Source organism: Desulfovibrio sp. TomC (assembly GCF_000801335.2).
GTDB lineage: Bacteria > Desulfobacterota > Desulfovibrionia > Desulfovibrionales > Desulfovibrionaceae > Solidesulfovibrio.
In genome coordinates this window covers 1-56,526 of the sequence record NZ_JSEH01000024.1, presented here as the reverse complement: position 1 = coordinate 56,526, position 56,526 = coordinate 1, and the positions used below count along the sequence as shown (strand labels likewise).

The 56,526-nt window shown below is 63.9% G+C and carries 53 protein-coding genes and 1 riboswitch (1 of these 54 only partly in view); of the genes, 31 read left to right on the top strand and 22 right to left on the bottom strand.

Features of this window, described 5'->3' with window-relative positions:
• Window positions 1-59, bottom strand: partial view of a helix-turn-helix transcriptional regulator gene (locus tag NY78_RS18340; protein ID WP_043639274.1) — the 5' end (the start) only. It extends 289 nt beyond the left edge of the window; the window shows 59 of its 348 coding nt (coding positions 1-59); its start codon is at window positions 57-59; the stop codon falls past the left edge of the window.
• 84 nt (window positions 60-143) lie between these two features.
• On the opposite strand from NY78_RS18340, the gene NY78_RS18335 reads away from it, so the two are divergent.
• Window positions 144-353: a hypothetical protein gene (locus NY78_RS18335; RefSeq protein WP_043639271.1), complete on the top strand. Its 210-nt coding sequence runs from the start codon at window positions 144-146 to the stop codon at window positions 351-353.
• A 477-nt stretch (window positions 354-830) separates the two neighbouring features.
• Here the strand turns inward: NY78_RS18335 and NY78_RS18330 are convergent, their stop codons facing one another.
• From NY78_RS18330 to NY78_RS18310, 5 genes are all read right to left on the bottom strand, one after another.
• The gene (locus tag NY78_RS18330; RefSeq protein ID WP_043639268.1) at window positions 831-1,685 is read right to left on the bottom strand and encodes an amino acid kinase family protein; all 855 of its coding nucleotides are present in this window, start codon (window positions 1,683-1,685) and stop codon (window positions 831-833) included.
• A gap of 100 nt (window positions 1,686-1,785) precedes the next feature.
• Window positions 1,786-2,763 carry a 4Fe-4S binding protein gene (locus tag NY78_RS18325; protein ID WP_043639265.1) on the bottom strand — a complete coding sequence of 326 codons (978 nt, stop codon included), beginning with the start codon at window positions 2,761-2,763 and terminating at the stop codon, window positions 1,786-1,788.
• A gap of 136 nt (window positions 2,764-2,899) precedes the next feature.
• A complete protein-coding gene (locus NY78_RS18320) occupies window positions 2,900-3,286 on the bottom strand; it encodes a response regulator (RefSeq protein WP_043639262.1) in 387 nt (128 codons plus the stop codon).
• Between the two features lie 176 nt (window positions 3,287-3,462).
• Window positions 3,463-4,347: a DUF2156 domain-containing protein gene (locus NY78_RS18315; RefSeq protein WP_043639260.1), complete on the bottom strand. Its 885-nt coding sequence runs from the start codon at window positions 4,345-4,347 to the stop codon at window positions 3,463-3,465.
• A 1-nt stretch (window position 4,348) separates the two neighbouring features.
• Window positions 4,349-5,731 (bottom strand): MATE family efflux transporter, encoded by a 1,383-nt coding sequence (locus NY78_RS18310; protein WP_043639257.1) that lies wholly within the window; start codon window positions 5,729-5,731, stop codon window positions 4,349-4,351.
• 140 nt (window positions 5,732-5,871) lie between these two features.
• On the opposite strand from NY78_RS18310, the gene NY78_RS18305 reads away from it, so the two are divergent.
• Complete coding sequence (locus tag NY78_RS18305; protein ID WP_043639254.1) at window positions 5,872-6,258, top strand: winged helix-turn-helix domain-containing protein; 387 nt, start codon at window positions 5,872-5,874, stop codon at window positions 6,256-6,258.
• A gap of 9 nt (window positions 6,259-6,267) precedes the next feature.
• Window positions 6,268-7,491, top strand: coding sequence for an ABC transporter permease (locus NY78_RS18300; RefSeq protein WP_043639252.1), 1,224 nt, complete (start codon window positions 6,268-6,270; stop codon window positions 7,489-7,491).
• Window positions 7,492-7,495: 4 nt separating this feature from the next.
• On the opposite strand, the gene NY78_RS18295 is transcribed toward NY78_RS18300, so the two are convergent.
• The 8 genes from NY78_RS18295 to NY78_RS18260 all read right to left on the bottom strand — a co-directional run bounded on the left by NY78_RS18295 (window position 7,496) and on the right by NY78_RS18260 (window position 20,489).
• Window positions 7,496-8,680 (bottom strand): glycosyltransferase family 4 protein, encoded by a 1,185-nt coding sequence (locus NY78_RS18295; RefSeq protein ID WP_043639249.1) that lies wholly within the window; start codon window positions 8,678-8,680, stop codon window positions 7,496-7,498.
• A gap of 621 nt (window positions 8,681-9,301) precedes the next feature.
• Window positions 9,302-10,474 (bottom strand): glycosyltransferase family 4 protein, encoded by a 1,173-nt coding sequence (locus NY78_RS18290; protein ID WP_043639246.1) that lies wholly within the window; start codon window positions 10,472-10,474, stop codon window positions 9,302-9,304.
• Window positions 10,474-12,687: an SDR family oxidoreductase gene (locus NY78_RS18285; RefSeq protein WP_043639243.1), complete on the bottom strand. Its 2,214-nt coding sequence runs from the start codon at window positions 12,685-12,687 to the stop codon at window positions 10,474-10,476. Before NY78_RS18285 ends, NY78_RS18290 begins: the two co-directional genes overlap by 1 nt.
• Window positions 12,684-13,592: a decaprenyl-phosphate phosphoribosyltransferase gene (locus NY78_RS18280; protein WP_043639241.1), complete on the bottom strand. Its 909-nt coding sequence runs from the start codon at window positions 13,590-13,592 to the stop codon at window positions 12,684-12,686. Before NY78_RS18280 ends, NY78_RS18285 begins: the two co-directional genes overlap by 4 nt.
• A gap of 58 nt (window positions 13,593-13,650) precedes the next feature.
• Window positions 13,651-17,259: a hypothetical protein gene (locus NY78_RS18275; protein WP_156180986.1), complete on the bottom strand. Its 3,609-nt coding sequence runs from the start codon at window positions 17,257-17,259 to the stop codon at window positions 13,651-13,653.
• Window positions 17,260-17,805: 546 nt separating this feature from the next.
• Entirely contained in the window at window positions 17,806-18,486 is a 681-nt protein-coding gene (purN, locus tag NY78_RS18270; protein ID WP_043639240.1) for a phosphoribosylglycinamide formyltransferase, read from the bottom strand.
• On the bottom strand, window positions 18,483-19,997 hold the full coding sequence (gene cobA / locus NY78_RS18265) for a uroporphyrinogen-III C-methyltransferase (protein WP_043639239.1): 1,515 nt from the start codon (window positions 19,995-19,997) through the stop codon (window positions 18,483-18,485). The genes purN and cobA overlap by 4 nt, the downstream gene beginning before the upstream one ends.
• A gap of 135 nt (window positions 19,998-20,132) precedes the next feature.
• A complete protein-coding gene (locus NY78_RS18260; protein ID WP_043639237.1) occupies window positions 20,133-20,489 on the bottom strand; it encodes a hypothetical protein in 357 nt (118 codons plus the stop codon).
• A gap of 142 nt (window positions 20,490-20,631) precedes the next feature.
• Between NY78_RS18260 and NY78_RS18255 the strand changes: the two genes are divergently transcribed.
• From NY78_RS18255 to NY78_RS18245, 5 genes are all read left to right on the top strand, one after another.
• Window positions 20,632-21,000: a hypothetical protein gene (locus NY78_RS18255; protein ID WP_043639234.1), complete on the top strand. Its 369-nt coding sequence runs from the start codon at window positions 20,632-20,634 to the stop codon at window positions 20,998-21,000.
• Between the two features lie 23 nt (window positions 21,001-21,023).
• Window positions 21,024-21,908 carry an AsmA family protein gene (locus tag NY78_RS25600; RefSeq protein ID WP_231584038.1) on the top strand — a complete coding sequence of 295 codons (885 nt, stop codon included), beginning with the start codon at window positions 21,024-21,026 and terminating at the stop codon, window positions 21,906-21,908.
• Entirely contained in the window at window positions 21,905-23,215 is a 1,311-nt protein-coding gene (locus NY78_RS25595) for a hypothetical protein (RefSeq protein WP_231584037.1), read from the top strand. The genes NY78_RS25600 and NY78_RS25595 overlap by 4 nt, the downstream gene beginning before the upstream one ends.
• Window positions 23,212-24,750, top strand: a complete 1,539-nt coding sequence (locus tag NY78_RS25590) for an AsmA family protein (protein ID WP_231584036.1) — start codon at window positions 23,212-23,214, stop codon at window positions 24,748-24,750. Before NY78_RS25595 ends, NY78_RS25590 begins: the two co-directional genes overlap by 4 nt.
• Before the next feature lie 166 nt (window positions 24,751-24,916).
• Window positions 24,917-26,620 (top strand): CgeB family protein, encoded by a 1,704-nt coding sequence (locus NY78_RS18245; protein WP_043639231.1) that lies wholly within the window; start codon window positions 24,917-24,919, stop codon window positions 26,618-26,620.
• A 61-nt stretch (window positions 26,621-26,681) separates the two neighbouring features.
• Here NY78_RS18245 and NY78_RS18240 read toward each other — a convergent pair whose 3' ends face one another.
• The gene (locus NY78_RS18240; protein WP_043639228.1) at window positions 26,682-27,386 is read right to left on the bottom strand and encodes a LysM peptidoglycan-binding domain-containing protein; all 705 of its coding nucleotides are present in this window, start codon (window positions 27,384-27,386) and stop codon (window positions 26,682-26,684) included.
• A 137-nt stretch (window positions 27,387-27,523) separates the two neighbouring features.
• Between NY78_RS18240 and NY78_RS18235 the strand changes: the two genes are divergently transcribed.
• Window positions 27,524-29,182, top strand: coding sequence for a glycosyltransferase family 2 protein (locus NY78_RS18235; protein ID WP_043639225.1), 1,659 nt, complete (start codon window positions 27,524-27,526; stop codon window positions 29,180-29,182).
• Here the strand turns inward: NY78_RS18235 and NY78_RS18230 are convergent.
• Both NY78_RS18230 and NY78_RS18225 read right to left on the bottom strand, forming a co-directional pair.
• Window positions 29,179-30,060, bottom strand: a complete 882-nt coding sequence (locus NY78_RS18230; RefSeq protein WP_043639222.1) for a M23 family metallopeptidase — start codon at window positions 30,058-30,060, stop codon at window positions 29,179-29,181. The two genes, NY78_RS18235 and NY78_RS18230, sit on opposite strands and share 4 nt — an antisense overlap.
• Before the next feature lie 86 nt (window positions 30,061-30,146).
• On the bottom strand, window positions 30,147-30,437 hold the full coding sequence (locus NY78_RS18225) for a hypothetical protein (protein WP_043639219.1): 291 nt from the start codon (window positions 30,435-30,437) through the stop codon (window positions 30,147-30,149).
• 210 nt (window positions 30,438-30,647) lie between these two features.
• Between NY78_RS18225 and NY78_RS18220 the strand changes: the two genes are divergently transcribed.
• The 3 genes from NY78_RS18220 (at window position 30,648) to NY78_RS18210 (ending at window position 34,657) form a co-directional block, all read left to right on the top strand.
• Window positions 30,648-31,553, top strand: coding sequence for a chemotaxis protein (locus NY78_RS18220; RefSeq protein WP_043639216.1), 906 nt, complete (start codon window positions 30,648-30,650; stop codon window positions 31,551-31,553).
• A gap of 64 nt (window positions 31,554-31,617) precedes the next feature.
• Window positions 31,618-34,158: an ABC transporter ATP-binding protein/permease gene (locus NY78_RS18215; protein ID WP_043639213.1), complete on the top strand. Its 2,541-nt coding sequence runs from the start codon at window positions 31,618-31,620 to the stop codon at window positions 34,156-34,158.
• Window positions 34,124-34,657 (top strand): cyclic nucleotide-binding domain-containing protein, encoded by a 534-nt coding sequence (locus tag NY78_RS18210; protein WP_043639210.1) that lies wholly within the window; start codon window positions 34,124-34,126, stop codon window positions 34,655-34,657. Before NY78_RS18215 ends, NY78_RS18210 begins: the two co-directional genes overlap by 35 nt.
• A gap of 121 nt (window positions 34,658-34,778) precedes the next feature.
• Here NY78_RS18210 and NY78_RS25310 read toward each other — a convergent pair whose 3' ends face one another.
• From NY78_RS25310 to NY78_RS18185, 4 genes are all read right to left on the bottom strand, one after another.
• Window positions 34,779-35,639 (bottom strand): cell wall hydrolase, encoded by an 861-nt coding sequence (locus NY78_RS25310; RefSeq protein ID WP_053062265.1) that lies wholly within the window; start codon window positions 35,637-35,639, stop codon window positions 34,779-34,781.
• Window positions 35,640-35,854: 215 nt separating this feature from the next.
• Window positions 35,855-36,703, bottom strand: coding sequence for a class I SAM-dependent methyltransferase (locus NY78_RS18195; protein WP_043639207.1), 849 nt, complete (start codon window positions 36,701-36,703; stop codon window positions 35,855-35,857).
• Window positions 36,704-36,933: 230 nt separating this feature from the next.
• Window positions 36,934-38,085, bottom strand: a complete 1,152-nt coding sequence (gene proB, locus NY78_RS18190) for a glutamate 5-kinase (RefSeq protein ID WP_043639204.1) — start codon at window positions 38,083-38,085, stop codon at window positions 36,934-36,936.
• Window positions 38,086-38,121: 36 nt separating this feature from the next.
• On the bottom strand, window positions 38,122-38,322 hold the full coding sequence (locus NY78_RS18185; protein ID WP_043639200.1) for a hypothetical protein: 201 nt from the start codon (window positions 38,320-38,322) through the stop codon (window positions 38,122-38,124).
• A 131-nt stretch (window positions 38,323-38,453) separates the two neighbouring features.
• Here NY78_RS18185 and NY78_RS18180 point away from each other — a divergent pair, with 131 nt between their 5' ends.
• The 10 genes from NY78_RS18180 (at window position 38,454) to NY78_RS18140 (ending at window position 46,114) form a co-directional block, all read left to right on the top strand.
• Window positions 38,454-39,185, top strand: coding sequence for a 2-phosphosulfolactate phosphatase (locus NY78_RS18180; protein WP_043639196.1), 732 nt, complete (start codon window positions 38,454-38,456; stop codon window positions 39,183-39,185).
• Between the two features lie 73 nt (window positions 39,186-39,258).
• Entirely contained in the window at window positions 39,259-40,242 is a 984-nt protein-coding gene (locus NY78_RS18175; protein WP_043639193.1) for an HD-GYP domain-containing protein, read from the top strand.
• A gap of 9 nt (window positions 40,243-40,251) precedes the next feature.
• Complete coding sequence (locus tag NY78_RS18170; protein ID WP_043639190.1) at window positions 40,252-40,467, top strand: dual CXXC motif small (seleno)protein; 216 nt, start codon at window positions 40,252-40,254, stop codon at window positions 40,465-40,467.
• 213 nt (window positions 40,468-40,680) lie between these two features.
• A complete protein-coding gene (locus tag NY78_RS18165) occupies window positions 40,681-40,941 on the top strand; it encodes a hypothetical protein (RefSeq protein ID WP_043639187.1) in 261 nt (86 codons plus the stop codon).
• Window positions 40,942-41,112: 171 nt separating this feature from the next.
• A complete protein-coding gene (locus NY78_RS24860; RefSeq protein ID WP_156180985.1) occupies window positions 41,113-41,709 on the top strand; it encodes a hypothetical protein in 597 nt (198 codons plus the stop codon).
• 18 nt (window positions 41,710-41,727) lie between these two features.
• Entirely contained in the window at window positions 41,728-42,615 is an 888-nt protein-coding gene (locus NY78_RS18160) for a hypothetical protein (protein ID WP_156180984.1), read from the top strand.
• A gap of 290 nt (window positions 42,616-42,905) precedes the next feature.
• Complete coding sequence (locus tag NY78_RS18155; protein WP_043639182.1) at window positions 42,906-44,129, top strand: sodium:calcium antiporter; 1,224 nt, start codon at window positions 42,906-42,908, stop codon at window positions 44,127-44,129.
• Between the two features lie 84 nt (window positions 44,130-44,213).
• On the top strand, window positions 44,214-44,885 hold the full coding sequence (locus NY78_RS18150) for a trimeric intracellular cation channel family protein (RefSeq protein ID WP_043639179.1): 672 nt from the start codon (window positions 44,214-44,216) through the stop codon (window positions 44,883-44,885).
• A gap of 79 nt (window positions 44,886-44,964) precedes the next feature.
• The gene (locus NY78_RS18145) at window positions 44,965-45,603 is read left to right on the top strand and encodes an HAD family hydrolase (protein ID WP_043639176.1); all 639 of its coding nucleotides are present in this window, start codon (window positions 44,965-44,967) and stop codon (window positions 45,601-45,603) included.
• 145 nt (window positions 45,604-45,748) lie between these two features.
• Window positions 45,749-46,114, top strand: a complete 366-nt coding sequence (locus tag NY78_RS18140) for a NifB/NifX family molybdenum-iron cluster-binding protein (RefSeq protein ID WP_043639173.1) — start codon at window positions 45,749-45,751, stop codon at window positions 46,112-46,114.
• Window positions 46,115-46,362: 248 nt separating this feature from the next.
• On the opposite strand, the gene NY78_RS18135 is transcribed toward NY78_RS18140, so the two are convergent.
• A complete protein-coding gene (locus tag NY78_RS18135; RefSeq protein WP_156180983.1) occupies window positions 46,363-46,821 on the bottom strand; it encodes a DsrE/DsrF/DrsH-like family protein in 459 nt (152 codons plus the stop codon).
• 121 nt (window positions 46,822-46,942) lie between these two features.
• Between NY78_RS18135 and NY78_RS24855 the strand changes: the two genes are divergently transcribed.
• From NY78_RS24855 to NY78_RS18100, 9 genes are all read left to right on the top strand, one after another.
• Window positions 46,943-47,812: a hypothetical protein gene (locus tag NY78_RS24855; protein WP_156180982.1), complete on the top strand. Its 870-nt coding sequence runs from the start codon at window positions 46,943-46,945 to the stop codon at window positions 47,810-47,812.
• 32 nt (window positions 47,813-47,844) lie between these two features.
• Window positions 47,845-48,423, top strand: a complete 579-nt coding sequence (locus NY78_RS18125; RefSeq protein ID WP_053062264.1) for a dihem cytochrome c — start codon at window positions 47,845-47,847, stop codon at window positions 48,421-48,423.
• A gap of 427 nt (window positions 48,424-48,850) precedes the next feature.
• A riboswitch (cobalamin riboswitch) is annotated at window positions 48,851-49,081 on the top strand.
• Window positions 49,082-49,204: 123 nt separating this feature from the next.
• The gene (locus NY78_RS18120) at window positions 49,205-51,406 is read left to right on the top strand and encodes a ribonucleoside triphosphate reductase (RefSeq protein ID WP_197084271.1); all 2,202 of its coding nucleotides are present in this window, start codon (window positions 49,205-49,207) and stop codon (window positions 51,404-51,406) included.
• A 148-nt stretch (window positions 51,407-51,554) separates the two neighbouring features.
• Window positions 51,555-52,283 (top strand): DUF2971 domain-containing protein, encoded by a 729-nt coding sequence (locus tag NY78_RS23955; RefSeq protein WP_082140095.1) that lies wholly within the window; start codon window positions 51,555-51,557, stop codon window positions 52,281-52,283.
• A 181-nt stretch (window positions 52,284-52,464) separates the two neighbouring features.
• Window positions 52,465-53,163: an anaerobic ribonucleoside-triphosphate reductase activating protein gene (locus NY78_RS18115; protein ID WP_043639164.1), complete on the top strand. Its 699-nt coding sequence runs from the start codon at window positions 52,465-52,467 to the stop codon at window positions 53,161-53,163.
• A 191-nt stretch (window positions 53,164-53,354) separates the two neighbouring features.
• Window positions 53,355-53,780, top strand: coding sequence for an alternative ribosome rescue aminoacyl-tRNA hydrolase ArfB (gene arfB, locus NY78_RS18110; RefSeq protein ID WP_043639161.1), 426 nt, complete (start codon window positions 53,355-53,357; stop codon window positions 53,778-53,780).
• A 203-nt stretch (window positions 53,781-53,983) separates the two neighbouring features.
• Window positions 53,984-54,400: an SxtJ family membrane protein gene (locus NY78_RS18105; protein ID WP_043639159.1), complete on the top strand. Its 417-nt coding sequence runs from the start codon at window positions 53,984-53,986 to the stop codon at window positions 54,398-54,400.
• Between the two features lie 74 nt (window positions 54,401-54,474).
• Entirely contained in the window at window positions 54,475-54,624 is a 150-nt protein-coding gene (locus NY78_RS25305; protein WP_175577039.1) for a DUF5989 family protein, read from the top strand.
• 12 nt (window positions 54,625-54,636) lie between these two features.
• A complete protein-coding gene (locus tag NY78_RS18100) occupies window positions 54,637-56,502 on the top strand; it encodes a carbamoyltransferase family protein (protein WP_043639156.1) in 1,866 nt (621 codons plus the stop codon).
• The last annotated feature ends 24 nt before the right edge of the window (window positions 56,503-56,526 follow it).

Sequence of the window (56,526 nt, the reverse complement as noted above, 5' to 3'; positions counted from 1 at the left end):
ATCAGAATCGACGGCTGCATGTAGCGTTCCTGTTTGCCGCCGCCAATTTTCTCGGACATCGCCTCCACTCCTTGACATAGATACTACAAACACATATGTTAAACTCAACACCAAACAGGGCACCGGCCCCATCGGAGGAAATCATGGCCAAGATTTTTGCGCGTGAGCGCCGCAAGATCGAACAGGGTGAAAAGAAGCCTCGTTTCCGCGTGGTGGCTGCCACGGGCGACATCAAGTTTTTTGTCGAACACATCCGCAAGCGCGAACTGGAAGCCATCGCTGTGTCCGTCGGCGCAGAGCTGGTGTATCTGCCCACCGACCCGGCCGGCGTCGGCGGTGGGAAAGAAGCCTAGGAAAAGAGAAGAAAGAGAAGAAAGAGAAGATGCCTCCGGCGGCCGGGAGGGGGTACCCCCCTCCCGGACCCTCCCTTCTGTGGCGGCGTTTTGTCCGGCCAAGCTTTGCTTGGCCGGACAAAACGCCGCCACAACATGGTGGGACCGAGAAATATTGGACGATACGCGGCTGGCCGGTGGCTCAAGCGCCCATACCGGCGGCCCGTCTTCCACCCGCCCGGTCTCCCCTGTCCTGTCGCTCTTCCTCGAACCTGTTCGGCCCGTCCCCGGGCCGAGGGCAGGTTGGGGGCGGAATTTGCGGGCGGCGGGTTGCCGGGCTTTGGCGGCAGCCTGCCGCCCGTAAATTCCGCCCCCATCTTCGCCAACCAGCCAGCCAACGCCCCAAACCCCTTCCAACTCCTTCTCCCGCCAAGGGGGTCCGGGGGGGATTATCCCCCCCGCCGCCGGAGGCATCCTCTGTCTTCACCGCGCCTCGCGCTACTCGTCCTTGTACACAATCGTGCCGACGTGCTCGCCGTTGAGCGCCGCCAGGATATGCTCGGGGTGGCGCAGGGCGTCGATGACCTGGAACTGTTTGATGCACTTGCTGTGCTTGAGGAAACGCAGCACGGGCCGTTCCACAATGAGATCGTCGAGGTTGAGGGCCGCCAGTTCGGATACCGAGATGCGGCCGTAAAATTCGAGCTTTTCGTGGTCCTTGGCCTTCTTGGGATCGTCGCTGTACAGGCCCTTTTCGTCCTTGAGGTAAATGAGCGACTTGGCTCCGATGTTTTCAGCTAAGAGGAACGCGCCGGAGTCGGTGCGATGCGGCGGAATCATGCCTTCCTCGGCCGGGTGCTCGAAGAAGCCGTAGGGCGGGATGCCCGGGGTGATGGGCAGATAGCCGAGCTGGCAGAACATGGTGAGCTGTTCGAGGTGGTCGCCGTGGCCGATGCGCACGCCGCCGTGTTTGGCCAAAAGGACCGAGAGGATCTCGGCGTTTTGCGAGGCCACCTTGTCGCCGAGCTTGGACAACACGCCGGTCGGCATGCCGAGTTCCAGGCCGATGTTGTAGATATGCCGGGCCCGGGTGCCGCCGCCGGTCATGAGGATGATCTTGTGCTGTTCCTTGGCCTTGAGCAGTTCGTCGAGGATGGGGAGCAACGCCTTGGCTCCCCGGTCCATGATGGACTGGCCGCCGATTTTGAGCACATTGACGTCAGGGTGCATCCGGAACACTTCCCGCTGGCCCTGACTGGCCAAAAGCGCCCGGCTGACCAGGGATTCACCCATGAGCGGCGATTCGATATGCAGACGTCCGCCTTCCTCTTGTTCCTTGATGAGCTTGCCCATTGCGCCCCCTCTCTCTTGGATTAATTTGAACAGAATATACTTGTCTGTATATCCTTGAAGAGTATAGGGCGCAAGAGGGAACAGCTGGGATTGGGAAGAACTAGCCGCCCAGGGCCATGGCGTAGAGCCGGGCCAGCATGGCCTGGGGCAGGGTGGCGTTCCACAGGCCCAGGGCGTGGGCAACGGCGTAGGCCAGGGCAAAGACGCCGCATGCGCCGGCGGCCGTGGTCCACCAGGGGACGGGGAGGCCGGCGAAGACGAAACGGACGGCGCTTTCCCGGCGCGGGCAGGCGACGACGCAGGAGGCACAGGCGGTGCAGGTCATGGGCCGGGGGCTGGCGTCGATGGGGATGTCCATGGGGCAGACCGTGCGGCAGCGGCCGCAGCCGGTACAGGCAGCAGCGTCCCGGGCAAGGGCTGTGGGGCCGACCTTGGCCAGAAGGCCGAGCAGTGCGCCGTAGGGGCACAGCCAGCGGCAAAAGGAACCGCGAAAGACCAGGCCGAGTCCGGCCAGGCCGGCCAGGATCAGCAGGGCCTTGGCGCTTGGGCTGGCAAAAAAGAGCAGCAGTCGGGCGTCGGCTGTGATGTTGTAGGAGGAGCGCAGGAAGGCATCGACGCCGGCGAGGTCCATGCCAAAAAACGTGGTGAACAGAAAAAAGGCCAGGAGCAGGTATTTGGGCAGGCCCAAAAGCGCGTTTTGGCGCGGACCAACGCTGCGGGCCAGTTTCAGGCGTTGTCCCAGGCGGCCCAGGCGCACGGCCAGGAACCCAACCGGGCAGATATGGCCGCAAAAGGCCTTGCGAAAGAGCACGGCCATGACGATGGCAGCCAGCAGAATCCACAGGCCGGCCGGATGCACGGGATCAAAAGAGCCGGCGGCGAGCAGGCGGCGCAACCCCAGCAGGGCGCTTATGGGCAAAAAGCCCTCCACCCCGGCCGGCCGGGACGCCGCATCGGCGCTGCCGGCCGCGACAGCCAGGCAAAACCGGACAAATTGCACCCCGACAGCCAGGGTGGCGACGAAGAAAAACCATTGGGGCAGGCGCACAAGGGCCTTGGGCGTGGGGCGGTACGACATGGGAAAACCTTGGAAGAATTGGGTTCCGGCGGGAAGGAGGACGCTTCACGCGTGTACAACAGACGTCTGTCCCCCAAAAGCGTTCGTGGGCCAGGACCCGCCCGCAAATGCCGAAGCGCCGCCTTGTCGGGGCGGCCTAATCGGGCAGGCGATCGGGCAGGACGCGGCGCAGGGTATTCCAGAGATCGTCGGTGGTAAAGGGCTTGGTCAGATAGGAGCTGACCTTGGCGGCATCGGCCTCGGCCAGATTGGCGGCCATGGCCTCGGCCGTGACCATGACAAAGGGCATGTCGGCCAATGCACCGTCGCCGCGTACCCGACGCAGGAGATCGATGCCTTTCATACGCGGCATGTTCCAATCGGAGATAATGCAGTCCACCGGCTCTGCAGCCAGCAGTTCCAGAGCCTGCCTGCCGTCGCACGCCTCCAGGACATCGGTTGCGTCGGAACCGAGCATCTTGCGAATGATCCCCCGCATCACTTTGGAGTCATCGACCACCAGGACCCGAAGCCGCTTATCCATGCCACCCGCCGATTATACTTTGATGAAGTTATCCTTGAAACGACACCGGGCACTTTTGGGTGTTTTACCAAAAAAAGCAAGCCCAACCATCGCCGCAGTGCCCGAGAGGTCCTTTGCCCGGGCACTGCATATCCGGCAACCGATCGCAAGCCTCTGCCGCATGGCCGACGCCGGGCTCATCCAGCCGCAGCCACCGACACCTTGCACTTTTTCAGATACATGCAGGGATTATAAGAGAGCTTGGCCTTGCGCAACCCTTCGTCGCCCAAATCCTGCTCGCGGTTGACCAGGGCATAGGGCTGGCCGGAGTCGGCCAGAAACATCTGGTTAATCGCCTGATAGACGCCCTTGAAACCGGGCCGGCCCTTTTCGAAGTGGATGACCAGCATTTCCGGGGTGAGCGCCTCGGCCACGGTGTAGGCGATCATCTCGCCGTCCACCCGGATGGCCCCGCCAACCAGGCCCGGCATCCGGTCCCAACTCTGGAGCACCCGCACGATGGCCTGATTCTCGGCCAAAAGCGCCCCGGAGTCTAAAGGATCGCGCCAGGCAAACCACTGGCGCTGCAACTCCAGGGTCTCTTCCACGCAGTCCGGGGTCAACGCCTTGTATTCATAGTCATAGGTCCGCTGAAACTGGCTGAGCAGATTCTTTTTCTTGTGGAACTTGTTGCCGCGCAGTTCCACCAGTTCCGGCACGCTGTAGACGTAGTCGTCATGGTCCCGGGCTTCTTCGGTGGAAACCCGGTCCGGCATGGCCTCGGAGAGGATCTCGCACAGCCGTTCCGGCACCCGGATGAAATCCAGGCCCTGGGCCAGACACGGACAGGCGCTCCAGTCCACGTCGGACCACGGCCCAACCGGCGCCCAGAAGACCTCATAGGGTTTGGTTTGCAAAATCCAGACATGACTTTCACCAAACCGCCACGTCAGGCCGTATTCCTCAGCCCACCCCCACAGGTTGCCAAAACTGTAGTCCGACACCTTCTGCGGGCACTTGGCCAGCCGTTCCAGATATTCGTCGCGCCGGGCGAGCGAAATCGCTTCAAATCCGTCTCGCATCTCACTTCCTCGTCTTGCCGCCACCCATGCCGAAACGCGCCCAATCAGCGAAACGGTATACCCCAAGGCACACCATCGCCTGCGCGGCCTGGGAAACGAACATGGAAATCCACACGCCTTCGGCCCGTCCAAAGAGCCTATGCCCCAGATACAGGGCCAACGGCAACCGCACGAGCCAGATGGAACCGCCGGTGACGAACATGGTGTACAGCGTCGCCCCGGCCCCGGTCATGGCCCCGATGAGTATAAGGCCGGCCACGGTAAAGGGAATGGCCGCCACGTTATATCGCAAATACGAAACCGCCTCGGCCGCCACGGCCGGGTCCGGCGACAGAAAGGCCGCGGCCTCGGGCAAAAACGGCCACAGGGCCAGTCCCAGCAGCGAGACCGCCGCCACTCCGGCCACGGCGATGCGATAGCCCACGCGCCGGGCATCGTCCGGCCGGCCGGCCCCGATCAGGTTGCCGACCAGAATCGAGGCCGTGAAATTAAAGGCCATGGGCGGCAAAAACAGGATCGATTCCAGACGCATGCCGGCCGACATGCCGGCCAGGGCAGCCACGCTTCCGGTCGGCAGGGAGCCGGTGATGGCAAAGAGCACCAGATAGCCCGTGTGCCACACCACCTGCATCAGGCCCGACGGCCAGGCTACCTTGAGCAGATAGGAACTGGCGCAACGCACCCAGCGCCAGGGCGGGAACTCCCGGCGCGAAAGCATCCCCAGCCGCAACAAGGCCAGGAAATTAAAAATCATTCCAGCCGTGACCGAGACAAAGGTGCTCCAGGCCACCCCGGCATAGCCGTAGTCCGGCCACCCGAACATCCCCAGGCCGAATCCGAAGTCACCGGCACCATTGAGGATGGCCGCCAGACCCCAGGCGAAAAGCGGCACCATGACCATCCGGCGCGCCCGAAACAGGGCATTGGCAATGATGAAAAACGACTGGATGGGCAGTAAAAGCAGCAGCACGGTCAAAAAATACCGGGCGGTCGGCCGGATCGGCTCCGGCACCTGGAGCAGGCGCAAAAACAAGTCGCGGGTGAGCATCCCGCCAACCAAAATAGCCAGCGAGGCAGCCACGCCGGCCAAGAGACACAGCCAGACATAGCGATTGGCCCGGGCAAAACGGCCCGCGCCCTCGGACTGGCTTACCGCCGCCACGGCCCCGTTGGCCACGGCGGCGGCCAATACCTGGAAAAAAAACATGGCCTGGGCCAGGACGCCGATGGCCGCCTGGGTCTCCCGATCAATGCGTCCGCCGACATAAACGTCCACGAAACCGATAAGAAACGTCAAAAACATCATGAGGATCTGCGGCCAGGCCAGGGACCAGATTTCGCGGAAACCCACCCCGGCGGCCAACAGTCCGTCCTTTTTTTCCATCAACCCTCCACGTCCGTGAGCACGGCGTCTGGCGATACGGGACGCCGGAACCAGGGTCAACTCCCCCCTTGGCATTTTCGGCCCGCAAAGGATAAGACATCGGCAGCAGGACGCCAGGGGCTTTCTGCAATGGAGGGGCAATGCGCGACATCAGGGCCGTACAACGGCTGCATTTATGGCTTGAAACCGGCGACGGCATGATGCTTGGCCTGGGCAGAATTCAGCTTCTGGAGCTGGTCGAGGAACTTGGGTCGCTTAACAAGGCCGCAGCAGCCATGGGCATGTCCTACCGCGCCGCCTGGGGGCGCATGAAGCAGACCGAAACCGTGATCGGACAGCCGTTGGTCGAGCGCTCCGGGCCGAAAAAAGGTTTTCGCCTGACCCCGCTCGGGCACGACATCGTCACGATGTTTCGCACCTGGCACCGGGACGTGGAACTCTATGCCGTGGGCCGGGCCAAAGAACTGTTCCCCTGGGGCACCGAACCGTTTGCCGAGGATGCGCCCAAGACTTCCTCAACGGGCTAGGCAGCTCCCGTGCTTTTCAGCCTTCGCATTGCGCTCAAATCCCTGGCCACCCACAAGATGCGCACCGTGCTGGCCATGCTGGGCGTCTTTCTGGGGGCATTCGCCCTGACCGGCGTGCTGCATATTTCCCTGGCCATGGAACAAAAGGCCGTCGAAGAAACGGAAAAACTCGGCCCCAACCTGCTCATGGCCATGACCGGCAACATCCGCTTTCGCCGGGGCGACATCCGCCCGGATGCCGGCAATACCAACTTGAAGCTCCCCGATGCCATCGCCCTGCTGCGCGGCCTGCCGTCAGCCGTGGACGGCGTGCCCTTTCTGAGCTTTCCCATGCCCATCCGGTCGGCCAACAAAAAAATCATGTGCCAGGTGGTGGCCACCTGGCCGGCCTATCCGGCCATCCGGGGCAACATCCCTCAATACGGCCGTTTTTTCGACCAGTCTGAAGAGGATGCCAAGGATCTGGTCTGCGCCTTGGGGCCGGCCATCGCCACCCGGCTGTTCGGGTCGGCCGAGGCTGCCGTTGGCCAGTCGGTGTTTATTTTCCGGGCCAGACTCCAGGTGGTCGGCGTCATGGAGGAAAAAGGCTCGGACATCTCCGGGGCCAACCAGGACGAACAGGTCTTCGTGCCGCTTTCCACCTACATGCGGCGCATGTCCAACAAGAACTACATCCATGGCGTGTATCTGCGGCTGGCCGACGGCGCGGATTTCGACGCCGCCCGGGAGGCTGCGGCCAGCATCCTGCGGCGGCGCCACGAGATCAAGACCGACAAGGGACAGGCTGACGACTTCAAGGTGCTGACCGGCAAAGACACCATGAACCTCAAGCAGCAGGCCCTCGATCTGGTGCAGACGCTCGGGTTTATCAGCTCCTCGCTGTCTTTTGGCATCGGCGGCCTTGGCATCCTGTCGATCATGATCCTGCTGGTGCGGTCCAGACGGCTGGAAATCGGCATCCGGCGGGCGGTCGGGGCCAGACGCGGGGACATCATCCGCCAGTTTCTCATCGAATCCGGCCTGATGGCCACGGTCGGCGGAGCCGCCGGCACGGCCGCAGCCCTGGCCGTGCTGCTGGTGGTCTATAAGCTGGGTGAGTTCCCGAGCGTCTTTAACCCGCTCCTGATCGGCGGCGCGCTGGCCGGCTCGGCCATGCTCGGCATCCTGGCCGGCGCCTACCCGGCCTGGCAGGCGGCCAATGTCGAGGTGTTAAGCGTGCTGCGGGACGAGTGAGGTCTTAGCGCCCGGTCACAAACCCCATTTCGCGCTCGGCAATGGCGGCCCAGTCAAAGGTGGCGGCGCGCTCCCGGGCCTCGGCCACGGCGCGTTCCCGGCGGGCCGGATCGTCCAGCAGGGCCAACACTTCGGCGGCAAAGGTCGCTTCGTCCTCAAGCTCGGTCTTGACCATGCCGGTGGGGAAAATCTCTCTATAAATCGGCAGATCGTAGGCCACCACCGGCAGACCGCTGGCCATGGCCTCCACCGCCACCTGGCCGAAGCTCTCGTAGTGGCTGGGCATCAGAAAACAGTCGGCCGCCTTTAACAGCCGCACCTTGTCCTCGCCCTGGCGAAACCCGAGCAGATCGACGCTGCCGGTCAGGCCGGCCGCCGCTACTTCCTGCTTGAGTTTGCCAAACCACCAGTCGCTGCCGCCGCCGATGACGCCAAGGCGGCTGCCCGGACGCACGTCGCACACCCGCCGCCAGATGCGCACGAGATCATACAATCCCTTTTGCGGATGCAGCCGCCCCAAAAAGATGCCGTCGTAGACCGGCGTGTCCGCAGCAGCCTTCACGCCATCGAAAAAAGCCATGTCCACGCCCATGGTCACCACATGGACGCGCCCTGCCTCGGCCCCCATAGCCACCAGCGAGTCCTTGTCCAGCGAATTGAGCACCAGCATGGCGGCCCCGAACCGCTTGGCCAGCCATACGCTCATCCACTGGGCCAAATAATACAAAACCCCGCGAATCGAAGGCAGCTTCCACTTGCCCCCGAAAACGTTCTCATAGCCCTTGAACGGATTCGGGGCGATCAAAAACACGCACACCACCAGCCGCGCGGCCGGATTCCTCCAGCGGCACAACAAGGCCGGCAGCAGATCGAACAGGAAATCCGACGGCGCATAGACCGCGTCCACACCCTTGGGATAGCGGGCAAAGGGGCAGGTCAGGATGCGCCACAGATACACGGCCAGCACGTTCCACAAGCGGTCCGATTCACTGGTAAACGGCTCCCAATGCACCTGCCACGCGGCGGTCACGCCCTGGGACTCCAGCACGCCAATCTCGCGCCGGGGCAGCAGCATCTTAAGCTCCACGCCCTGCGCCAGCCAGCGCCGGGCAATCTCGGCAAACCGGACCTCGCTGCCGTCCCGATTCTTCGTATTCACCCGACCCATCGCCGGTACGAATATGCGCATATGTGAGTCCTTATTGATGGTGGAGAAGGAGGAAGACCTGGGGGAGGGAACCCCTTTTGGGGAAAAAGGGGTTCCCTCCCCCAGACCCCCACCTTCCCCAAAAGCTTTTAAAGGGGGTTACGGGAAAAGGATCTGTTGCCGGCAAACCTTCGCAGGCCGGGGCAACACACTTTTTTCAAAATACAATCATCCAGTCGAGCCTGCTGCATCCAAACCACGCCGACTGCACATTCGAAATGTTGTTTTCGCTTTCTGACAGGTTCTGCGGCGCAAAAAGCGCTTCGAGCCATGCCCCGCCGCAGGCAACCCTATCCGGTCGCTCCGGCTCCAAGCCCCTTCGGCCCCGCTTCGGGGCCGTGGCGAGTTGGGGTCGGCATGTGGGCCGATGAGCCTGCCGCGCCAGCGGCGGCAGCATCGGCCCACATGCCGACCCCATCTTTCTCCCGCTGCCGCCTCCACCACCCCGCTTCCTACATCACCGCCCGCCCAGGCGGGGGGTCCGGGGGGATCATCCCCCCGGCGGGTGCAGGGCAGCGCCCTGCCGGGGTCTGGGGCAGCGCCCCAGCAGGGTCCGGGACAGCGTCCCGGCGGGGTCCGGGGCAGCGCCCCGCTCTTCCCCGCTTATTCGCCCAACGTCTTCTCGTAGACCGCTTCCAGGCGGGCGGCCACGGCGGGCCAATTGAGTTCTTCGGCAATGAGCCGTCTGGCGTTGTCGCGTTTGCGGTCGCGGCCGGCCTCGTCGGTCAGCGCGTGGACAATGGCCCGGCCGAAGGCGGCGGAGTTGCCGACGGGCGCGGTATAGCCGCAGTCATGGGCTTCCATGATGCGTTTGATTTCGCCCACGGCGTTGGACACGACGGGCACGCCCGAGGCGAGATAGTCGCCAAAGCGGATGGGGAAGCGGGCCTTTTCGATGGGGTCGTCGTCCATGGGGAGCAGCAGCGCATCGGAGGCGGCCAGATAGCGCGGCACGTCGGTGGGGGGTTTCTCGCCGATTTTCACGATATCCGGGGCGAAGCGTTCCTCGTAGGGCTTCATGCGGGCCTTGAAGTCATCGGAAATGTGCATTTTGCCGAGGAACAGGAGCTTGACGCCGGGCACAGCCTCGCGGGCGACGGCGTAGGCGTCGAGGAGCGCGAACAGCGATTCGGTATAGGTGTGTCCCATGGAGAGCAGCATTTTGTCGTCGGGGGCAAGTCCCAGGGCCGCCCGGGCGGCGAGCTTGTCCGGCATATCGAGCCGGACGGTCGGGCAGTTGGGGATGTAGTGGATCTTATCGTCCGGCAGACCGGCGGCGCGAAACTTCTGGATGAGGATTTCGCTGGCGGCCGTGGCCTGATCGGCCAGGCGGGGCAGGTGGTCCTCGGTGAAATTGTAGAGCAGGCGCACGGGACCGGGGTGCTGGTCGATAAAGCCGCCTTTCCACATGTCGTCGTGATCGAGGACGATCTTGACCTTGGGCTTCAGGATGCTGGTCACCAGCGTCGGGAAGCTGATGGGATGCAGCGGAAAGGCGAAGGCATGCAGGATATCCATGGGCGTGCGCAGACACTCATGGGTGTTCAGCAACATACGCAGGGTATGGCCGGTGTGATAGGTCGCCACATTGACGCGGGGAAGAAAGCGGATACGCAGCCCGCCTTCCTTGCGCTCAGTGGTGTGCAGGGTGGCTTCGCGCGAGGCGCACACCAGGGTCACGGTGTGGCCACGGTCAGCCAGATGGCGGCCCAAGTGGTAGCACCGAAAGTAGGTGCCGTAGCGTTCCGGATTGTGATTTAAAAACAGTATATTCATTAGAGATTCGTTTTGACGAAGAGTTTTTCCGGAAGCGCCCGCACGACTGTCATGATGGGTCGCCAGAACCAGGGGGTGTAGAGGATGGACGTCTTGTCGTGGATGGCCTTGTGGATATCGGCCGCCACCCGGTCGGGCGCGGCAGTCAGGCGGGCCGGAGTCGGAGCGGCGGCGGTCATGCGGGTCCTGGTCCAGCCGGGCAGCACGGTCAGGACGTGGACGCCTGTGCCGGCCAGACGGTGGCGCAGACCGGCCAGGGCCACGGTCAGGCCGGCCTTGGCCGCGCCATAGATGTAGTTGCTCTTACGGCCGCGTTCGCCGGCCGGGGACGTGAGGCCGACGATGGTCCCATGGCCGCGCCGGGTGAAGCGGTCGGCAGCGATTTCAAGGAGCGACAGGGCAGCGGTGAAGTTGGTGTCCACGACCATGCGGGCGGCGGCAAAGTCGCTTTGGCAGGCCTTCTGGTCGCCAAGCAGGCCAAAGGCAATGACCAGGACGTCGGGCATGGGGTCCAGGGCATCGAAAAAGCCGGCATGGCTGGCGAAATCCAGGGCGTCAAAGGGGCGCACAGCCACGGGCACGTCGCTGGCCTTGGCTATTTCCCTGGCAGCGACACCCAAACGCTCCTGATCGCGCGAGGCCAGGACGAGGTTGGCCGTGTCCTTGGCCGCGAACTGCCGGGCCAGAGCCTGGGCGATATCCGAACCGGCTCCGAGGATGCACACCGTGGGCGGGGTGCCGTCCGGGGTGAGGCCCTTGGGCCGTTTGGGCGGCAGGAGGGTGTTTTTGAGCAGACGCAGGCCGAACCGGGCGTAATTGGCCAGAATCTTGGGGTTGCCGCCGGCTTGGACCAGCTTGCGGCCGATGTAGGACGGGCGCAGGTGGAAATCGAGCAGCGTTTTTTTGCGAAAGGCCTCGATTTCCTCCATGGACAGCGTGGCCGTGCCGACGGTTGGGGCATTGAAATAGTCTTTGCCCAGCACCGAACCGGGGAGCAGACCTTCTTCCCGGGCGATTTCGTTTAAGCGCGTGCCATAATAGGGAATGGCGATGTGCAGCTCGAGGAAATCGTTGTCGAGCTCGAAGATATGCCGGCGCGTGGCTTCGAGATGTTCGCGGCCTTCCCAGGGGAGTCCGATGAGGAAGAAGCCGAAGGTGAGAAGCCCGGCTTCCTTGGCCCATTTGGTGGCCTGGATGTTGTCGTTGATTGTTGTATTCTTGTGGATGCGGGTCAAGGTCTCGGGGCTGCCGGACTCGTAGCCAAAGGCCACCAGCCAGCAGCCGGCCTTTTTCATGAGGACCAACGTGTCGGCGTCCAGCGGCTTGACCTTGGAGTTGGCCACCCAGCGGATCTTGCCGCCAAGAGGGGAATTGAGGATGGCCTGACACACGGCCTTGGTCCAGACCGGGTCAAAGGTGAAGGTGTCGGACTTGAAGAAAAAGTCGCGGATGCCGTGGTTGTCGTAGCAGTCGGTCAACTCGGCCAGGATGTTTTCCGGAGAGCGCAGGCGCAGCTTCTTGCCGGAAATCTTCGGGGTCATGCAGAAGATGCAGGCCGAGGGACAGCCGCGCGAGGTGGCGATGGTGGCCTGGGGTTCGCCGGTGTCCGGGCGGGCGTAGAGGGCGTTTTTGATGAGGCTGCGGTCGGGAAAGGGCAGGCTGTCGAGATCGGTCTCCCACGAGGCGAAATCGGTCTTGGCCCAGCCCTCGCCGTCCCGGTAGAGGATGCCGCGAATGGCCGGCACAGCAGCCGGATCGTCAAAATGAGCCTGGGTGAGCTTGCCGACGATGAAATCCGACTCCAGGCCGATTAAATAGGTGACGTCGCTGAGATCGAGTTGGGCCAAAAGGGCCGGGGCGGGATCGAAAAAAATCGCGCCCTTGAGCATGACCATAAGGTCGGGCTTTCTGGCCTTTAATTCGCGCACCAGGACGAGATCGTGAAAAATCGTGGAGTTGGTGATGCTGACGAAGATGCCGTCCGGGTTTTCGCGGTCAAAATCGGCCAAGAGATCGGCCGGGGCGCAGCGCTCGGTCTGGTAGTCGCGCAAAAAGACGGCAAAGCCTTCTTTTTTAAGGGTGGCGGCGGCATAGCCCAGGTCATTGGGGGCGCGCATGGACGTGGCCGTGGACTGTTCCACGTTGCCCTGGGAACGGTCCTCGCCGCGCTGGTAAAACCGCCCGGGCGGATAGAACAACATGATTTTCTTCATGGATTCCGGACACGCTCCACATACAGGATAAGGTAGAAACTGACGATCCAAAGCACCAGCGAGGCCTGGATGAAGCCGTCGCGCAGGAGCACCAGGGTCGGTGAACCGCTTTTGCACTCGACAAGCGTAATCTGCAAGTAGCGAAGGACGCCCAGGATCACAAAAATCGCGGTCAGGTACAACTTGTCCGAGCCATGCTTGGCAATGACCTCGGGGGAAAGCGTGTAGAGGATGTAGCTGACGATGACAACCGCAGCCATGAGCATCATGGAGGCGGTGACGAACTCCAGATTGTAGCCGTCAAGGGACCGGCGCGTTTTTTCGCAGCCGGCGGCGGACAGGAGCAGGTCGTCGCGGCGTTTGGCAAAGCCGAGAAAAAGCGCCAGCAAAAAGGTCATGAGCACGATCCAATGGCTCGGCGTAATGCCGGTGACCACGCCGCCGGCAAACACCCGCAGCACGAAGCCAATGGCGATGCAGGCCAGATCAATGAGCGATTTGTGCTTGAGGGCAAAACTGTACAGGACATTGATGGCCAGATAGCCGCCCAGGATCAGGGCAAAGCCGCCGGACCCAAGCAAAGCCGTCAGCCCGGCCGCGCCGGCCAGGAGCACCCCGGCAAAGGCCAGCCCCTGGCCCGGAGTCAGCGCGCCTGACGCCAGGGGCCGGTTGCGCTTGGTCGGGTGCGCCCGGTCTTCCTCGATGTCTTTTAAATCATTGACGACATAGACGGCGCTGGCCGCCAGACAAAAGGCGGCAAAGGCCAGACAGGCGCTAGAGAGCGCCGCCGGGTCGGTCAGCTTCCAGCCGAAAAAGAGCGGCAGGAAGACAAAGGCGTTCTTGATGTATTGGTGCGGCCGGGCAAGCTTTATATAGGCTGCCGGCCGCGACGCTGGCTTGGACATAACACTCCAACCGGCTCTCGTCCGGCAGGCCGGACCATAGCCGGGATCGGCCCGGGCTTCAATCGCTGCGGCCGGCCTTGCCCCGACCGGGCAGCAGATCGGGCAGCCAAAGGACCAGGGCCGTGAGGATCAGGACGATCCAGGCCGCATGCATGACGGGCACCAGCCGGGCCATGATGGCCTCGTCGCGGTACAACAGTTCGGCCGGTCCGGAAGCGCCCGGCGGCAACGCATAGACATTGAGAAATCCCAGGCCCTTGACCGGCTCCAGGACCTTCCCGCCAACCGTCAACTGCCAACCCGGATGAAACGCTTCGGAAAAGACCAGATAGCCGCCGCCGGCTGGCAGGGCCAACTGGTAGCGCCCGGCGTTTTGCCGGGTATAGGCCACGGCCGGGCTGGCCGGGCCGGCTCCAATGGCGGCGGCAGGGGTCGAAAGCTCCACGGCGTCGCAGGCCACGTCTACTGGGCCGTCCAGGGCCAGATGCACCAGCCCGGCCGCGTCGGGCGAAACCGGGCCGGCATCGACGGCATTCATGCCGTCGCGGGCAAGCGTCAGCCGCCGGCCGTCGGCCAGAGCCACCTGCTCCCCGGCCTTGCCGACCAGCCGCACGACGGTCTGGTAGGTTCCCGGCTGGGGCACGGCCAGCTCCAGCCTGGCCGGCAACCGGGCCGCCGCGCCAAAAGACAGCACCGCTCCGCCCGGCACCGGGGTGTGGGCGACCAGGCGCATGGGCTGGTTGGGCGAATTGACCTGGGAGGCAAGCTGGGCCTGGCGCATGGCGAACCGGATGGTGACGCTTTGCGCCGGGCCGGCGATCTCGGAGACGACCTTGCGCTTGTAGACGTCTTCCCAACGGTCGTTGTGGGTTCCCTCGACCCGGTACAGAAGCCTGGACGGACCGCCGTCCACAGACACCGAGGCGGCCACATAAGAGGTCACGACCTTGTCGCCAAACAGGCGCGGGTAGCTTTCAAGGGTCAGCGAGGCCACCGGCTCCGGGAAATTGACGGTGTAGACCGCTTCGCCCGGGGAATCGCCCTCAACGGCCACAACCCCGGCCCCGCGCGGATCGGCCAGATCAATCCGGGCGTTTTCGCTGGTCGCCGTCACAGGCGCGCCTTGGGCCAGAAGCGGCACGAAAAGCTCCGGGGCCATGGGCGAGACCGGCGAAACCGCGGCCTCCTCGGCCTCGGCCGCCAGCCGGACGTCTCCCCCGGCCACGACCGCCACCCGGGCCACGGCTGCGTCGTAGGCATCCTCGGGCACGGCCAGCAGGCCTGAGACGACAACACCCCGGCCGGGAATGGCCACTTCCAGGGCATGAGGCGGTCCCGGCTCAAAGGTGGCCGTGCCGCAGTCGATCCAATCCAGGCCCCGGCCAAGCGGGCCGGCGGCAATCTCGGCCACGGGGGCGTCATCGAGGCGGACCGTGGCCGGGCCGGCATAGCTCTCCGACCCGGCCCGCAGGAACAACCGCCAGGAGCCATGACCGATCAGGGCAAAGCGCACCGTGCCCGGGCCTTCGCTGACCTTGGCCGACTTGTCGAGGGGCGAACCGCCGTGGCGGGGATCGTCAAGGGCGCGCGGAGTGAGCGGGCCAAACGCGCCTTCGGCCACAGCCTCGGCCGCCGGCAGGTAGGCATCGGCCGGGAGAAAAGGCAGGAGCAGCTCCGGGCCGCCCCGCCCGGACAGGGTGACGCCGCCAAACCCCGGGCCCAGGCCGGCCAGTTCGGCTTCGGTTGCATCCGCGCCAAACAGCAGGGCCACATCGGCGGCCTGGGGCCGGGTGCTGTTGGCCAGGGCCAGGAGCAGGGGAAAGCCGCCGGCCGCCAGCCGGGCCTTTTTGGCCAGCCGCAGCCGGGGCAGAAAATCGGTATTGCGCAGCACGGCCTCGGGCGACGCGGCCAGCTCGGGGTCCGGGGTCAGGTCCTGCTGGGCGGCAATGAACGGGCCGATCAGATCGCCCGGATCAAAGAGCGTCTCCGGGCCGCGTTTGGTGGTCGGCATCCAGCCAAAAGGGCTGTAGGACAGATAGGGATTGGTCTGGTTGTAGATGACCCGCTTGACCGCCGCCAGACCGAGCAGCCGGCCAAAGGCGTCGGTAACCGGCCAGGGACGGTGGAGCAGGCCCAGCAGATAGAGGCTGTAGGGCTCGCCGATGTAGGTCGGCCCCATGATGGCGTCCTTGCCAAGCAGGGCGAAATTGCGGGTCAGGCCGTTGTCCGGCGGGTCCGGCACATCGCCGGTGGGGCCGGCGATGGTCGGCCAGACCGTCACCCGGTAGTCTTCCGGATCATTGGTGAAAAACTTCGAGAGCCGGCCCTCGGCCGGGGACAGCGGCTGGGGCATGAGCGCCATGGTCTGGGAGGTGGCGTTTTGCGGCCGGGTCAGCTGCCCGGTCCAGTAGGGATGCAGATACACGGCCAGCGCCCCGGCGGCGAACACGGCCGCCGCAGCCCGGCCCCGGGGGCTTTGCCGGCCGTAGCGCAGCAATTGGGCCAGCCCCAGGCCGGCCAGAAGCGACAGGCCGGCGTAATAGACCGGCAGCCAGCGGGCCGGCCGGGCCATCTGGAAAAAGAGGATCGGGACGCGGTTTAGGAATTTCTCGTAAAAGACCGCCCCGGCCAGGGTCTTGTTGCCGGCCATGCAGATAAACCCGGCCAGCAGACAGAATCCGGCGAAATATTTAAGCCCCCGATTCGGGCCTTTGTAGGCCAGCCCGACCAGGGCCAGTCCGAGCAGGGCCAGGGCGGCGGCCACCCATTCGGGATTGTCCTTGAGCGTGACCGGATAGGCGTACTCCGTGCCCATGCCGTAATTGTCGGTGTGCCCGAGCATGGCCTGGCGCAGCGGCGCGGAATAGCGGCGGTAGATGCCCTGGTAATGGTCGTTGATCTCTTCCTTGGTCTGGTGATGCTTGAAATCCGCCGCATGGATGATGGAACTGGCGGCCGGAACCAGCCAGTGCAGATGGAGAAAAAGGGCCACAAACCCGGCCAGGGCAAAGGCCAACGCCGGCCGGGCCGAACGCCGGGCAATGGTCTCGCCAAGGGCCAGGAAAAAGGTGAACGACCCGTAAAAGACGATGCCAAACGGCGAGGCCGAGCAGGCCAGACCGCCAAGCAGGCCGGCGGTCAGGGTCAGGGCGAAAAACCGGCGCAGCGAGGCAGCGCCTCCCGCCCCGGACAAGAGCGCCAGCACCCAGGGAACCAGGGCCAGGACAAAGCCGCTCTCCTCCACATGCCCGGCCACGGTCATGGAAAACTGGCGCGGATTGAAGGCATAGAGCATGGCCGCCAGCACCGACGGCAAAAGCCCCAGGCCAAGCAGCCGGCACAAGGCCACGATGCCGCCGGCTCCGACGACGGCATAGACCGGTCCCTCCCAGCGCACGATGACCGGGCCGCCGATATGCGATCCCAGGTCGCGGGTGACGAGGTCGAACCAGCGGGTGATGCCGGAAAATGCGCCCGGCGCGCCCATGTCGTACTTCGAGGCCCAGGCGTGCTTGGAGATATCGGCCACCTGCCGCATCTCTTCCGGGAACGGGGTCGGGACCCGGTCCCAGTTCTGATAGACGTGGCCCGGGGTCCACAAGATGCCCCGCCAGGAGAGCAGCGCGAAGACCGCCACGAACAGGAGCGCCCAGTACTGTCGTTTCATAGGGGGAATGTATGAGGAGAAGGAAAGAGGGAAAGGAAGACCAGGGCGCTGCCCTGGACCCGCCGGGGGGGATAATCCCCCCCGGACCCCCTTGTCCGGGTTAATTGACAAAATGTATTACGCATCGTGTTACGCAACGTCGTCAGTTTCGAAAACAAGAACCAAGACACGTTGTGCCTTCGGCGCCGGTGTTGAAGCCCGGGGCATGGCCTGGACCGCTTCGTTGCCCACAAGCCCCTGTGCCGGTTAGCTCCGGTCCCCGGCCTCTTCGCGTCTTTTCGTGCGCACCTTCCGTCCGTCGATTTGGCGTCACGCCCGGTCAAATCAAACCAACTCCAGGTGGGTCCCCAAAATGTCTCAGGCCTTTTGGCTGCCGGAACAACCGTAGTTCCCGTCAACGCTCTACCTCGGCACCCCTGCCAACCGCCGAGCAGATTGTCGGCCAGCGCCAGGAGCCCCTTACAAAATTTCCCCGTTGGGGGGTCCGGGGGCCTCAGGCCCCCGGCCGCCGGAGGCATTTTCGTCTTCTCTTCCCCTTCCCCTTTCCTAAAATCCTGTCTCCAGGGCCGGGCTGACCAGGCACGGCATGACATCCTGTATGTCGGCTGGTGCGACAGAGGCCGGGGCGAGGCGGGTCTTGCGGCCGTGGAGGCTGAGGCGGCCGGTGGCCAGCCAGTGGAGAGCCTGGGGGTAAATGCGGTGTTCCAGGCTCATGATGCGCCCGCCGAGGCTCTGGGCGTCGTCGTCGGGAAAGGCCGGCACAGCGGCCTGGATGACGATGGGGCCGTTGTCCATTTTCTCGTCCACGAAATGGACCGTGGCCCCGGCGATGGTCACGCCGTAGCCGGCGGCCTGGCCCTGGGCGGCAAGGCCCGGGAAGGCGGGCAGCAGGGCTGGGTGGATATTGAGGATGCGGTCGCGGTAGGCGGCCACGAAATCGGCCCCGAGCAGGCGCATGAATCCGGCCAGGACCACGGCCTCGGCCCCGGAGTCGCGCACGGCGGCCAGCAACGCGGCGTCGTAGGCGGCCCGGTCGGGGAAGGCGGCGTGGGGCAGCACGACGGCAGGAATACCGTGGGTGTGGGCGCGGGTCAGGGCGTAGGCGTCGGCTTTGTTGGAAACGACGGCCGTGATGCGCGCCGCCAGGACGCCGTCCTCGATCCGGTCGATAATGGCTTGCAGATTGGAGCCGGAACCGGAGACGAGGACGGCGACGGGCAGGGTCATGACGACGGTCTCGCGTCGGCTATGACGGCTTCGGCCAGGGCCGGCACGGTGTAGGCGGCGGCGCTGACGTCCGGGGTAAAGCCGTATTCGGCCAGGGTGGCGGCGGTGATGGGACCGATGCAGGCGGTTTTGACCTGCGAGGCTTTGAGCACCTCGGCCGGGATCTGGGCGAAGAAGTTTTTGACGGTGGAGGACGAGGTGAAGGTGACGTAGTGGATGTCGCCGGCCTTGATCGCCTCGATCAGTTCGGCCGGGTCCTGGTCCACGGGCCGGGTGTCGTAGACCGGCAGCACGGTGACGGAACAGCCGGCCTCGGCGAGCTTTTCCGGCAGCACGTCCCGGGCTTCGCGAGCCCGGGGAATGAGCACTTTTTTGCCCTGGACGTCGCGGGCCAGCAGCCCCTCGACCACGGATTCGGCCACGAAGCGCTCGGGCAGGAAATCGGCCCGCAGGCCGCGTTCGGCCAGTTTCTTGGCCGTGGCCGGTCCGATGGCCGCCACCTGGATGCCGGCAAAGGCCCGGGCGTCAAGCTCAAGGGCATCCATCTGCTCAAAAAAGCAGTCCACGCCGTTGGCCGAAGTGAAAATAACCCAGTCGTTTTCGTAAAGCTGGGCGATGGCGGCGCGCACCGGGGCGACGTCGGCAAGCGGTGCGATTTCGATGGCCGGGAACTCGAAGCAGCAGGCCCCTTCCTCGGCGAGCAGGCGGGTCAGGTCGCTGGCCTGTTCGCGGCTGCGGGTGACGACCACGCCTTTGCCCAGAAGCGGACGCTTTTCGTACCAGGAAAGCGTCTCGTGCAGCCCGACCACGCCGCCGACCACAAAAAGCGACGGCGGAGCAAAGCCGTGCTTTTTGGCCTCTTCGGGCATGGTGGCCACGGTGGCCACGAGGCTTTTGTGGCGGCAGGTGGTGCCCCAGCGCACCAGCGCCGCCGGAGTGTCGCCGGACATGCCGGCCTTGATGAGATTTTCCGTGATGTGCGGGAGGTTTTTGACCCCCATGAAAAAGACCAGGGTGGAACCGGACTGGGCAAAGGCCTCCCAGTTGAGCGAACTTTCGTTCTTGGTCGGGTCTTCATGGCCGGTGATAAACGACACCGACGAGGTAAACGAGCGGTGGGTGATGGGGATGCCGGCATAGGCCGGCGCGGCCACGGCCGAGGTCACGCCGGGCACGACCTCGAAATCGCAGCCCGCGGCAATGAGCTCTTCGGCTTCCTCGCCGCCCCGGCCAAAAACAAAGGGATCGCCGCCCTTTAGGCGGGCCACCATCTTGCCGGACTTGGCCATGTCCACGAGCAGGTCGTTGATCTTGTCCTGGGGCAGGGTGTGGTCGCCGCCCTTTTTGCCGACATAGTATATTTGTGCGTCTTTGCGGCAGAAATCGAGGAAGGCCTTGTTGGCCAGATAGTCGTAGACCACGACGTCGGCACGCGACAGAAGGTCTTTGCCGCGCAGGGTCAGGAGCCCCGGATCGCCGGGACCGGCCCCGATGAGATAGACTTTGGACATGGATTCGCCTTTGGATGGTTGGCTGTGACGGTACGGCCAAGCGGCATACCGGGGAACGGCCGCCGTTACAAGCGGGATGGCCCGTGTCTGCCCGAAATGTCGGCCCGAAATGTCGGTTCGATGCGCCTTCCGGGCTTACGGCCCGACGCGCCAGCCCGGGACCTCGTCGCACAGGCACCGGTTGATTCCAAGATTGATCACGCAGCTGTCGGCCAGCCGGTTCTCCGGGGCAACGAGCATGGCCGCCCGGCCCTGGTCCGGCACCATGCCGTTGTCATACAGGTAGCGCACCGTCACCACCTTGTTCCCGTCCGGCCGCTTGGCCACGGACTCCACCCGGACTTCATACAGGCCCAGATGGTTGCATTTGGCCCAGGCCGTGTTGAAAAGATGCAGGTATTTCGCTTCGCCGCCGCCGGTTTCCCGGGTGCAGCCGGCCAGCGCGGCCGCAAGCAGGACAAGAGCCAGAAATGCCGGAACAAGGCTTCGCATGAACGCTCCTCGCATCGCATTGGGTTCAGTGGCCCAATTTTTTCCGGTTCTTCCATGGATTCCTGAAAACGGCAACCCCGGAGGCCTTTGACTTCGGGCCGCTCTCGTAGCACAACAGCCCCGATTCCAAAGGAGGTCCGCCGTGCCGACGACCGCTGTGGCGCGCATAGTGTTCCTTGCCGTGTGCTGCCTGCTGTGCTGTGCGCCGGCATCGGCCCAGGACGACTACCATTCGGTGCTTGGCAACGAGGCCGGGGTCTTTCCGGGAGCCGAGTTCAAACGGGTGATCCGTTTTCCCAAAGCGACTGCCGTGCTGTTTGAGACCGGGGCCAGCCCGGCCGAAATCAGCGCCTTTTATACGAAGGATATGGCCGCCCGGGGCTGGAAGGTGGAAGTGAATGACGTCACTGACGGCGCTTCCTTTTTGCTGGCCACCAAAAACGGCCGGCGGGCCATCGTCGAAGCCCAGCGTGGCCTGCCCGGACGCACGGGATTAAGCGTCAGTCTGTAGCCCCCAGGCCCTGCCCCACTCCCATGCCAAGTCCCCAACCCGACGCCGCCCCGGCCAAGCGCCGCTCCCGCCTGCCACGACTGGCCGCCCTGCTGGCCGTCCTGGCGGTGGCCGTGGGTTTGGGCCTGCCCTTGGCCGCCCGGCAGGCCATCGGTCCTGCGCGGCTGCGGGCCATTGCCGAACAGGCGCTAACCGACGCCCTGGGCCGGCAGGTGACCCTGGCCGGCGAGGTGAGCATTGCCTTTACCCCCTGGCTGGGGCTGTCCATGGGACCGGTGACCGTGGCCAATGCGGCCGGTTTTGGCGACGAACCCATGCTCTCGGCCAGAAAGCTCGCCATGACCATCCAGGTCCTGCCGCTTCTGGCCAAGGTGGTCTCGCCCGGGTCGCTTCGGGCCGACGACCTCACCCTCCACCTGCGGCGGCGGGCCGACGGCCGCACCAACTGGGACGACCTGACCACGCCCCAGGACGCCTCGGCCGGTTCCGGCTGGACCGTTGCCCCCCAGCCCCGGGCCATCCGCCTGGAAAACATCTCGGTGCGCTACGATGACGACGTGACCGGCCGCAGCCTGGCGGTCACCGGGGCGCGTCTGCGCACAGGCCTGGGCCAGCCCTTTGATTTCTCGGCCAGCTTCATGGCCGCCGGCATCCTGCCGGACACTTCGCTGGAATGCCACATGCAGGGCCGGGCCTCGCTTGACGCCGACCTTGGCCGCATCGGCCTGACCAACACCCGGGTGGAAACAGCCGTGGTGGTTGCCGCCCCCCTGGTCCCTGGCGGCGCAGTCCCGGCCCGGGTGGTGTCGCGCCTGACGCTCAACTATGACCCGGCCGCCGCCGTCCTTCGCCTGTCGGCCATTGATGCCCGCGCCCGGGCCTGCAACTCACCGGCGAAGCCACGGTGACCGACCTGCCCGGGGCCCCGAAACTGCGCACCGAAACCACGCTCACCGCTGACATCAACGGCAGCTGGCGCGACCTTCTCGGACTGGCCAACCCCGGGGCCAGCGACAGCCTCGTCGCCCCGCCGGCCTCCACCGTCGTCCCGCCTCCGTCGGCCGATCCGCCAAACGCCGCCATCGCCCCGGACCCGGCAACCTCCGGACAGGCCCAAGCGAGCATCCAAGCCTCGGCCGACGCCGCCGGGGTGCGCCTGGAGCGCCTGGACCTCCGCCTCCCCCGGGGGCTCATTACGGCCACCGGCGCGGCAGCCTTTGGTCCAAGGCCGTCGATAACCGGCGAAATAACGGCTGAAGACGTTCCCTTCGACAGCCTGCCCCTGTCGGGCGGCAGCGGCGGCTGGCCAGTCCCCGGCCCATGGATTTTCGGCTGCGATCTCGACGTCCAGGCCGTCGTCCACCGCGCCGCCGTTGCCGGCCTGACCATTCCCACCGCCACAGCCAGCCTGCGCGGCAGCGGCGGCACGGTACGGCTCTATCCGGCTACAGCCGTGCTGCCGGGCGGCGGCGTTGCCTCTATCGACGCCCGGTTGACGGCCACGGGCGGCCCGGACAGCGGCCCTGGCTGCACCATCCAGGCCGCCCTGGCCCCGAGCGGAACCAAAGCCCGGTTTTCCGGCAGTTTGGACGCCACCGGCGCAGCCGGGACCTGGGCGCTGACCAGCCCATCCCCGGCCGCAGCCGCCAAAGTCCTCGGGCTGGCCGCCTTACCGGCCGTGCCGCTTGAAGCCAAGGGACAACTCACCTTCCTGGCCGGGCAATCCGGCCGCTGGTCGGCTTCCGGCCTGGAAGCCAGACTCGGCGGCACGACCCTGCGCGGCCAGTTGGGCGCAGCCGCCTCGCCGCCCGGCTCCCTGGCCTTTGATCTGGCCGTGGAAAGCCTGGACCTCGACCACCTGCCTGTTGCCGGCCCCAGTCCGGCCGCCAGCGGCGAAGCCCTGCCCCAGGCCCGGGGCAAGCTGCGCCTGGACCACCTGACCGGGCACGGCATCGAAGTCCGAAGCACCGTCCTGGACCTGACCCTGGGCGACGGGGCCATGACCGCTGCCGTGGACAGCGCCGAGGTCTACGGCGGCAAACTGACCGGCTCGGTCGAACGCCTGCCCTCCGGGCGCATCGCCGCCGCCCTGCAACTCACCGGGGCCGAGGCCGGCAAACTCCTGGCCAAGCCCGGCCTGCCGCTCTCCGGTCCGATAACGGCCAAATTGGCCTCGAGGCCGCCGGCGCGGCCAAGGGCCATCTCGGCCCGGTGACCGCCAGCCTGGAGGCCGAATCGCCCAAACTGTTTCTCACCCGCTCCGGCCAACGCCTGCCCGTGGTCGCGCCCAAGGCCAGCCTGACGCTCAAGGGCACAGACGATGCCGACGGCTTTGCCGGCGACGCCGTCCTGGCCGTGGGCTCGACCGGGACCGACAGCGGCGCAGGCGCCCTGGGCCTGCGCGACATCCGGGCCAGTCTCGCCGCGCCCCTCTCCCTGGACCCCTCCGGGCGGCTCAAGGAGGCCATCACCGGCAAACTCGACGCCTCGGCCCTGGCCCGGCCAGCCGGCACGGACCGGGACATCCGGTTGGCCCTGGCCGGCCCGCTTACGCTTGACGCCGCCGGCGGCTTTACGGCCGGCGATCTGGCCGTCAATGCCGGACCTGCCCAGGCCACGGCCAAGATTTGGCGCAAGGCCGGCGAGGCCGGGCCGACCCAGTTCACGCTGGAAGCCGGCCAGCTGCAGCCCAGGCAGGTCCTGCCCGCCTGGGGCGTGGCCGTTTCCCCGGAAGTGCCGACGGACAAGCTGGCCAAGGCCTCGCTGTCGGCAGCCGGCACGGCTGACGACAAGACCATCGCCGTAAACAAACTGACCTTTCTCCTGGACGACACCCGGCTCACCGGCCACGGCTCCATGGATCGCAACGATCCCAGCCACGGCAAATGGGAGCTGTCCGTGGACCGCCTGGACCTCGACGCCTATTCCCCGCAAAAGCCCACCACCGGGCCGCCGTCTCTGGCCGAGCGTCGCAAGCCGCTTGATTTAAAGACGCTGCGCGAGGCGGCCCTGGAAGCCAAAATTCATTTCGGCTGGCTGAAAAAAGGCAACGTGCTTTTTGACGCCAACACCGTGACCTTCAATGCCAAGGGCGGACTTTTCACCTACCGCCAGGAGTCGCCGCGCTTTTACGGGGGCCGCCTGTTCACCGAAGTGCGCGGCGACGCCCGGGACACGGCGCTCAAGACCATCGTCGAACTCAAGCTCGAAGGCATCGAGATCGCCCGGTTCCTCTACGACTGGATCGAGGGCGACTCCCTGGCCTCCGGGACCTGCACCTTTGTGGTGGCCGCCCGCACCAGCGGAGCCAACGAAGAGCAGTTGCGCGACAACCTGGCCGGAAACGGCAGCCTGCAAATCACCCGCGGCGAACTCAAGGTGCGCGATCACGACCACAAGGTCGACGGCCAGCCCCAGGAAGAACGGGTTCCCTTCGATGTCTTCTCCTCCACCTGGATCGCCAGGGGCGGCGTGGCCCACAGCGACGATTTCCGCATCGAAGGCCCGCGGATGCTGGTGGCCGGCAAGGGACAGGTGGACCTGCGCGACGAGAGCATCAACCTGTCGCTCATGGCCACCCTGGCCGGCGGCAGCCAGGTGCCGGCCACCATCATCGGCCCGCTCGACGGCCCCAAACTCACCATCGACCGCAGCCGCATCATCGGCGACATGGTCTACCGCGTGCTCCAAGGCATCGTCAGCATCCCTGGCAAGGCCGTCACCCGCATTCTGCAATTGCCGCTGCGGTAAGGGAAGAGGGGAGGAACAAAAGAGTGCCTCCGGCGGCCGGGGGGATGATCCCCCCGGACCCCTGCAAAGGGGAAAAGTGGGGGGAAGTTGCGGCGAGTTGTCGCACGGCTTGAGTAGAAACAGCCGCAAAACCGAATTTCGCCACAGCGACACGAGGCCCCGCGCCATGCCTGTCCCGCCCTGTCCTGACTACGCCGCTACCGCCCTGTACGCCCCGGACGGGTCCGTGGCCGACGTGCGCCTGACCGTGGCCGGCAAGGTGCGCCATCTGGCCGGCCGGGGCGGAGCGGCGGCCGAACGCGACAAGGCCCTGGCCGTTACGGCGGCGGCCGGTCCGGGCAGTCTGCCGGTCTTTGTCGGGGCGGGCCTGGGGGCAGGCATCGCAGCCGTGCGGGAAGCCGGCTTCGCCCCGGTCTTCGTCCTGGACCGGGAAACGGCCATTGACGCGGCAACCGGCGTGCGCGCCCGGTTTGCCAACGACCCGGCCGTGCGTTTTTGCTCCGACCCCGACCCCCTGGCCGCCGCCGCCCAGGCCGCCGACGCCGCCCGAAACGCCGGCTTTGCCCGCCTGTGCCCCATCGCCCACCCGGCCTATGCGCGCTTAAACCCGGACTGGTACGCCGCAGCTACGGCCGGGATCGCCCGCTACGAGGCCCTGCGCCAGAAGATCGGCTACCGCAAATTTTCCGCCCAGCCGCCCCGGGTGCTCATCCTGCGCCGGCCGTATTTCCTGTACCGGGAGATCGAAACGGCGCTCACACGCCTGGGCGTCGCCCATCTGGCCCTGGACATGGGCCAAGGGGAACGCGGCGAGGCCACAACCGTGGAAGCGCTCCTGGCGGCGGTCGCCCGGTTTCGCCCGGATTTCGCCCTGACCGTCAACCATCTGGGGCTTGACCGCCAGGGGCGCCTGGCCGGGCTGCTGCACGACATCGGCCTGCCCCTGGCCTCCTGGTTTGTCGACAGCCCGCGCCTGATCCTCCATGACTATGCCGGGCTGGCCACGCCCGGGACCATGCTCTTTTCCTACGACGCCGACGCTGCCGCCGAGATGCGCGGCCTGGGCTACGCCCACACGGCCTGGCTGCCCCTGGCCACGGACACCGGCCGTTTCACCCGGCGCGCCCCGATTCCCGGCCACCCCTGGCAGGCCGATGTCTCCTTTGTCGGGGCGTCCATGGTGTCCCAGGCGGCCGAGGCCATGGCGAGGCTAGGCCATGTCCCGGCCCTGGCCGCCGTTTTGCCCGGGGCCGCCGCCGCCTTTGCCGCCTCGCCGGAAAAAAGCGCCAGGGACTTCCTGCTGGCCCATCCCGCCACCGCTCCGGGCTACGCCGCCCTGGCCGAGGGCGAGGACCGGCTGGCGGCCGAACAGGCCCTGACCTGGGAGGCCACCCGGCTGGTGCGCCACGCCTGTGTCGGGCAGCTCCTGCCCTTTGCCCCGCTCATTGCCGGAGACGCGGCCTGGGACACGGTTTTCCCAAAGGCTCCTTCCGGCTGGCGGCGCATTACCCCACTCGAGTATTATGAGGAGTTGCCACAGTTTTATCCCCAAAGCGCGGTCAGCCTCAACACCACGAGCCTCCAGATGAAGGGGGCTGTCAACCAGCGGGTCTTTGACGTGCCGGCCTGCGGCGGTTTCGTCCTGACCGACGCCCGGGAGCAGCTCGAAGCCCTGTTCGATGCCGGACGCGAGTGCGCGGTCTACGACCATCCCGAGGCCATCGGGGACATGGTGCGCCATTATCTGGCCCATCCGGCCGAGCGCGCCCGTCTGACCGGGGCGGCCCGGCAGCGCATCCTGGCCGAGCACACCTATGACAAACGGCTTGGCCAATTGCTGGACGCCATGCAAAAGGCCTTCGGTCGGTAACCGAAGGCCTTTTGGCAGACTCTGTTGGCAGGCGGGGTGCCCGTCGGGCCAAGCCCCGAGCTCAGGGGGCCGGGATGGTGAGCGGCTTGCCGGCCGCTATTTTGCGGGCATCGGTCAGGTTGTTGGCGTCCATGAGGCGCTTTTCGCTGATCCCATGGCGCTTGGCGATGGAAGACAGGGTGTCGCCGGGCTGGATCAGGTAGGTCCCCGGACCGGCCGCCCGGGTGGCGGCGGCGCGAACCGTTTTGGACGCCGGCGCGGGGGCAGGAGACGTCTCAACCGCCGGCCGCGAAACGGCCGAAACCGGAGCCATGGCTGCCGGGGCCGGCCTGGCCGCATCATTGAGCTCGCGGCCGGCCGGGGCATTGACGGGCACGGCCGGCGCGGCCTTGGGCGCGGCCTCGGGGACGCTCACCCCGGGCGGCGGCGGCGGCAGGGTATCGGTTTCTTTGCCCAGACGGCCGCCAAAAGGCTTGTTCTGACGGTCAAAAAGTTCGTTGTAGATCACGGCATAGCGACCATACGCATCCTGGTAGACGACGAACTCGGCATTATCCTTGTCATGGCTGCTGCCGGCCTTGATCCAGGCGGCGTGGGCCTCGTTGACCTGCCGCCAGGCCACCTCGGCGTCCTTGCGCAACAGACCGTCGGAGACGTATTGCATGTTGCGCTCCAGCCCGTCGTACTTGCTGCACCCTGGAGCCAACGCCACGGCCAGCCCGACCAGCAGGATGGCCTGGAAAAGCCGGTATTTTCCTCGGAGCATATCAATTCCTCATAGCCCGCCGTAACTGACTTGCGGCACGGTTTGATCATGTGCTGGAAGGCGTGCGTTACATGCCCTGTAACGCAGGGTTCGTCAAATTGCGAGGGGGCTGCGCTGTCCGTCCAGGCGCTCTTAATATGATGCAACAAACTGAAATTGCAGTCTATCCTTCCCCATCAAGCCTGCGCCGGGACCTGCCCTTGTGGGCCTTTGGCCTGGAGGGTTCCTGGCTGCCCCGGCATCTGGCCGGAAAGCTGGCCGCCCTGGCCGCCGTCCGCCCCAAATTCTCCGGCATCGCCGACCGGCTGGCCGCCTGGAACTTTGAACGCGCCCCGCTCGACCCGGTCTTCGCGGCCGATGCCCGCGCCGCCGGCCGCAGGCTCAACGAGGCCCCGGTCCGTCGCAGCCTGCTGCGCGAACTGTGCCGCCGGTTGCGACGTCCGGAAAGCGCCCGCGATTTCGCCGCCCTGGCCGACGCCCCGGACCCGGGTCCGGCTCTGGCCTGGCTCAAGCGGGGCATCAATGATCCCGCAGACGGACTCTTCTGGTGCGGCCGGGGCTTTGCCTTTGCCCTGGCCCGGGGCATGGCCCCCCTGGCCCGGGACATTGCCGCCCGGGTGGGCAGCGATCCGGCCCTGGCCCCCCTCGGCGGCCGGCTGGCGGCCGAGGCGGCCCTGGCCTGGGACGGGCCGCCGGCCATAAAAGCCGCCCTGGACCGGCTCGATGCCGCCTGTTTCCCGCGCTTTGCCGCCCTGGCCGCGGCCGATCTCCTGGCCGAAAGCGGCGATGCCGGCGGCGCGGCAGCCGTCCTGGCCCGGCTCTGGCGAGCGGAAAACTGGCATCCCGACCTGACCGCCCGGCTCTCTACCCTGCTCTGTCCGCCAGCCCCGGTGGCCCTGGAGACCCTGCCCGGACGGCTCCACGTCTTTGTCTACACCTGGAACCGGGCCGAGCTGCTGACGCGGACCCTGGACAGTCTGGCCGAGAGCCGCCTGGGACCGGCCCGGGTCACGGTGCTCGATAACGGCAGCACCGACGACACGGCCGCCGTATGCCGGTCCATGGCCGGCCGGTTTGCCCCAGAGCGTTTCACGGTGCTCCGGCTGCCGGTCAACGTGGGCGCGCCAGTCGCCCGCAACTGGCTGGCCCAGGCGGCCGGCCTTGGCCCGGACGATCTGGCCGCCTACGTGGACGACGACGTGAGCCTGCCGCCCGAGTGGCTGGAAAGCCTTGCCTCGGCCCTGGCCGCCGACAGCGCCGCCGACGTGGCCGGGGCGCGCATTGTGGCCGCCGCCCCGGGCGCCGCCCGGGTGGCCCAGGCGGCCGACGTGCGCCTGCTTCCTCCGGACGCGGCCCACAGCGTGCGCCCGCTCGTCAACTCCGGCCCGGGACCGGACCTGGGCCTGTTGGCCTGCCTGCGGCCCTGCGCCTCGGTGTCGGGCTGCTGCCATCTTTTCCGGGGGCAGGCCCTGGCCGGGCCGGCCCCTTTCGACCTGCGCTTCTCCCCCAGCCAGTTCGACGATCTGACCCGGGATCTGACCGGATTCCAGGCCGGCCGCCGGGCCGTCTACGCCGGGACTCTGGCGGTGGCCCATCACCAGCACGCCGGCCCGGGCCAGGCCCGAAGTCCGGCGGCCGTGGGCCAACTGCTTGGGGCCAGGACCAAGCTCGACGGGCTTTTTCCCCGGGAACAAATGCTGGTCGCGGCCGGACGCGATCTGGATACCGCCTGGGAAAGCCTGGAAAACGGCTGGCGTGCCGTGCGGCAACGGCTGGACGAAAAAAAGACCGGTTAATCGAGCAGATACTGCCGGGGATTGACCGGAACGCCGTCGGCGCGCACCTCGTAGTGCAGATGTGCGCCGGTCGTGCGCCCGGAATTGCCGGACAGGGCGATGAGTTGGCCGCGTTTGACCTGCTGGCCGGCCTTGACCTCGGCCTTCTTGAGGTGGGCGTAGACGGTTTCCAGCCCGTAATCATGGCTGATGACCACGCGCAGACCATACCCGGTCATGGTGTCGGCCTCGATGACCCGGCCGGCTCCGGCCGCATAGACCGGGCTGGCCATGGGCACCTTGATGTCCACCCCGTTGTGGAAATCGCCGCCCCGGCCAAAAGGCGAGGCCCGGCCGCCGAACCCCGAGGTAATAAAGCCCCGGGTCGGCCACAGGGTGGGCTTGGCCAGAAATTCCAGTTTGCGGTCCAAAAGGCTGCGGGCCAGTTCCTGCTGGGCCACTTCCTCCCGGGCCATGCGCCCGCCCAGGGCATCGAGGAAATCAAACAGCCGCCGCCCCAAATTGTCTTCCACGGCCACCCCCGGCAGCCGGGGCACGGACATGCCGCCCAGGTCGCCGGTATCTGCGGCGGGCCGATCGAGCATCACCCCGAGCTTGGCGTTAAACGAGGCAATGCGCCCGGCCTCGTCGCCAACCCGGCGGACCCGGTCGCGCAGACGCATGGCCGCCGCTTTCTGGGCCGCAAGCTCTCCCAGGACAGCCAGCCGCCGCATCGCCAGGACCTCATAGCCGGACTGAAACCGCCACAGCCACGCCCCGCCCATGGCCAGAACAGCCAGGACCGCCAGCGGCAACAGAAACATCCAACGGCGGTAGACGAACAAACGGCGGATGCCGTGTGGGCCGTAGACAAATATTTCGAGTTCTCGTTCGAGCATGGAGATCCGGGCGCGTGGCCGCCGCCTGGGGTTTTTTCCCGGCTACGGCCACGCGCCGGCAGGCGCTTTGATCCGACGGATCGGGACTAGCCGAAAAGCCAGCTGAAAAGGTCGCTCCAGTCAAGACTGCCGGAATAGTCCTGGCCGTTGACCGTAGCCGACCCGGAGACCGTGGTCGAGCCCTTGTCCAGGGAAAAATTCCAACCCACGGTGGTGGCGTCGATAGCCAGGCTGCCGGTCGAACTGACGGTCACGGCGCTGGGGTCGATGCTCCCGGAGGCCGAGCCGTAGGGTGTGGAAAAACTCCACGATCCGGCCCAGGCAGCCATGGGGAGCAGGGCAAGGATCAAAGCCAAGGCACAAAGATGTGTTCGCATGACGACGCTCCTTTGCCCCAAGCCACCCCTCCCGGCCTGGAGCTGGTCCGGTGGCAAAGCCGGCCCTTTATCTGGCTATAAGATGCCAAGCGCCCCTGTCAACCGCCCGCCTCCGGCAAAACCCCGGACGCATTTACACGGCGGCGCGACTCGTCTATCGTGGCAAGAGTCTGTTTCTCCAACTCTTGCCGCAAAACGCCGGGAACCACCATGGCCCAGACTGATATCCTGCTCGAAGCCGGGACCAACGAGCTCGAGATCATCGAATTTTTTATCGACGAAGGAGCCGAGCGCGGCCTGACCGCCTACGGCGTCAACGTGGCCAAGGTCCTGGAAGTCATCGAGTCCCCGGGACTGGTCCCCATCCCCGGCGCGCCCCACCCATGCTTTATGGGCACGATACCCTTGCGCGACATCGTGCTGCCGGTGCTCGATCTGGCCGTCTGGCTGGGCCTGTCCCGAGTGCGCCGCGACCACGAAATCATCCTGGTCACCCGGTTCAACAGCCGCACCACCGGCTTTCTGGCCACCGGCGTCACCAATATCCACCGTTTCCACTGGCGCGACGTGGAACCGCCCCACCGCTCCATCACCAGTCTGGCCACCAACTGCGTCACCGGCCTGGTGCGCCAGGAGAACCGCTTCATCCTGCTCTTGGACCTCGAAAAAATAATCTTCGAACTCGACGCCGTCCAGCCCGACGACGCCCCGCCGCCCTCGGCCATCCGCCTGCACGCCCTGGTGGCCGAAGATTCCGGCGTCATGCGCCATATGATCCGCGAACGCCTGGACGCAGCCAATTTCGAGGTGTCCCTGGCCGGCAACGGCCAGCAGGCCCTGGACCGGCTCCTCAATCAGAAAGACCGCCAACCCGATATTGTCATCTCCGACATCGAAATGCCGCTGCTCGACGGTTACACCCTCACCCGGCGCATTCGCGAGAACCCGGCCCTGGCCCATCTGCCGGTGATACTGTTCTCCTCGCTGATTACCGAGGAACTGCGCCACAAAGGCCTGTCTGTCGGGGCCGACGAACAAATCTCCAAACCCCAGTTCGGCGATCTGGCCCGTATTGCCATGACGCTGATTGAAAAACGCCGCCGCCCGGCCGTCTGATTGCCTTTAACGGCAAATCGCGGCACAGTGCTGTCCCAATTCATCAAGAAAGGCGGACCGCCGCATGAAGCTTCGCCCCGACATCCCCGACGCCATCTACAAGCGGTCCATGTTTTCCTGGGTGTGGACCAGCAACCTGAAGTTGCAGGGCATCCTGCTCATCATCATCGTGGTCACGGTGGCGGTGCGCGTGTTGCCGCTGGAGATGCAGAAAAAGATCATCAACCAGGCCATATCGCTCAAGCGCGTTGATCTGCTGCTCACCTACTGCGGCTACTATCTGGCCTGCGTGGTGTCGGCCTCAGGCCTCAAACTCGCCATAAACGCCCTGCAGAACTATATCGGCCAGCAGTCGCTCACCGATCTGCGCAAGAAGCTCTACGCCCACATCCTGACCCTGCCCATGTCGTTTTTCCGCCAGGCCTCGCCCGGCATGGTGGTGACCTCGCTTATGACCGAGGTGGCCAACACCGGCGAGTTCGTCGGCCAGGCCATTGCCGTGCCGGTCACCAACCTGCTCACCCTGCTCGCCTTTGCCGCCTACCTCTTCTATCTCAATCCGCTCATGGCCGTGATCAGCATGGCGCTCTATCCCATTGCCATCATTGTCATCCCGGCCTTGCAAAAACGCGCCAACGCAGCCAACAAGCAGCGGGTGGACACCGGGCGCAAGCTCTCGACGCTGATCGGCGAAACCATTTCCGGCATCCACGAGGTCCACGGCAACGCCAGCTTCCGCCTGGAAAATTCCCGTTTCGGCGTCATGGCCGACAAGCTCTTCAAGGTCCGGGTGATCTGGAACCTGTACAAGTTCGCCATCAAGGTCTCCAACAACTTTTTCCAGAATCTCGGCCCCTTCGTGCTCTTTCTGGTCGGCGGCTATCTGGCCATCAACGGCCGCTTCGACCTCGGCGCCCTGGTCGCCTTCCTCTCAGCCAACGAAAAGCTCTACGACCCCTGGAAAGAACTGATGGACTTCTACCAGACCTACCAGGACGCCTCGGTCAGCTACACCCGGATCATGGAATATTTCCAGGGCGACCCGGAATTTTCCGCCGAACCCGCAGACCCCAGGCCCCCCCTGGCCCTGACCGGGGCGCTTGCGGCCAAGGATCTGGTCCTGGAAGTGCCGGGCGGCATCCAGCTCTTAAAGGGCGTGTCTCTGGACATCGCGCCCGGGGAACTGGTGGCCCTGGTCGGCTTTTCCGGCTCGGGCAAGTCCACCCTGGCCCTTTGCCTGTGCCAGATTCTCAAATACAACGCCGGCACGGCCACCTTTGACGGCAACGACATCGACACCCTGCCCAAGTCCGACATTGCCGACAACATGGGCATCGTGTCCCAGCATCCGTTCATTTTCGAAGGCACCATCAAGGACAACCTGCTCTATTCCATAAACGCCCGGCGCGAGGCCCATGGCGTTGCCGGCGAGGACGGGCTGCCGAGCCTGGACGAAATCATCGCCGGAGTGCAGCAGGTCGGGCTTTTTGCCGACATCCTGCGCTTTGCCCTCAATTCGGTCTTCAAGGAAGGACGCAAGGAAAATCTGGTCAAAAAGGTGGTCCGGGTGCGCGAGGCCTACCACGCCGGCCATGCCGAATCCCTGGCCGAGTGGGTGGAGTTTTTCGATCCGACCCAATACCTCTACTACAGCAGCGTGGCGGAAAACATCATCTTCGGCACCCCCGCCCACGAAGCCCTGACCCCGGAAAACCTGCCGGCCAATCCCTTCTTCATCGCCTTCCTCCACGACGCGGGCCTCAAAATGCTGCTCATGCAGACCGGCGCGGAACTGGCCACCCGCACCGTGGATATCTTAAAAGACGTGCCCTCCCCGGACGCGACCTTCTTTGAGCAGTCGCCCATCACCATGGACGAGTTCGACGCCTACCGCGAACTGGCCGGCCGGCTGGCCCGGGTGCGGCTGCACAAGCTGGCTACCGAGGACGAACGGCTGCTTCTGACCCTGGCCCTGCGCTTCACCCCGGGCCGCCATACCATTGTCGGCCTGTCCCACATCCTGGAGGGCCTGCTGCTCCAGGGCCGGGCCATGTTCGCCGAGCGCGTGACCACGGACATGCCCGGGGCGGTGACTTTTTTCCGGCGCGACGACTACCTCTATTCCATGACCGTCATGGACAACATTCTTTTTGGCCGCTTAAAGACCACCAGCCCCAAGGTCCTCGACCAGATCCAGAAGACCATCGTCAGCCTGTTGATCGAAGAAGACATGCTGGAACGGGTGCTGGAGATCGGCCTGGACTTCCAGGTCGGGTCCATGGGCGACCGGCTTTCCGGCGGCCAACGCCAGAAAGTGGCCCTGGCCCGGGCCTTTCTCAAGGAGCCGCCGGTCCTTATTCTCGACGAGGCCACCGCCGCCCTGGACAACGCCTCCCAGTCGCGCATCCAAAATCTGCTGGAAACCAAATGGCGGGGCCGCTCCACGGTCATCGCCGTGGTCCACCGCCTGGACACCATCAAGAATTATGACAAGGTGGCGGTCATGAAGGCCGGCCGCATCGTCGAAGTCGGTTCCTATGCCGGCCTTATGGAAAAAAAGGGGATGCTCTATGAGCTTGTCTACGGAGCAGCAGGGCGGGCATAGCCCCAAGGCCTGCGGATTCAACGACTACCTGGAAGTCCTGCGCGAACTGCCGCTGTTTAACGGCGTGCCGCTCGATGTGGTCAAGGTCCTGGCCTATCTGTCCACGGTGGAGACGTTTGCCCTGGGCGAAGCCCTGTGCGAGCAGGGGGAGGCCATGGACCGCTGCTGTTACGTGCTGTGCGGCGAGGTGGACGTGGTGCGCCAGACCAGCGACTGCGAAACCCCGATGCTGCGGCGCGGCCAGACCTATTTCTTCGGCGGCCTGGGCCTGCTGGCGGCCACCAAGGCCGTCTACACGGTGCGGGCGGCCACGCCGGTCGAGTGCCTGACCCTGACCAAGGAAAAATTCCTCAAGACCGCCGAGCGCTTCCCGAACATCCTGCCCAAGATCCTTGGCAACGTGGTGGAACACATCTTTCACTGGGAAGAGGCGTTTTTAACCGCCCACGCCGAAGAATGCGCCGCGCGCGGCGGCGAGATGGGACTGAGTCTTTTTTAAGGCTGCCCCGGCAACCGGCGGCTGCCGGTTGCCGGGAGCATGGCCTAAGACTTCGCCGCCTGTTGCCCCTTGTCTCTCTGAACATACTGCTGCCGCAAGGCCTTGGCCCCGACGGCGCGGCTTAGCGTTCCCGGTAGAAACGATGGCTGCCGATGGGCACGGTGAAGATCATCTCCTGCGCCCACGAGGGATAGGGGTCCATCGCCGAGGCATGGTAGCAGACCGCGCCCCCGGTCGGGTCCGGACTCACCCCGGCCAGGGCGTCGCCGGCCTCGGCCAGACAGTTCGACCACGACCCGTCCCGGAAATCTCCGGCCAAAATCTTCGCCAGATTCGGGTCCCCTTCGTTGAGACATGAAAACTGCTTGGCCTTGAGGCAGCACTCCTTGACCGTTTTGCCCCACCAGCACGGCGTGTTCGCCCGGTTGACCACCACATGGGCGATGGCCCGGGCCTCGTCGGCGTTTATGCCGCGACATTCGCCCCAAATGACCCGGGCCAGCAGCTCGGCATCGGCCAGACCGACCAAATCAGCCCGGGTTCCCAGGGACGCGGTTACCGCGTTGTCCAGGGAAGCGGCCGGAGCCTCTGTCCATTTGTCGTTCGCCGGCGCGTCGATCTCGAAGTGGGGGGTGTCCAGGATTGACTTGAAGTCGCCGCCCCAGCGCAGGACGACGCCGAGTTCCCCGGCGGCCTGCTTGAAGGCGGCGGCGATGGCCTTGAACTTGGCCACGTCGTCCCAATCCACGGGATAGGGGACCACGTCGAGAGCCAATGACGGTTCGTGGTTGTGGGGTGACTTACCCCATCTGGCCTTGGAAAAGCCATTGGCATAGGCCTCCTCCTGGGCCTCCCTGCCTCTGAATCCTTCGGTGACGATAAAATCGACGGGGGTGACGGCGATGGCCTTGTGGGCCACGGCCTGCAAGGCCGGATGGCAGGTGGCCAGGGCCTTGAGGGAACGGCTTCCGAAATGAAACATAGACGCCTCCTTCGGATGTCCGACGCTCCGCAGACGCGGGCTGGGCCGGTTCAGGCCGCCGCACGGCCGAGCCTTCTCCGGCCGGGTGGGAGAGAGAGGGTACTCCTTCCTGACGCCTCCTGGTATTCTCCAGCAGAATAATGGCCCACCAAATACATGGCAATAGATTTTATTGCCCGTGAAAGACCTTTTCTGGCAAAAAAAGCCCGACCCGGTCAGGCCGGCTTTTCGGTCAGGAAGACCACGGAATTGTAGCGCAAAAATCCGGCCTTTTCGCCGGCTTTCCAGGCTTTGACGTACTGCTCGTAGAGGTCGCCCTCGATGATGCCCGGCATCTCGGCGGGCTTATAGAAGGCCACGTGGGAGGCCACCAGCGTGGGCTGGCCGCGACGGGTGAGCAGCGTTGGCAGGTCGTCGCCGAAATCCGTGACCACCAGTGATCCGCCCTGGCGCACCGGGTCGCCGTGGTGCACCGGCGGCAGCACGTCGCGCCGGCCTTCCTTGTCGTAGCGCACCCGGACGGTGGTGGCGTGGCCCTCGTGCATGGGCACGGTGAAGACATGGCGGCCGCCCGGGGCCAGCACGCGCCACAGCTCGTCAAAAGCCTGCCAGGGATCGGCCACGTGTTCCAGAATGTCCTGGGTGACGACCAGATCGAAGCTGGCGTCGACAAAGCTCAGTCGCTCCAGGTCCTCGCAACGAATCCCGGCCTGGGTGCATTGCCCGGGGGCAACCATTTCGGGCAGATATTCCGAGCAGACATAGCCGGGCAGGCAGCGCAGCTTGTCATGGAGCGGACCTGCGGCCTGGGCCTCGAACACCCGCCAGCCGGCCATGGCCGCCAGGGCCTCGGGCAACCGCCGCACCGCCGGTCCGGCGGCCAACTGGGCCACCACCCGGGCCACATCCCGGGTGCGCCGGCTGGCCCGGCAGGAGGAGCAGCGGGTCTCGCGCAGGCTAAACCCCGGCTTTATCGGGGCAAACACGGCTTTCTTGCCGCAGACCGCGCATTGCCCGTCGGTCTCGAACACGTCCCATTCCCGGCATTTTGCCTCGGCTTCCATGTCCGTCCCTCCTGGCCGCTCCGTCACGCCAACACACTGGCGACGGGGTCCCTGATCTCCGAAATTTCTTTTCCCGCTCCCGTCCACTGTCGCGGCACGGCCGCCCCTTTTTTTTCCCGTTGCGGGGGTCCGGGGGGATCATCCCCCCGGTGGGGTCCGGGGCAAAGCCCCGGCCGCCGGAGGCTTTCCCCTCGCCTTCGCCTTCACCTTCGCCCCCGCCGTTCACGCCGTCAGATGGCCGGATCGAGCAGCAGGTTGTCGCGGTGCACGGCTTCGGCGTAGGCGGCCTCGCCCAGGACCTGGGCAATGCGCGAACTTTTTAGGCCCATGATCTTTCGCACGTCGTCGGCGGCGTAATTGGAAAGCCCGACCCCGATGGTGTCGCCGGCCACGGTGGCCACCCGGACCATGGACCCGACCGGAAAATCACCGGCCACGTCCACGATGCCGGCCGGGAGCAGGCTTTTGCCCTTGTCCCGAAGCGCCCGGGCCGCGCCGTCGTCCACGGTCAGCGTCCCTTGCGGCTCGTGGTGGTAGGCCAGCCAGAACTTGCGCCGGGGGATGGCCTTGCAGCCCGAGAGCACGAAGGTGCCCACGGCCTCGCCGGCCAGCCCCCGGGCCAGCGCCCCCTCTTCGCGGCCGGCGAGAATGAGCGTCGGCACGCCGAGCTGGGCCACCCGCCGGGCCGACAGGAGCTTGGAATACATGCCGCCGGTGCCAAGCGTGGTCTTGGCCCCGCACATGGCGTCCAGGTCGAGCTCGCCGATGTTGTCGATGCACTCCATGGGCGCGGCCGCCGGATTGTCGTCGGGATTCTCGGCAAAAACGCCCCTGGCCGAGGTCAGGTTGACGAACAGCTCCGCGCCGACCGCGCCGACCAGCAGGCCGGCCAGACAGTCGTTGTCGCCGTAGACCAGCTCGGAAATGGCCACGGAGTCGTTTTCGTTGACCACCGGCACCGCGCCGAGATCAAAAAGCGTGGACAGGGTATTGCGCAGATTCAGGTAGCGCTCGCGGTTGTCCAGATCGTCGCGGGTCAGGAGCACCTGGGCGGCGATGCGGCCATGGCGGGCGAACTCCTGGTCATAGGCGTGCATGATGCGGCTTTGGCCAATGGCCGAAGCCGCCTGCCGATGGGGCAGGAAGGTCGGATCGTAGCGTTCGCCAAGGACGGCCCGGCCGGCGGCCACGGCCCCGCTGGAGACCAGCAGCACCTGATAGCCGGCCTGGGCCAGATCGGAAATCTGGCGGGCCAGGGAGGCAATGACGGCCAGTTCGACGCCGTCCGGGCCGGCCAGGACGGCGCTGCCGACCTTGATGACCACCCGACGGGCCTGGGACATGACTTGCCGGCGTTTCTCACGCCAGTCGCACTGGGCCATCGGCCCTCCTTCTCGCAGCAATGCGGACGCATCCGGTCAGGTCGTTTCGTCGGCAATGGTCCCGCGCGACGTTTCCGGCACACTGGTTGGACCGCTCAGCGGCCCATGGTGCGCGGCAAAGGCCGCGTCGGCCATCTTGGCGTCGGCCGCGGTTTCCTTGATCACCCGGTCAAGCCAGGGCTTGTACTCGGGGATGACGGGCAAAAGCGGCGGGAATGCTTCGGGCGCTTTGGGCATGGCGACGGCTCCCGACCGATGCGGGGTTGTTTTGCTTCCTTTACAACCTCACTTCCCCGGCGGCAAGGCAGGGTAGAGCCGCTTTTCAAACCGGGCCGGCGCTGATACAGCTTGGAGGCGGAGGAATTTTCGTGCGTATCAAGATGCTGGAACTGCTTTCCGGTGCGGCCGAGGCTTCGGGCGTGGCCGTGGTCATCGACGTGTTTCGGGCCTGCTCGGTGGCTTGCTACGCCTTTGCCGGCGGCGCTACGCGCATTTTGCCGGTGGACAGCGTGGAAGAGGCCCTGGCCCTTCGAGCGGCGCACCCCGACTATCTGCTGGCCGGCGAACGCCAGTGCTTAAAGCCCGCAGGCTTTGATTTCGGGAATTCGCCAAGCGAGGTGGCGGCCGCCGATCTGGCCGGCCGAACCCTGGTCCACGCCACCAGCGCCGGCACGCGCGGCCTGGTCGCCGCCATGGGCAGCGCCGAGCGCGTCCTGACCTGCTCCTTTGTCAATATGGCGGCCACGGCAGCCGAACTCCTGGCCACAGCCCCGCCGGTGGTCTCGGTCGTGGCCATGGGCAAGGCCGGGCTGGCCTCGGCCCCGGAAGACCGGATGTGCGGCATGTATCTGGCCAATCTGCTCCAGGACGTGCCCAACGCCTTTGCCGTCATCCCCCAATTTCTGCGCAAGACCGCCAGCGCCGAGATCTTTTTCGGCGACACGGCCATTGTGCCCGAGGCCGATTTCGACCTGTGCCTGACCCTGGACGCCTTTGATTTCTACCTGGAGGCGATCCGCCAGGACGATGGCCGCCTCGCCCTGGTGCGCCGTGACGCGCCGACGCAACCGCGTGCAGCGGCTCTGCCGTCTCAAGTCTGACCGAAACCGGTCGAAAGTATTTTCAGGGCTCGAACGTGGGCCGCGACCGGACAGTGATCAAGGAGCAGACGGCATGTTGGGCAAGGCCAGGGTAGACAGCACGATTGAACAGTACTTCGCCATTTCCCCGCTGATGATCTTTCCCCAGGCCTTCGGGCGCTTCCGGGTCTACATCCGGCAGGCGGGGCGTTTCGTACTCTACGCCGCTGAAAACGAGCAGTTCACCCAGCGCCACCGGCAAAAGCTCCACGAAGCCGGGGTGACCGAGGTCTACATCCGGGGGGAGCAACGGCCGGATTTCAACAATTACATCGAAAAACACCTGCCGAGCATCCTGACAAATACAAGCATTCCTGTGCCGGAACGGGCCAAGGTGCTCTACACCACGGCCGAAGCAGTGGTGCAGGACGTTTTCGAGACGAAACTCCCCCGGGGCCTGGGCAAGCGCGAATACACCCGCGTCACCTCGCTGATAGAGAAATCCCTGGATTTTCTGGCCTCCAACGAATCCCTGCGCTGCATGGCCACCCTGCTCTCCCACGACTACTCGGTGCATACCCACAGTATGCAGGTGTTCGTCTACACCGCCGCCATCCTGCAATCCTTAAAGGCCGACGAATACACCCTGATTCAGGCCGGCATCGGCGCGCTCCTGCACGACATCGGCAAAGCCCGCATTCCAATCGAGATTCTGTCCAAGCCCGGGCCGCTGACCCCGGACGAGCGCGTCGTCATCAACACCCATCCGACCAAGGGCGTGGCCCTGTGCCAGGACGTGGCCCTGACGCCCATGGCCACCCAGGGCATTCTCATGCACCACGAGCGCATGGACGGCTCGGGCTATCCCGGCGGACTGGCCGGCGAACTTATCCCGGCCCATGTGCGCGCCTTGTGCGTGGCCGACGTCTACGACGCCCTCACCACCACCCGCTCCTACGCCCCGGCCATGCCCCCGTTTCAGGCCTTGCGCCTTATGCGCGAGGAGATGTCGGGCCATTTCGACATGGGCGTTTTCAAGCAGCTGGTGCTCATTTTAAGCGACGCGAATCTGGTTTAAGGAGACGACATGGCTTTTTTCTCGCGCATCAAGTTCGAGCCGGCCACGGCCAAGGGCGTGGCCTGCCCGACCTGCGGCCACACGCTCACCTTCGACCGCACCTGCCTGGCGGTGATGCTCACCTGCCAGGGCTGCGGCGGCAGCTTCGACCCGGCCCGGTTCGCGGCCGAACTCGACGACGATTTCGACGAAGCCTACGCCAACGTGCCGCTCAACCGGATGTAGGGGGTGTAGAAGGGAAAGGAGAGAAGGGGAGAGAAGAATGCCTCCGGCGGCCGGGGGGATGATCCCCCCGGACCCCGGCAACTGGAAGACGTTTTTCAAGGGGTTCCTGGCCCTGGCTGGCAATACGGTCGGCTGAAAACCGGGGCAAGCGGGTGTTTGACGGGCGATTTGGCCCCTGGCGGGCATGTTGGGACGAAAACAGGGAGAAACACCATGGCAGCGGGCGTCTGGGACGGCATTGACAAGGAACGCGTGGCCAAGGCCATGGTCACGGCCTATTTGAGCGACGAATATCTGGAAGCGTTGGCGGCCATCAACAACGCCGAAACCCTGGCCGAGCTGGCGGCGGCCCGGGACAAGGTCAAAGACCTGATGGCCCTTTGGCGCGAAGAAGCGCCGGAATACGCCTTTGTCATCGACGCGCTCTATCTTTTTTCGGAAAAAATCCAGGTGCAGTTGACCGGAGAGGCTTAAATCCGAAATTCTGTTGAAATTTATTTTCAAACCGGTTATATCTTCGACAACCTGGGATGCTCAGAATGAGGCTCTCACGCACAAACGGTTTTTTTTCGGAGAACCACACCACCTCAGATTCACATTTCCAATTTATCTTGCTCTCAATTTTAGCAAAGGCCGAGGTAAAGCATGCCTCAACTATCACTCACAGATTTTGTTGATATCGTGTCTAAAAGTGGCACACCAAAAGCAACAAAAGTACGAGAAGTCAAATACCGCCCAGCCTACACACCCGCAAGCGATTATTACAAGAAGATAAAGCACGCAATAATTGCATGCCACAAACACAATCTACCCATATCTACTCTAGAAGACGCCGCTACAAACACTTCGAAACACAAAATACAAAACTACATGACCATTTGTAATGGCTATACGAAATGGCTATCTGCAAAAAAAACAGTTTGGATTTCTCCCCCCTGCTTTACCTTCGAGCACGCTGGAGTCGCTGTCAATATAAATCCAGAGCTTGGATTATCCATCAACAACCAGTACTATTATATAAAACTTTATTTTAAGGCTGAAAAGCTAACGAAAAACCGGATCGACATTATCAACTATCTCATGAAGAACTGCCTATGTGGTTTGACCTCTGATAGCACATCTGTGGCGGTTCTCGATATCCGAAACTCAAGGTTAATAAAAGACCACAGCAACAACTCTGCCCTTTCAGCCTTAATCAAGGCTGAACTTTCCTACATATCGTCTCTTTGGGACGATCTTTAAACATCAAAATACAAATTTATGCCTGATTCACTTATACTGCCTGGATTTGATCAGCGCATCGAACAACCGTTCACAATATGTTTTTCTGAATCAAACCAACAAATTCCGAGCAATAGCATAGGCATCGACCTTTACGCTAGAGCGCTAACTGGCTATCAGTGTTTCGCCCAAACAGTTGGAAAATCAATTCTTAAAACGGACATAGATCTTTTCGTCGAAGCTGAAGTAATCGGTTCATTTTTATCAAAACTTAAAGCCGTTGGGACCGCTGTTGGACAAATTAGTGCCCTCATGGGCATTTTGTCATTCTTTGGGATATCAGCTCAGGACATACCAACAGCATACATAAAAGTAAAAGCTGCAATAATCTGCACCATCAAAGAAAACAAAGGAGACATCGGCGATATTGTCGATAAGGTAAATAAATCAAAAAAATTGGACGATCTCGACAAGCTAATACTGATTAAACTATTTAATAGTGAAGACATGCGTGAATCACTTGACAAGTTCACGTCACCCCTTGACTCTCAAAAGTTTAACAAGATCACAATATCGGAAAATGACAACAAACTAGTATCAATAGACACCAATGACAGAGAATATTTTATTTATATTTCACCACGAGATGAAAAAACTGAGCAGTTCGAGGACCTTGTTGAAATTTTATATATTTCTCCAGAATACACTAAATGGCAATTCAAGGGAAAAACTATATTCTGGGCTGAAATTCTAGATACCAACTTTCTTCAAACTACAAGAAATAAAAAGTCCACAGAACTAAAAGGGAAACGGTATTTTGCTCGTGGCAGGAAAATTTCCGTTCGCAAACAAGGCGGAGTTAACTGGTCTACACAATGGTTCATCGACTCCATCGGAGACGAAACCAAACAAACTCTGCTCATATAAAAAATCACACAAAGACCATAATTAGACAACAATAATAGCAGTTATCACGGCCGCATTATCCCAAGACTTCAGATCGGAGCTTAACAGAAGTATTGACAGCCGTTCCCCGAACGCCTACCTTCGAGCCTCCCAAAGGGGAGTAGCTGTTTCGGATCAGGGTCAACATCACTGCGGCGCGTCTGCCGCCTGGCCCTGTCGTCGGTCCCTCGGAACCGGCCAGCGAGACCTTTGGCATGCATATGCGCGTGCCAAGGTCTTTTTTTTGGCCGCGTCAACACCGAGGAGACGTCATGAAAAAATTGCTCCCCCTGTATCTGGCCCTGGCCGCCACCCTGCCGGGCCTGGCCTGCTTCCTCTTCTCCATCCACCCCTCGCCGCCAGTCACCGCCGCCCTGGCCGGCCTGGCCATCCTCGGCGCATCCTTTCTGCTCCTGTGGGCCTGCGACGTGGCCCAGACCGACATCCCGCAAGCCCTGGCCCTGGCTGTCGTGGCCCTTATCGCCGTGTTGCCGGAATACGCCGTGGACATGTATTTCACCTGGATGGCCGGCCAGCAGCCCGAGTCCGACTACGCCCACTTCGCCATCGCCAACATGACCGGGGCCAACCGGCTCTTAATCGGCGTGGCCTGGACCCTGGTCGCCTTCCTGGTCTGGTGGCGCACCCGCAAACCGGTCATTCTCGAAGGCGAACGCCGCACCGAGGTGCTCTTTCTCGGGTTGGCCACGGCCTACGCCATCTCCATCCCGCTGTCCGGGTCGCTGACCTGGGTGGACGGATTGGTCCTCGTTGGCCTCTACATCGTCTACATCGTCATCGCCGCCCGGCGCGAATGCGAGGAACCCGAACTCGAAGGCGTGGCCTGCGTCATCGGCGGCCTGCCCAAGGGGCTTCGCCGGTTGTCCACCCTGGCCCTGTTTCTCTTTGCCGCCGGGGTCATCGTGGCCAATGCCGAGGCCTTTAGCGAAGGTTTGGTCGCCACCGGCCGCATTTTCGGGGTCAACGAATTCCTGCTGGTCCAGTGGCTGGCCCCCATCGCCTCGGAAGCCCCGGAGGTCATCGTGGCCGTCATGTTCGCCCTGCGCGGCATGGGCGGCATGGCCCTGGGGAGCCTCATCTCTTCCAAGCTCAACCAGTGGACGCTCCTTGTCGGCATGATCCCCGGCGCCTACGGCCTCTCGTCCGGCTCCTTTGCCACGCCCATTCCCTTGGACGGCGTGCAGATGCACGAGATCATGCTCACGGCCGCCCAATCGCTGCTGGCCGTGGGCCTGCTGGCCGGCCTGCGCCTGGACATGCGGGGAGCGCTGCTCCTTTTTGGCCTGTTTCTCGGCCAGTTCCTGGCCCCGGCCGTGCCCGAGTCCTTCTGGAACCTCTTCCCGGGCCATCTCTCGGGGAGTCAGGTCCACTTCTTTTTCAGCTTCCTCTATGCTGGCCTGTTCGTGGTCCTGCTGCCGCGCACCGGCCGCCAGCTGCTGGCCCTGGTGCGCCCCAAGCGCCGTAAAATCGCTTGACGCCGGGAAGCCGCAGCCCTACATACCGCCCCCCGCCCCGGATCACCCCCGGGGCGGCCCCTTCCGGGCAAGGAGGTCCGCCCCATGGACCAGAGTTTTGAGCTGCCGCTGTATCTCGATCTTTTCGCCGTGTTTCTCATGGCCGCAACCGGGGCCATCGAGGCCATTCGCCGGGAATTCGATCTGGTGGGGCTGCTTGGCCTGTCCCTGGCCACCGGACTTGGCGGGGCGCTCATACGCGACGGCATCTTCCTGCAATCCGGCGTCCCGGCCGTGATGCGCAACCCGGACTATCTTTACGCCGTGGCTGCGGCCGCCGGGGCCTGCCTGGTTTTCGGGCGTCGGGCGCTTCTCTCCGAGCGGCTGGTCGCCCTGGTCGATGCTGCGGCCCTGGGGGCCTACGCCGTGGTCGGCATGGAAAAATCCCTGGCCTTTGGCCTGGATTTCGCCGCCGCCGTGCTGGTTGGAACGGTCAATGCCTGCGGCGGCGGCATCCTTCGCGACGTGCTCATGCGCGAAGAACCCATGGTCTTCCGGCCGGGCCAGTTCTACGGCTTGGCCGCCCTGCTCGGCTGCCTGACCTATCCCTTCCTGCGCCAAAGCCTCGGCGTCCACCCCGTGACCGCCGCGCTTTGCACCATCCTCTTCACCTTCCTGCTGCGCGTCCTGGCCATTACCCGCAACTGGCGCACCGTCCCGGTCCATGAGACCGGCCTGTTTCGCCGCCGACGCCGCCGCCACCCGCCCGTGGCTTGACGCCCGGGGGCAAACCGCGTCTATACCGGACAGGCTCGCCCTCCCGGCCGCCGCAACCCCAAGCAGGGAGCATGCCCCCGTGACCCGGCCCATCACCACGCTTTTTTGCGATGTCGGCGGCGTTTTACTCACCAACGGCTGGGACCGTCAGGCCCGGGCCGAGGCCGCCCGCACCTTCGGCCTGGACGCGGCCGAGACCGACGAACGCCACCACCTGACCTTCGACGCCTACGAGGAAGGCAAGCTGTCCCTGGACGAATACCTGGACCGCACTGTCTTTTACACGCCGCGCTCCTTTGACAAGGGCGCCTTTCGGGACTTCATGCTGGCGCGTTCAAAACCGCTAGCCGACATGCTCACTTACGTGCGCGGCCTCAAAACGCGCTACGGCATCAAGATCGTCGTGGTCAACAACGAGGGCCGCGAACTCAACCAGTACCGCATCAAGGCCTTTGGCCTGGAGTGCTTTGTCGATGCCTTCGTGTCCTCGTGCTTTGTCCACATGCGCAAACCCGACGCCGACATCTTCCGCGTGGCCCTGGACATTGCCCAGACCGATCCGGCCGACGCCGCCTACATCGACGACCGGGCCATGTTCGTGGAGGTGGCGGCCACCCTGGGCATCCGGGGCGTGGTCCACCGCGATGCCCAAACCACGGCCAAGGCGCTGACCGCCTATGGCGGCTTTGCCGCAGCCTGCGTGGCCGGACCGGCCTAAAGGCTTCGGGCACAGGCGGCCGACCGGGGCCGGACGAGGACGCCGAAGCCGCCCGCCGGGCAGGGCTTCCAAGGCCCGGACAATTCCGGTACGCTGTCGGGGTAAATTACAGGGAACGCGCCAGACGCTTCCAAGGAGTACGTGCATGACCAAGATCGCCATCCCCTCCCGCGACGGGCAGGTGGACGAACACTTCGGCCACTGCGGCTATTTCACCGTGCTGACCATCGGCCCGGACAAGACCGTGGCCGCTGAAGAGACCTTTGCCCCGCCGGCCGAATGCGGCTGCAAGTCCAATCTGGTGAACGACCTGCTTGGCATGGGCGTGACCACGCTTATTGCCGGCAACATGGGCCAGGGCGCGGCCACCAAGCTGCGCCAGTCCGGCATGACCGTCATTCGCGGCGCTTCCGGCCCGGTCCGCGAGGCGGCCGCCGCCTATCTGGCCGGCAATCTGGCCGACCGCGACGAACTGTGCATGGCCCACGGCCACAACTGCCTCGACGACTAGTGCCGCGTTCCCAAAAACATGCCTGCTTTTTGTGAATAAAATCATAAATTCAACATGTTGAGGCTTGGCCAACCAGCGCGGGAATGACCGGACGCAACATGCATTGACCGGCGCGGCGCGCCAGACCGACAAACGGGGAGCCATGGCAACAGGGCTCCCCGTTTGTCGGTCTGCAGTCCCGGGCAAGCGCCGCTGCGTATGGGCGGCCATGCCCCGTTCCTTTCTCAAAAACGCTCCACGCGGGCGTTTTAGGTGAACATGTTGATGGCGCAGGTTCCGGCCAGCTTCAGATACTGTTCCGCGTTCATGACCTCCACCCCTTCGATCAACTCACTTTCCGGGATCTTCATCATCTCCAGCGTCATCTTGCAGCCGTAAATCCTGACCCCTTCCAGTTGCGCCATCTCGAAGAGATCCTCAAGACTGGGGATATTGGCTTCCTCGATCTGCTTTTCCATCATGTTCGTGGCCAGGGAGGACATGCCCGGGATGGCCCCGAGGAATCCGGGCGGGTGGAATTTGAGCTTGGACAGGTAGCCCTTGCGCACCACGTTTATGCCCATAAAGGTGTAGAACAGGAACACTTCATGCCCCAGGCGTCTGGCATTGAGCGCCAGGATAAGCGACGGATAGGCCCCGTCGAGGGTCCCCTTGGAGCAGATGAACGTATAGCGTTGCTTGCCATCCGACGACGCTTCATTGGTCATGCCCATCTCCTTTGCAAATCGCTGCGAACACATAGACGCAGGACGTCATTGCCGTTGCAACCCTCCGCTCCTGCGCCCTGGAACGGCCTGGGGTTTCTTGGACAGTTCGGGCGGCAAATCCATGTTGCCTGAGCGTCTTTCGCCTTCTGCCGTTTCCCGCCCAGACGGCCGATCGCTTGCCGGGCCGGTCCCAAGCCTCAGGCCTTGCCTGCAACCCGGCGCAGAGAAGAGAAATCTCCAGCTACAACATTGCTATGCCGTTGCGCAGCATTTGTCAAACGCCTTGGTCGAAGCGGCTTTTTGCCCGCAAGCAAAGGCGCAGAAGCCGCGTAAGCACCGCAGACGGCCGGATGAGACTGGCAATCACCATCGACCACACCCCATGATATTGATGATCATTGGCAATTCAACATTTTCCTTGCGCATTACCAGAGAAAAGCTAGTAAGGATTGTGCTTGTTCTCGCTGTTAAGCGAAGATTTTCCGGAGGAATCGTGAAAAATACTTGGCCTGTTTCTGTCCCTGCAATGCTGCTCATCGCCTGTCTCCTGGTCGCCACCCAGGCTGCGGCGCAGGATACGTGTAAATTATATACAATTGACTTCGCCCAAGGGGCTCCTGATATCTCGTACGCCGTCACGGCCAAAGGCAACACCATCGGGAAGGTCGTGCCCTTTAAAGGCGAGGGTCCAAAGCCCCGTCAGATCACCGTCTGCATCGAACCAAAGGCAGCTGTTTTTTTTGAAAAAAATGCCTTTGCCTACGTCTTTAACGGGTCAATCGCCATCCTGACCCTCTGGCCCTCCGCCACCAAACTCCAGGAAAACGCGAGCATCAAGGGCTTCACGAGTCTCCTCGACGCGCTGGCCTATGCGGCTCAAACCATCCCGCAGATCGTGGAAGAAACGCTGCGGGAATTGCTCGTAAAAGTCCTCAACGCTGTGTTTGGGACACCGGCCGGGACGCAAGCCAACCCCGCCCACCCCGTCTAAACGGCGCTGTCACCTCGCAAGGAGAGAGACGTATGCCAACCAGAACCATCCTGCTCCAACTGGCCTTGGTCGCCGCCATGCTCCTGCTGCCAGCCTTCTCCACGGCCGGCGATCACTCCGGGAACGGCTATCGACACGGGCAAGCGCACGATGGGCCGCAGCGGCACGGCAAGCGCCACAATGACGACCAAAGCGCAGGCTTTACGGAAAACAGCGCCTACGTCGCCTCTTGCGGCGGCTGCCACCTCGCCTACGCGCCGCAACTCCTGCCGCGTGCGTCCTGGGAACGACTTCTCTCCCGGTTAGACGACCACTTCGGCAGTGCAGCGGCCCTGTCGGACCAGGAAAAAAGCGTCGTGTCCGACTATCTGCTGGCCAACTCAGCCGACGTGACCTCCATGAAGCTCGGCCGGCGCATCACCCACAGCCTAAGCGGCACCACGCCGGCCAGGATCACCGACATCCCCTACATTCTCCACAAGCATCGTAGCCTTTCGACCGAGGTCCTGGCCCGCAAGAGCGTCAATTCCCTGGCCAACTGCGTCGCCTGCCATCCCGGGGCGGCGAGCGCCCGGTTTGACGACGATCAGGTCGCCATCCCCGCGCCGTAAGGTGGCGAGAAACGGAAGCTGCTCTTTAGGGTGCGACCGGCCGATCCACGAAGCAGCGGCAATCCGGCCGGGCGCGCCGAACCGGGCATGGGCCAGGGCCACAAGGGGCTGGTCAGGGAGTGTTCTGGCAACCCTGGCGACATCCGGGAGGGCTCTGCCTCATCCGGCTCCCGTCCCCCGAAAACCGATGCCCAGGGTCCCCGGAGGCATGCGGCTGCGAAGCCATGCCGGGGGCGGACAACGGCTGTGCAGGGACAAATTCCTCCGCCAAATATGCAAAACTTAAAACCAGAGGCAACATACTTAATATACTGACAATTCCCATAAAGGCGGATTGTTCCTAACGCTCTTAGCCCTTTTTATTCCTCCCTTTATCACCTTCTCCCACTTGCCGCTCCGCCCGTTGACACAAGGCCCTCATAATCCCATATACCGTAGCAGCGTTGGTGTCCGCCCGACGGCAACCCGCCGACGGACGGAACCGTAAGAGGGAATACCGGTTAAAGTCCGGAACTGCCCCGCAGCGGTGAGCGAAAACGAACCCCGCAACACGGCACTGGACCGCCACGGTCCGGGAAGCGGCGGGTAGTAGAAATCCGGCCCCTATGCGGCCGCCATGTTCGCAAGTCCGAAGACCTGCCAATGCCCGCCGGCAATCACAACCGGCGTCCGACCAGGGAGCCTCGCGGGAGGGCTGCCCGGCCTGCCATGACGCCGCGCGCGTCCTGTGGCTGCCGTCCGCCCCCCCTTTTTGCAAATAGCCTCGACAGGGAGAACACGCATGTCCGAGCCGATGGAACACGGCAATCTGGCCCTTTTTTCTGATCACCCCACCACCGCCCAAGCCAATGGCCCCCTGCGGACCGATCAGCCGGCCGTTGCCGCCGTCCCCTCGCGCATCCGCAAACGCGACGGGCAGATCGTCGCCTTTGACGTGGACAAAATTCTCTCGGCCGTGCGCCGGGCCGGCGCGGCCACCGGCGAATTCGGCGAGGACGAAGCCTGGTTACTCACCGCCCAGGCCGTCAAAGTCCTTTCCCACCGCTTCATCGGCCAGATTCCGGACATCGAGCGCATCCAGGACATCGTGGAACAAGCCCTGGTCTCGGCCAACCATTTCCGCACCATGCGCGCCTACTCCGTCTACCGCGAACAGCGCGCCCGCCTGCGTGAAGACAAAAAGACCGTGGTGGACGTGGCCACGTCCATCAACGAATACCTCGACCGCCAGGATTGGCGCGTCTCGGCCAACGCCAACCAGGGCTATTCGCTTGGCGGCCTGATCTTAAACGTCTCGGGCAAGGTCGTGGCCAACTACTGGCTCTCCCACGTCTACCCGCCCGAAGTCGGCGCAGCCCACCGCGACGGCGACGTCCATATCCACGACCTCGACATGCTGTGCGGCTACTGCGCCGGCTGGTCGTTGCGCATGCTCCTGACCGAAGGCTTGAACGGCGTGCCCGGCAAGGTCGAAGCCAAGCCGCCCAAGCATCTCTCCAGCGCCGTGGGCCAGATCGTCAATTTCCTGGGCACGCTGCAAAACGAATGGGCCGGCGCCCAGGCCTTTAGCTCCTTTGACACCTACATGGCCCCCTTTATCCGCAAGGACAATCTCGGCTACGATGAAGTGCGTCAGTGCATCCAGGAGCTGATCTACAACCTGAACGTCCCCTCGCGCTGGGGCACCCAGACGCCCTTTACCAACCTGACCTTCGATTGGACCTGCCCTGAGGATCTGGCCAAGGATCATCCCATCATCGGCGGCCAAGAGATGCCGTTCACCTACGGCGACCTGCAAGTCGAGATGGACATGATCAACCGGGCCTATATCGAGGTCATGACCGCCGGCGACGCCAAAGGCCGGGTCTTCACCTTCCCCATCCCGACCTACAACATCACCAAGGATTTCCCCTGGGAATCACCCAACGTGGACATCCTGTTCGAAATGACGGCCAAGTACGGGCTGCCCTACTTCCAGAATTTCCTCAATTCCGACCTCACCCCCAACATGGTGCGGTCCATGTGCTGCCGGTTGCAGCTCGATCTGCGCGAACTCTTGAAGCGCGGCAACGGCCTGTTCGGCAGCGCCGAGCAGACCGGCTCGGTCGGCGTGGTCACCATCAACTGCGCCCGCCTGGGCTTCACCCATCGCGGCGATGAACAGGGCCTTCTCGCCCGCCTCGACGCCCTGTTGGAGATTGCCCGCACCAGCCTTGAGATCAAGCGCAAGGAAATCACCCGCCGCATGGACGCCGGGCTGTTCCCCTACACCAAGCGCTACCTCGGGTCGCTGCGCAACCACTTCTCGACCATCGGCGTCAACGGCATCAATGAAATGATCCGCAACTTTACCGGCGGTGCCGACGACCTGACCACCGAGACCGGCCACGCCATGGCCGTTCGCCTGCTCGACCACGTGCGCGCCCGCATGACCGAGTTCCAGGAGCAGACCGGCCACCTGTATAACCTCGAAGCCACGCCGGCCGAAGGCACCACCTACCGCTTCGCCCGCGAGGACAAAAAGCGCTACCCGGCCATCCTGCAAGCCGGCACGCCCGAAAAGCCGTACTACACCAATTCCTCCCAGCTGCCCGTCGGCTTCACCGACGACCCCTTCGAGGCCCTGTCCCGCCAGGAAGAGTTGCAGCGCAAATACACCGGCGGCACCGTGCTCCACCTCTACATGGGTGAGCGCATCTCCAGCGCCGAGGCCTGCAAAAAGCTCGTGCAGCGCGCCCTGTCCGGCTTCGCCCTGCCCTACGTCACCGTGACGCCGACGTTCTCCATCTGCGACATCCACGGCTACCTCGACGGCGAACACGTGACGTGCCCCACCTGCGCCGCTGAAGGCCGCGAACAGGCCTGCGAAATCTGGACCCGGGTCATGGGCTACTACCGCCCCAAATCGGCCTTTAACGTCGGCAAACAGGGCGAATACGAAGATAGAATTTGCTTTAGCGAGCCGGCTGGGATGGACGCGTAGGGGGGAAGAGAAGAGGAAGATGCCGGCGTCCAGGGGGGCACAGCCCTCCTGGACCACCCCACCGGAAGGGGAACCCAAGAAAATTGAAGATACAAGCTAATCAAATATTGGTTGATCCAATGAAACTTCATACCAAATACACAATGTTATGTTAATACCGGATGGATTCATCATCAAGTGGGATGAACAGCTCTGGAGGTATTTCAAACAGCAACATTTTATATCACTACTGCGAACAAGTAAACTTTACTTTGCATCTGCCAGTCAATTCTCTGATGAATTTGAAGGTTCCACTCATATTTGTCAAGATTCTGCACCAGAACATCAAACAGACATTCAGCGTACTTATATAGACTACGCCTTTTCTGAATTAAAACGATTGACAAAAATCAATTGCTGGCATCGGTCTGAGTATGAAAGCGATGCTATGTGGAGGCTTTATGCAGATGAGAAAAAAGGTGTAGCTATCACGACAACTCCAGAGAGGATACGCGCTGCACTTAAACCATTTCGTCTGCACCCGGAATACGAGACCGAAAAGATGTACGCTGGCTCCGTCAAGTACATCGATCTAACCCAAGATATTGGCTGTTATAGGGGGATGCTCGATAGATTTTTCTACAAGCATCGTCTCTTTGAAAGCGAACAAGAATTTCGCTTAGCAATTTCCCTTCGGCTTGCAGAAGAATTCGGCGTTGAAGTTCCATCAGGCGGCATACACGTAGATGTAGATGTCAACATTCTCATCAAGAACATCACAATTGGCCCAAATACGCCACCCGCTGACCGAGACACTATTACAGAAGCAATTACCAATGCTGGGCTGATCGATCGAATACAAAAATCGACACTAACCTACCTTCCTCGATTCACATAACCACACTTTTGCATTTATCAGAAATATTCACAGAAAACATATTTGACACAGTCAATATACCAGACATTTCTTCGCCAATATAATCTTAGATACTATTGCGCCAACTCCACCCCACAACCCGGTCGCGCCCCGGTCAACCCCGCCCTTGCCCCCGGTCGCCAGGAACGCTAAGGGACGCCCCATGAACGGACTGATTATCGGCGGCGTGACGCCCCTTTCCACCCTCGATTTCCCCGACGCCCTGGCCGCTGTCGTCTATTGCCAGGGCTGCCCCTGGGGCTGCCCCTACTGCCACAATGAACCTCTGCGCGAGATCACCGACCACGCCGAGCGCGACAGCGCCTCGGTGCTCGCCTGGCTCGAAGGCCGCAAGGGACTCCTTGACGCGGTCGTTTTTTCCGGCGGCGAACCCACCCTCCAGGACGGCTTGGTCCCCATGCTGACCGCCGTGCGGGCCATGGGCTTCAAGGTCGGCCTGCACACCACCGGCATGTACCCCGATGCCCTGGCCGACATCCTGCCGCTTTGCGACTGGGTGGGCCTCGACATCAAGGCCCCCAGGGCGGCCTACGACCGCATAACCGGCGTGCCCGGCAGCGGCGAGGCCGCCTTTGCCAGCCTCGCCCGGCTCCTGGCCAGCGGCGTGCCCTTTGAGACGCGCACCACCTGGCATCCCGGCCTTTTGACCGAAGCCGAGCTGGCAATACTGGCCGGCGAACTGGCCGCAGCCGACGCCGGACGCTGGATCATCCAGGGCTTTCGACCCGACGGCTGCACCGACGACGCCCTGGCCGCCGCCGGACCGACCGTGTTTCCGCCCGATCTCGTCAGCCGGCTCCAGGCCGCCGCCCCGCGCCTGACCATCGCTACGAGAGTGTAGAGAGAGAAGAAAAGGCAGGAGATGCCTCCGGCGGCCGGGGGGATGATCCCCCCGGACCCCCCAACGGGAAGAAGGTATGAAAGGGGGGTGCGGCATGCGTCCATAGGCCCCTTTATCCCTGGCAGGGAGGGTCCGGGAGGGGGTTACCCCCTCCCGGCCGCCGGAGGCACTCTTCAATTAAAGGGGACGACATGGACAGTCTGCGTATCAACGCCCGGGTGGCCATTCCCATGGCCGAAATTTCCTTTATTGCCGCCCGCAGCGGCGGTCCCGGCGGCCAGCACGTCAACACCACCAGCACCAAGGTGACGTTGCTTTTTGATGTGCAGGCCTCGCCGAGCCTGACCGAGTACGAAAAGACCCGCATCGGCCAAGCCCTGGAAGGCCGCATCGCCAAGGACGGGGTGCTGCGCGTGGTGTCCCAGTCCACCCGCAGCCAGTTCGCCAACCGGGAAATCGCCCTGGAGCGCTTTGCCGCCCTGCTGCGCGTCGCCCTGACGCCGGTTGCCCCCCGCAAAAAGACCCGTGTCACCCTGGCCGCCAAGCGCCGCCGGGTGGACGACAAGAAGCGGCACGGGGCGCAGAAGCGCCAGCGCACGGTCGGCAGCGACGATTGAGCCGGGACCAGGGTGGTCCACATGCAGGCAGCCCGGACAGCCTTGTGCCGGCAGACCCGTTGCCCGCACGCCCTCTCCGGCCAAACTTCCGGCCTCGCCAGGGCCGGCCGCCCTTGACGCCGTCCCGTGCTGCGGGCTAGGGGAAGCCTGTCTCCGGCCTCGGGCCGGACCGACGCCAACGCCTGATCCGGAGCAACCAACCCATGTCATCACTGGAACACAAGCGCCAAAAGACCTCGTTTTGGCTTTCCGCCACGCGCGATCAGGCCCGGGACACCGGCATGGCCCTGGTTCTGATCAGCCTCATCGTGTTTTTCGCCACCCGGGAAATCCGCTACGTGACCATCGCCGCCGGCCTGCTCCTGCTCGACATGATCTCCCCGTCGCTTTTCAAGCCGGCGGCCAAGGTCTGGTTCGGCCTGTCCCATGTGCTCGGCACGGTCATGTCCAAGGTGCTTTTGACCCTGGTTTTTTTGCTGGTGCTCACCCCCATGGGCCTGCTGCGCAGCGTCCTTGGCAAGGACCCGATGCGCCTTGGCCAGTTTAAAAAGGACACAACCTCGGTCTTCCGGGTTCGCGACCACGCCTTTACCCCGGCCGACATCGAACAGCCGTTTTAGCCCCAACACGCCACATCCCACTATTTCCGCTGCCCACGCCTGACCGACCGGCCAGGGCGGCGTTTGGAGGCCACATGGAATTTTTAAGCGAGCTTTGGAACTTTCTGCGCGTCCGGAAAAAATTCTGGCTGCTGCCCATCATCCTGGTGCTGCTGCTCTTCGGCGTCCTGGTGGTCCTGACCAGCGGCACGGCCGTGGCCCCCTTCATCTACACGCTGTTTTAGCCGGTAGTGCGCATGGCCGAATACATTCTGGGAATCTCCGCCTATTACCACGACTCCGCTGCCGCGCTCCTGCGTGACGGCGTGGTCGTGGCCGCTGCCCACGAGGAACGCTTCACCCGCAAAAAGCACGATGCCGATTTCCCCCGCAAGGCCGCAGCCTACGTGCTGGCCGAAGCCGGCATCGAACTGGCGGAACTCTCCGCCATCGCCTTTTACGACAAGCCGTATCTCAAGTTCGAGCGGCTGCTCGAAACCTACCACGGCTTTGCCCCGAGCGGGCTGCGCAGCTTCCTGTCGGCCATCCCGGTGTGGATCAAGGAAAAGCTCTTCATGAAAAAGATGCTGCGCGAGGAACTGGCCGAACTGGGCCAGGGCAAACCGCGCATCCTTTTTCCCGAGCACCACCTGTCCCACGCCGCCTCGGCCTTTTATCCCTCGCCCTTTGACGAAGCCGCCATCCTCACCATCGACGGCGTTGGCGAGTGGTCCACCACCACCATCGGCCTCGGACGCGGCAAGGACGTCACCTTCCTGCGCGAGCTCGACTTCCCCCACTCGGTGGGTCTGCTCTATTCCGCCTTCACCTACTACTGCGGCTTCAAGGTCAATTCCGGCGAATACAAGCTCATGGGGCTGGCCCCCTACGGCATCGAAGGCTCGGCCCGGGTTGAAGAATACAAGGCCAAGATCCTCGAGACCCTGGTCGATCTGCGCCCGGACGGCTCGATGCTGCTCAACATGGCCTACTTCAACTACGCCACCGGCCTGACCATGTGCCGCGACGCCAAGTGGGAGGCCCTTTTCGGCCTGCCCAAACGGGCGGGCGAGTCCGAGCTTGGCCAGGAGCATATGGACATGGCCCTGGCCATCCAGCAGATCACCGAAGAGGTGGTGCTCCGGCTGGCCAAGACGGCCCGCGAACTGACCGGCTGCAAAAACCTGGTCATGGCCGGCGGCGTGGCGCTCAACTGCGTGGCCAACGGCAAGCTCCTGCGCGAAGGCATCTTTGACGACGTGTGGATTCAGCCGGCGGCCGGCGATGCCGGCGGCGCGCTTGGCGCGGCCCTGACCGCCTGGCACATCTGGGCCGGACATGAGCGCACGCCGCTGCCCGAGGGCGCGCTCGACCGCATGGCCGGGTCCTACCTCGGCCCGCAGTTCACCCGGGCCGACGCCCTGCGACTGGCCGCTCGCCGGGAAGCGCCGTATACGCTCTATGAGGACTTTGGCGATCTGTGCGCCGTGGTGGCCGATCTGCTGGCCGCCGGCAACGTGGTCGGCTGGTTCCAGGGCCGCATGGAATACGGTCCCCGGGCCTTGGGCGGCCGCTCCATCCTGGGCGATCCGCGAAACCCGGAAATGCAGAAAAAACTCAATCTCAAGATCAAATACCGCGAGGGTTTCCGGCCTTTTGCCCCGTCCATCGCCGCCGAGGCGGTCTCGGACTATTTCATCCAGGACCGGCCCTCGCCCTACATGCTGCTGGTGGCCCCGGTGGCCGAGTCCCTGCGCTTTCCCCTGCCCGACGGCTACTGGCAGATGCCCATGTTCGACCGGCTCTACGTCAACCGCTCGAAGCTGCCGGCCATCACCCACGTGGACTTCTCCGCCCGCATCCAGACCGTGCACCAGGCCACCAACCCGCGCTACCACCAGCTCATCACCACCTTTGGCCAGCGCCATGGCTGCCCGGTGGTGGTCAACACGAGCTTCAACGTGCGCGGCGAACCCATCGTCTGCACGCCCGAAGACGCCTACCGCTGTTTCATGCGCACCGAAATGGACTATCTGGTCGTGGGCGACTGCCTGTTTGGCAAGGAAGGCCAGCCCGAGTACGCCGAAACCGGCGACTGGCGCGGCGAATACGAGCTGGATTAGGGAGAAGGGGAGAGAAGAAAAGAA

What these genes read in the sequence shown, in the direction of transcription:
- NY78_RS23955 (WP_082140095.1), top strand. Translation starts at nt 51,555, where the DNA reads ATGTTAATACCGGATGGATTCATCATCAAGTGGGATGAACAGCTCTGG.
- NY78_RS18275 (WP_156180986.1), bottom strand. Translation starts at nt 17,259, where the DNA reads ATGAAACGACAGTACTGGGCGCTCCTGTTCGTGGCGGTCTTCGCGCTG.
- NY78_RS18240 (WP_043639228.1), bottom strand. Translation starts at nt 27,386, where the DNA reads ATGCTCCGAGGAAAATACCGGCTTTTCCAGGCCATCCTGCTGGTCGGG.
- NY78_RS18225 (WP_043639219.1), bottom strand. Translation starts at nt 30,437, where the DNA reads ATGCGAACACATCTTTGTGCCTTGGCTTTGATCCTTGCCCTGCTCCCC.
- NY78_RS18175 (WP_043639193.1), top strand. Translation starts at nt 39,259, where the DNA reads ATGTTGGGCAAGGCCAGGGTAGACAGCACGATTGAACAGTACTTCGCC.
- NY78_RS25305 (WP_175577039.1), top strand. Translation starts at nt 54,475, where the DNA reads ATGGAATTTTTAAGCGAGCTTTGGAACTTTCTGCGCGTCCGGAAAAAA.
- NY78_RS18125 (WP_053062264.1), top strand. Translation starts at nt 47,845, where the DNA reads ATGCCAACCAGAACCATCCTGCTCCAACTGGCCTTGGTCGCCGCCATG.
- NY78_RS18330 (WP_043639268.1), bottom strand. Translation starts at nt 1,685, where the DNA reads ATGGGCAAGCTCATCAAGGAACAAGAGGAAGGCGGACGTCTGCATATC.
- NY78_RS18135 (WP_156180983.1), bottom strand. Translation starts at nt 46,821, where the DNA reads ATGACCAATGAAGCGTCGTCGGATGGCAAGCAACGCTATACGTTCATC.
- NY78_RS18150 (WP_043639179.1), top strand. Translation starts at nt 44,214, where the DNA reads ATGGACCAGAGTTTTGAGCTGCCGCTGTATCTCGATCTTTTCGCCGTG.
- NY78_RS18185 (WP_043639200.1), bottom strand. Translation starts at nt 38,322, where the DNA reads ATGCCCAAAGCGCCCGAAGCATTCCCGCCGCTTTTGCCCGTCATCCCC.
- NY78_RS18165 (WP_043639187.1), top strand. Translation starts at nt 40,681, where the DNA reads ATGGCAGCGGGCGTCTGGGACGGCATTGACAAGGAACGCGTGGCCAAG.
- NY78_RS18285 (WP_043639243.1), bottom strand. Translation starts at nt 12,687, where the DNA reads ATGAAGAAAATCATGTTGTTCTATCCGCCCGGGCGGTTTTACCAGCGC.
- NY78_RS18245 (WP_043639231.1), top strand. Translation starts at nt 24,917, where the DNA reads ATGCCTGTCCCGCCCTGTCCTGACTACGCCGCTACCGCCCTGTACGCC.
- NY78_RS18260 (WP_043639237.1), bottom strand. Translation starts at nt 20,489, where the DNA reads ATGCGAAGCCTTGTTCCGGCATTTCTGGCTCTTGTCCTGCTTGCGGCC.
- NY78_RS18280 (WP_043639241.1), bottom strand. Translation starts at nt 13,592, where the DNA reads ATGTCCAAGCCAGCGTCGCGGCCGGCAGCCTATATAAAGCTTGCCCGG.
- proB (WP_043639204.1), bottom strand. Translation starts at nt 38,085, where the DNA reads ATGGCCCAGTGCGACTGGCGTGAGAAACGCCGGCAAGTCATGTCCCAG.
- purN (WP_043639240.1), bottom strand. Translation starts at nt 18,486, where the DNA reads ATGACCCTGCCCGTCGCCGTCCTCGTCTCCGGTTCCGGCTCCAATCTG.
- NY78_RS18230 (WP_043639222.1), bottom strand. Translation starts at nt 30,060, where the DNA reads ATGCTCGAACGAGAACTCGAAATATTTGTCTACGGCCCACACGGCATC.
- NY78_RS18235 (WP_043639225.1), top strand. Translation starts at nt 27,524, where the DNA reads ATGATGCAACAAACTGAAATTGCAGTCTATCCTTCCCCATCAAGCCTG.
- NY78_RS18140 (WP_043639173.1), top strand. Translation starts at nt 45,749, where the DNA reads ATGACCAAGATCGCCATCCCCTCCCGCGACGGGCAGGTGGACGAACAC.
- NY78_RS24860 (WP_156180985.1), top strand. Translation starts at nt 41,113, where the DNA reads ATGCCTCAACTATCACTCACAGATTTTGTTGATATCGTGTCTAAAAGT.
- NY78_RS18195 (WP_043639207.1), bottom strand. Translation starts at nt 36,703, where the DNA reads ATGGAAGCCGAGGCAAAATGCCGGGAATGGGACGTGTTCGAGACCGAC.
- NY78_RS25310 (WP_053062265.1), bottom strand. Translation starts at nt 35,639, where the DNA reads ATGTTTCATTTCGGAAGCCGTTCCCTCAAGGCCCTGGCCACCTGCCAT.
- NY78_RS25600 (WP_231584038.1), top strand. Translation starts at nt 21,024, where the DNA reads ATGCCAAGTCCCCAACCCGACGCCGCCCCGGCCAAGCGCCGCTCCCGC.
- NY78_RS18305 (WP_043639254.1), top strand. Translation starts at nt 5,872, where the DNA reads ATGCGCGACATCAGGGCCGTACAACGGCTGCATTTATGGCTTGAAACC.
- NY78_RS18325 (WP_043639265.1), bottom strand. Translation starts at nt 2,763, where the DNA reads ATGTCGTACCGCCCCACGCCCAAGGCCCTTGTGCGCCTGCCCCAATGG.
- NY78_RS18100 (WP_043639156.1), top strand. Translation starts at nt 54,637, where the DNA reads ATGGCCGAATACATTCTGGGAATCTCCGCCTATTACCACGACTCCGCT.
- NY78_RS18120 (WP_197084271.1), top strand. Translation starts at nt 49,205, where the DNA reads ATGTCCGAGCCGATGGAACACGGCAATCTGGCCCTTTTTTCTGATCAC.
- NY78_RS18105 (WP_043639159.1), top strand. Translation starts at nt 53,984, where the DNA reads ATGTCATCACTGGAACACAAGCGCCAAAAGACCTCGTTTTGGCTTTCC.
- NY78_RS18215 (WP_043639213.1), top strand. Translation starts at nt 31,618, where the DNA reads ATGAAGCTTCGCCCCGACATCCCCGACGCCATCTACAAGCGGTCCATG.
- NY78_RS18210 (WP_043639210.1), top strand. Translation starts at nt 34,124, where the DNA reads ATGAGCTTGTCTACGGAGCAGCAGGGCGGGCATAGCCCCAAGGCCTGC.
- NY78_RS18115 (WP_043639164.1), top strand. Translation starts at nt 52,465, where the DNA reads ATGAACGGACTGATTATCGGCGGCGTGACGCCCCTTTCCACCCTCGAT.
- NY78_RS24855 (WP_156180982.1), top strand. Translation starts at nt 46,943, where the DNA reads ATGTTGCCTGAGCGTCTTTCGCCTTCTGCCGTTTCCCGCCCAGACGGC.
- NY78_RS18155 (WP_043639182.1), top strand. Translation starts at nt 42,906, where the DNA reads ATGAAAAAATTGCTCCCCCTGTATCTGGCCCTGGCCGCCACCCTGCCG.
- NY78_RS18220 (WP_043639216.1), top strand. Translation starts at nt 30,648, where the DNA reads ATGGCCCAGACTGATATCCTGCTCGAAGCCGGGACCAACGAGCTCGAG.
- NY78_RS18315 (WP_043639260.1), bottom strand. Translation starts at nt 4,347, where the DNA reads ATGCGAGACGGATTTGAAGCGATTTCGCTCGCCCGGCGCGACGAATAT.
- NY78_RS18320 (WP_043639262.1), bottom strand. Translation starts at nt 3,286, where the DNA reads ATGGATAAGCGGCTTCGGGTCCTGGTGGTCGATGACTCCAAAGTGATG.
- NY78_RS18160 (WP_156180984.1), top strand. Translation starts at nt 41,728, where the DNA reads ATGCCTGATTCACTTATACTGCCTGGATTTGATCAGCGCATCGAACAA.
- cobA (WP_043639239.1), bottom strand. Translation starts at nt 19,997, where the DNA reads ATGTCCAAAGTCTATCTCATCGGGGCCGGTCCCGGCGATCCGGGGCTC.
- NY78_RS18170 (WP_043639190.1), top strand. Translation starts at nt 40,252, where the DNA reads ATGGCTTTTTTCTCGCGCATCAAGTTCGAGCCGGCCACGGCCAAGGGC.
- NY78_RS18290 (WP_043639246.1), bottom strand. Translation starts at nt 10,474, where the DNA reads ATGAATATACTGTTTTTAAATCACAATCCGGAACGCTACGGCACCTAC.
- NY78_RS18310 (WP_043639257.1), bottom strand. Translation starts at nt 5,731, where the DNA reads ATGGAAAAAAAGGACGGACTGTTGGCCGCCGGGGTGGGTTTCCGCGAA.
- NY78_RS18335 (WP_043639271.1), top strand. Translation starts at nt 144, where the DNA reads ATGGCCAAGATTTTTGCGCGTGAGCGCCGCAAGATCGAACAGGGTGAA.
- arfB (WP_043639161.1), top strand. Translation starts at nt 53,355, where the DNA reads ATGGACAGTCTGCGTATCAACGCCCGGGTGGCCATTCCCATGGCCGAA.
- NY78_RS18295 (WP_043639249.1), bottom strand. Translation starts at nt 8,680, where the DNA reads ATGCGCATATTCGTACCGGCGATGGGTCGGGTGAATACGAAGAATCGG.